The organism is Allobosea sp. 10L422, from assembly GCF_056395345.1.
Window position 1 is genome coordinate 732,383 of record NZ_JBFTJI010000001.1, and the last position, 56,394, is coordinate 788,776.

Genomic DNA, 56,394 nt, shown 5'->3' on the forward strand with positions numbered 1-56,394 from the left:
CGCGGCGCGATGCTGGAGGTGCTGAACCTCGATTTCGTCCGCACCGCCCGCTCGAAGGGCCTGGACGAGACCCGCGTCATCACCCGCCACGTCCTGCGCAACGCGCTGCTGCCGATGGTGACGCTGATCGGCCTGCAGGCCGGCACGATGCTCGGGGGTTCGGTCGTCGTCGAGAGTGTCTTCTCGCTGCCGGGCCTCGGCCGCCTCGCCTATGAATCGGTGATCCAGCGCGACCTCAACACGCTGCTCGGCATCGTCTTCGTCTCGGCGCTGCTGGTCATCGTCGTGAACTTCATCGTCGATCTCCTCTACGCGCGGCTCGACCCGCGCATCGCACCGGAGGGTTGAGCGATGGACGCCCTCAAGCGCTATTTCCGCAGCCCGCCAGCCGTAATCGGCCTGTTCCTTCTGCTGCTCGTCCTCGCCATGGCGGCGAGCGCCGGCTGGCTCTTCCCGCGCGATCCGCTGGCGCTCGCCGGCCGGCCGCTGCAATGGCCGCTGGCCAACCCGCGCTTCCTGCTCGGCACCGACAATTCCGGCCGCGACATCGCTGCCCAGATCTTCTATGGCGCACGCATATCGCTGCTGATCGGTGTGATCGCCACGGTCATCGCCGTTGCGATCGGCATCGTCATCGGCGCGCTCGCCGGCTTCTACGGCGGCAAGGTCGACACTGTGCTGATGCGCATCACCGAAGCCTTCCAGACCCTGCCGAACTTCCTGCTGCTGCTGGTCCTCGTCGTCGTCTTCGGCTCGACGCTGCCGACGGTGATGGTCGCGATCGGCATCGTCTCCTGGCCGGCACCGGCCCGTCTCACCCGCGCCGAGTTCCTCTCGCTGCGCAACCGCGAGTTCGTACAGGCCGGGCGCACCATCGGCCTCTCCGATCTCAAGCTGATCTTCGGCGAGATCCTGCCCAACGCCCTGCCGCCGGTGATCGTCTACGCCAGCGTCGTCATGGCGGTCGCGATCCTGCTCGAAAGCTCGCTCGCCTTCCTCAAGCTCTCCGATCCCAATGTCGCCTCCTGGGGCAACCTCATCGGGCTCGGCCGCGACGTGCTGCGCGTGCAGTGGTACGTCTCGGCCATTCCCGGCTTCGCGATCGTACTTACCGTGCTCGGCGTGTCGCTCGTCGGCCAGGGGCTGAACGACGCCCTCAACCCGAGGCTCAAGGGACGATGAGCGCGATCCTCACTCTCGACGGGCTCACCGTCGCCCTGCCGGAGGGAGCCGACCGCCCCTACGCGATGCAGGACGTCTCGCTGGAGCTGAAGGCGGGCGAGATCGTCTGCGTCGTCGGCGAATCCGGTTCCGGCAAGTCGATGACGGCCAATGCGATCATGCGCTTGCTTCCCACCGGCGTCGCGATCGAGCGCGGCCGCGTCCTCTTCGAGGGCCGCGACATCGCCGCGCTAGGCGAAGCCGAGATGCGAAAGGTTCGCGGCGCCGGCATCGCCATGATCTTCCAGGAGCCGATGACGGCGCTGAATCCGCTGCGCAGCATCGGCGACCAGATCGGCGAGATGCTCAGCATCCACACCGACCTCGGCAAACGCGCGATCGCGGCCCGTGTCCAAGACCTGTTGACGGAAGTCCAGATCCCAGAGCCGGAGCGCGCGGCCAAGGCCTATCCACACGAGCTCTCGGGCGGGCAGCGCCAGCGCGCCATGATCGCGATGGCGCTGGCGCTCGACCCGAAGGTGCTGATCGCGGACGAGCCGACGACGGCACTCGACGTCACCACCCAGGCGCAGATCCTGAAGCTCATCCGCGAATTGCAGGCGCGCAAGGGCACCGCCGTGCTCTTCATCACCCATGATTTCGGCGTCGTCGCCGAGATCGCGGATCGCGTGGTGGTCATGCAGCACGGTCTGGTCGTCGAACAGGGCGATCCCGAAACCGTCCTGAGCCGCCCCAGCCACCCCTATACCCGCCAGCTCATTGCGGCCGTGCCGGCGCTCGAACCGCCGCCGCCGCGCCCGCTTTCGGACGAGGCGATCCTGACGATAGAGAACGTCTCGAAGACCTATCGCACCGGCGGCTTCCTCGGCCGCGGCCAGCGCGTCACCAACGCCGTGAAGGCCGTATCGCTGACCCTGCCGAAGGGCGCGACACTCGGCATCGTCGGCGAATCCGGCTCCGGCAAATCGACGCTGGCGCGCTGCATCATCCGGCTGATCGATCCCGACACAGGCGCGATCCGTCTGAACGGCGAGGATTTGACCAAGCTCTCCCGCGCCGAGATGCGGGCGCGCAGCCGGCATATCCAGATGGTGTTCCAGGATCCCTTCGCCTCGCTCAACCCGCGCCGCAAGGTGGGCGACCTCGTCGCTCAAGGCCTCGTCGTCAACGGCATGCCGCGCAAGCAGGCGCTGGAGCGTGCCCGCGAGCTCTTCGGCCTCGTCGGGCTCGATCCGGCGGCGGTCGACCGCTATCCGCACGAGTTCTCAGGCGGCCAGCGCCAGCGCATCGGTTTGGCGCGGGCGCTGGCGCTCGAACCCGACGTCCTCGTCGCCGACGAGCCGGTCTCGGCGCTCGACGTCTCCGTGCAGGCGCAGGTGCTGAAGCTTCTCGCCGGCCTGCGCGAGCGGCTCGGGCTGTCCATCGTCTTCATCACCCATGATTTGCGCGTGGCGGCGCAGGTCTGCGATCTCGTCGCGGTGATGAAGAACGGCGAAGTCGTGGAAGCCGGAACGGTGGCCGAGGTCTTCGGCCAGCGCAAGCACCCCTATACGCAGGCCCTGCTCGCCTCGATCCCCGGCCAGAGCTTCGGCACGGCGGGGGCCGTCCGCGAAACAGCGGAGGTTCCATCATGAAGCGCATCGCCACACCGGTCCCGATCGCCGACGGCCTTGCCCGGCATGAAGCGCAGGTGAGGTGCGACCTCGCCCTGCTCGGCTTCCCGGCAAAGCCCTGGCTCCATCCGCGGACAACGGAAGCAGGTGAACCGGTCCTCGACGTCGCCATCATCGGCGCCGGCATGAACGGCATCGCCGCCGCCTCGGCTCTGCTCGCCAAGGGCATCGTCAATATCCGCCTGTTCGATGCCAACGAGCCGGGCCGCGAAGGCCCGTGGAACCGCTATGCGCGCATGGACACGCTGCGCTCGCCCAAGACGCTGACCGGGCCAGCCCTCGGCGTCCCCTCGCTGACCTTCGCCGCCTGGTACATGGCGAGCTTCGGCGAAGCGGCTTGGGACGCGCTCTACAAGATCCCCAACGCTGCCTGGGTCGACTATCTCAGCTGGCTCCAGCGGGTGCTGGCCTTGCCGGTGCAGCATCGCAGCGCGCTGACGAAGCTGCGGCCGCAGGACGGCCTGCTCGCGCTCGACATCGAGACCGCCGAAGGCTCAAAGAGCGTTTTTGCCCGCCATGTCGTCCTCGCCACCGGGCGTGGCGGTGCGGGCGGCGATGTCTGGCCGGATGTCGTGCCGCATGAGCTGAGGCCGACCGTCGCCGCCCACGGCAACGACCCAATCGATTTCGCAGGGCTCCGCGGCAAGTCGGTCGGCGTGATCGGCGGCAGCGCCTCGGCCTGGGACAATGCCGCGACGGCGCTGGAGCAAGGCGCGGCGCGCGTCGAGATGTATCTGCGCCGGCCGCATCTGCCGCAGATCAACAAGGGCCGCGGCTCGGCCAATCCCGGCTACTTCCATGGCTGGGGCGCCCTGCCCGATGCCGATCGCTGGGCGCTCGCAGCCTATCTCGATGACATGCTGGCGCCGCCGCCACACGAAACGGTGCTACGTGCCCTGAAATCCGACGGGCTCGATATTCGCTTCCGCCACAGCGTGGCGAGCGTCCGGCGCGAGGGCGCGCAGGTCGTGCTCGACATCGACACGCCGGAAGGCCGGCTCGAACGCCGGCACGACTTCCTCATCGTCGCGACGGGCTTCCAGGTCGATGCGGCCAAAATCCCGGAACTGGCAGAGTTGACCCCGCTTATCGCGCGCTGGAGCGATCGCTACGTGCCGCCCGCCGCGCTTGCGCGCCCGGCACTGGCGCGGGCGCCCTATCTCGGCCCGGGGTTTGAATTGCAGCCGCGTGTCGCGGGCGCGCCGGCCGAGCTCTCGCGTATCCACCTCGTCAACCACGGCGCCCTCGTCAGCCATGGCGCGATCGCGAGCGACATCCCCGGTGTCGCCATCGCCGGCGAGCGCGCGGCGCAGGCTATCGTTGCGGCATTCTTCCGGCAGGACATTGCCGAGATCCGCCGCGATCTCGAGGCCTTCGACGAGCCCGAGCTGAAGGATACGCCCTTCTTCAGGCCAGAGGATTTACCCTCCTGACGAGCGCCAGGCAGCCCGTCAGCGAGGAACGTCGGTTTCGCCGCCTTTCGTCGGTCCCTGCGTGATCAGCCGGGCGCTGCGGTGCCCACTGACATAGATCCACAGCCAGTTCAGCGCGACGGCGAGGCGATTGCGCAGGCCGATCAGGAAGAAGATGTGCGCGATACCCCAGGTCCACCAGGCGATGCGCCCCTTCAGCTTGATCCAGCCGAAATCGACGATGGCCGCGCGCTTGCCGATGGTCGCGAGGTTGCCGGCATTGCTGTAGGCGAAGGGCGGCGGCGCGGCGGCGCCCTTCAGCCGGGCCTTGATCACCCCGGCGACGTATCGCCCTTCCTGCTTCGCCGCGGGCGCCACGCCTGGCACGGGCTTGCCGTCGGCCGAGACGACATGGGCCGTATCCCCGACCACGAAGATCTCGGCGTGGCCGGGTACGGAGAGATCGGGCTCGACCATCACCCGCCCTGCCCGGTCGGCTGGCGCTCCCAGCCATTCAGCCGCCGGCGAGGCCGCAACGCCCGCCGCCCACAAAATCGTCTTCGCCGGCAGGAAGGCATCGCCAAGCGCGATACCGTCCTCGGTGCAGCGCGACACGGCGTGCCCGGTCCGGACCTCGACGCCGAGGCCGATCAGCGCCCGCTCGGCATAAGCCGAAAGGTCCTCGGTGAAGCCCGCCAGGATGCGCGGGCCCGCCTCGACCAGAACCACCCGCGCGTTGCGCGTATCGAAATTGCGAAAATCGGCGCGCAGCGTGTCATGCGCCAGCTCGGCGATCGTCCCGGCGAGCTCGACGCCAGTCGGCCCGGCGCCAATGATGACAAAGGTCAGCAGCTCGGCACGCCGGGTCTCGTCGGTCTCCCACTCTGCCTGTTCGAAGGCTGACAATATCCGCCGCCTGATCTTCGTCGCGTCTTCCAGCGTCTTCAGGCCGGGCGCATAGGGCTCCCATTCGTCATGGCCGAAATAGGCGTGGCGCGCTCCGGTCGCGAGGATCAGGCTATCGAAAGCGAGCGCTGGCTCGCCATCGATCAGCACAGTCTTGGCGTCCGCATCGACGCCGACGACGCTGCCCAGCAACGTCGTGACGTTCGGATAGCGCCGCAGCAGGGAGCGCGCCGGCCACGCGATCTCCGAGGTCGGCAAAGACGCCGTCGCGACCTGATAGAGCAGCGGTTGAAAGAGGTGGTGGTTGCGCCGGTCGACGACCGTGATGTTGACCGGCGCGGCGGCAAGGTTGCGCGCCGCTTCCAGCCCGCCGAAGCCGGCCCCGACGATGACGACGTGGTGGGGAGCGTCGGCCGTCATCGGCTATCCGATGTCAGCGAGGCGGTGGCGACGGTATCCGGAGATGCGTCTCATGAGGTCTCCCGCCCCCATCAATAAGCCGGAGCGGGCTCGACGGAAAGCGGAGAGATGGATGCGGGACGCGGTCGCTGTCCCGCACCGAGCGCAGTGCGCGTTCTGCCGGCCGGGCGTAGCCGCCCGTCCAGCAGCGCTACTGCAAATCGCGGAACGCTTGCTGCAGCCGCTCGACGGCCTCGACCACGGTGGCGCGCGGCGTCGCAAGATTGAAGCGCAGGAAGCTGTCGCCACCGGCCCCGAAGCTCGGTCCGTGGTTCACCGCGATCTTCGCCTGCTTCTCGACACGGGCGGTGAACTCCGCCCGCTCCATGCCGGTTCCCGCGAGATCCACCCAGGCGAGATAGGTCGACTCAAGCGGCATCGAGCGCAGACCGGGAATGGCATTCACCCCGTCGTCGAACAGCTTCCGATTGCCGTCGATATAGGCCACGAGCCGATCGACCCAGGCCGCCCCTTCGGGGCTGTAGGCGGCCGTCGCCATCGCCATGCCGAAGGAGTTGGGCGAGATGCCATGCGCGTTCATCCGCGCGCGGAACCGCTCGCGCAGAGCCTCGTCGGGGATGATGACATTGCCGATATGGGCGCCCGCGATGTTGAAGGTCTTGGTGGTCGCCGTCATCATCACGAGCCGATCGAGGATGTCGGGAGCGGCCAGCGGCATGACGGTGTGCCGGAATCCCGGCATGACCAGATCGTGGTGGATCTCGTCGGCAACGAGAATCAGGTCGTGGCGCTTGCAGAAGGCGGCGATCTCGCGGAGTTCGTCGCCGGTCCAGACGCGCCCACCGGGATTATGCGGCGAGCACAGGATCAGCATCCGCTCACGGCCGGTCATCTGCGCATCCCAGCCAGCGATATCGAGGACGTAGCGCCCGTCCTCTGTCGCCAGCCGGCACTCCACGACATGCCGCCCGGCGGAGCGGATGATGCGGGCAAAGGCGTGGTAGACCGGCGTCATCAGCACGACGCCGTCGCCCGGCGCGGTGAAGGCATCGACGCAGAGCGCCGTGCCGTTGACCAGGCCGTGGGTGGTGAAGATCGCCTCCGGCGCGACATCCCAGCCGTGCCGGGTCTTCATCCACCAGCGAATGGCGTCGCTGTTCGTGCGGTCATCGCCGAAATAGCCGTAGACGCCATGGCTCGCCATGCGCTCGACCGCTTGCTGGACGCAGGCCGGTGGCCGGAAATCCATGTCCGCCACCCACATGGCGATGCCGTCGGAAGCCGACACGCCATAATTCTTCTCCATCATGTCCCATTTGGCGGAATGGGTTCCGCGGCGGTCGATCAGCTCGTCGAAGTCCGGCGTTCTAAACATTGATGATCCCCAGAAGCGGCCGCGAGGTGTTGAATACGGTCCGCTGCCACCCGTTCTGCCGCGTCGGATCGCGAACGTAAACCGGCGTAGCCGCCACGACGGCTTTCGAAAATCAGCATGACGTCGCAGGCGGAGGGCGTATGGCGGTCGACCTCGCGGCCTGTCCTTGCCGCATGGCTGCTGTGGCAGGAATGGCGAGGCGCACCGGTTGAGAGCTGCAGGATCAACTTCTAGGCTGCCCGCGCCGTGCTCGGGAGCTGGCCCGACCTGCGGGGCCGCCCTTGATTCACAATCGCAACGTTCTTCTGCAAAGGCCTATAACGAAATGGCTTCCTCTGACGCCCTTGCTCCGGTCTTCGATCATATCGAAGCCAACCGCAGCGCCTTCCTCGACCGGCTGATCGCCTATCTGCGCCACCCCAGCATCAGCGCCGAGAATATCGGCATCGCCGAGGTCGGGGCGCTGCTGGTCGAGATGCTGACGGAGATCGGGCTCGAGACCAGCCTCGTGCAGACCGAGGGTCATCCCATGGTCCTCGCCCGCTGGGAGAAGGCACCGGGCAAGCCGACTGTGCTGCTCTACGGCCATTACGACGTGCAGCCACCGGACCCGCTCGACAAATGGGTTTCCCCGCCCTTCGAGCCCACGATTCGAGACGGCCGGCTCTATGCACGCGGCGTTGGCGACAATAAGGGCCAGCACTTCGCCCAGATCCTCGCGATCGAATCCCATCTCAAGGTCCATGGCGAACTGCCCTGCAATGTCATCCTGCTGCTGGAGGGCGAGGAGGAGATCGGTAGCCCGCGCATCGCCGGCTTCGTGCGCGCCAACCAGAACAAGCTGAAGGCCGATCTCGCCGTCACCGCCGACGGCCCGCGCCATGCCAGCGGCGCGCCCACCATCAAGTTCGGCTCGCGCGGCGTCGTCTCCTTCGATTTACGCTGCCGCCATGCCAGCCGCGACGTCCATTCCGGCAATTTCGGCGGTGTCGTGCCGAACCCGATCTGGACGCTGGTCCACCTGCTCGCCACCATGAAGAACGCCAATGGCGAGATTACCATCGAGGGCCTGCACGACGACGTCCAGCCGCCGACCTCCGAGGATCTGGAGGCGATCGAGCGCCTGCCGCTCGATCTGGACGCATTCAAGCAAGGGCTCGACCTCAAGCGCCTCGACGCGCCGCTCGACCGGCCGTTCTATGATCGCCTGTGCTTCCAGCCGACGCTGACGATCAACGGCTTCCACGGCGGCTACGGCGGGCCGGGCACCAAGACCGTGCTGCCGAACGAGGCATTGGTGAAATGCGATATCCGCCTCGTCGAGGCGCAGGACCCGGAGGACATCCTGCGCAAGGTTGCGGCCCATGTCGCCAAGCATGCGCCGGAGGTCGAGTTCATCGTCGAGGAAACCGGCATGCAGCCCTCGAAGACGCAGATCGCCTCGCGCTATACGGTGCCGCTACGCCGCGCCTTCGTCGCCGCCCATGGCGAGGAGCCGCTGCTGATCCCGGCCGGTTTCGGCAGCCTGCCGAACTACGTCTTCACCAAGATCCTCGGCATCCCCGCCTATGTCACGCCCTATGCCAACCATGATGAAGCCAACCACGCCCCGAACGAAAACATGACACTGGATTGTTTCCAGAGCGGGATCAGGACGGGCGCGGCGCTGCTGCATGAACTCGGGCAATTGCAGGGCGAGGGCTGAGCCGGCTGGAACTATGAGGCCGGCGCTTCCTCGCGGGCCTTGCCTCTCAGCACGAAGATGAGGCCTCCGGCGCTCAAAAGGGCAAGGCAGAACCAGGTCAGCGCATAGATCAGATGCGTGTTGCGGAAGCTGACCTGGGTCATGCCGCCCTGCGGCAACGGCCCTGGTTCGCTCGCCGCGTCGGCATCGACGAAATAGGGCGCGACCTCGCCAAGCCCTCGCGCCGAGGCGATCGCGGCAACGTCCCGAGAATGCCAGCGGCCCGCGGCGGGATCGTTGGCGCGCAAGAAGCCGCCGCCCGGCTCGGTGAGCCGCAACAGCCCGACCACCCTCGCCTGTTCGCCGGCCACCTTGCGCCGCTCTTCGACCCCGCGCCGATCCTCCGGCACGAAACCGCGGTTGACGAGGACCGTGAAACCCGAATCGGCGCGGAAGGGGGCGATCACCCAGAAGCCCGGGCCGCGTTCGGTCACCGCCATCGTCAGTGTTTCAGGCGTCTCAAGATAACGGCCCTGCATGGCGACGCGGCGATACTCGGCAGTATCAGCCGCGATGGCCGGCCATTCCAGCGGACCCGGTGCAGTCACGGGCGCGGCGTGAATCCGCGCCTCGACCCGGGCGATCAGGTCGAGCTTCCAGCTACGCCGCTGCACCTGCCAGATGCCGAGGCCGGCGGAAACCAGCGTGACGAGGGTCAGGGCCGCAGCAAAGATGAGGCGTCCGGCGCCTGCGCGCCGCTTGCCCGTAGCGCCCGCGGGCACGAGCCGCCTCACATCTTGTGCAGCTCGGTCGGCATCATGTTGGTGTTGAGGTGGTACATCACCCACAACGAGCCGGAGAGCGCAATCGCCACGATGACGATCGTGAAGATCAGCGCCATCATCGTCCAGCCGCTCTCGGAGCGGCTGTTCATGTGCAGGAAATAGACCATGTGGACGACGATCTGCACGGCGGCAAAGCCCATGATCACGATTGCGGTCAGCATCGAATTGCTGAGCACGTCGTTCATGACCAGCCAGAATGGGATCGCGGTCAGGACGACCGAAAGCAGGAAGCCGGTGACATAGCCGCGCAGACTGCCATGCGGCTGACCGTCGCCGCCATGCTCGTCGTGATGTTCGGCGTGGTTCTGGCTAGCGCTCATTTCAGCACGCCCATCAGATAAACGAATGTGAAGACGCCGATCCAGACGACGTCGAGGAAGTGCCAGAACATGCTCAGGCACATCAGCCGGCGCCGGTTGGCCTCGATCAGCCCGCGCCGCCTGACCTGGACCATCAGCACTGTCAGCCAGATCAGGCCGAAGGTGACGTGCAGCCCGTGCGTGCCGACCAGCGTGAAGAAGGAGGACAGGAAGGCGCTGCGCATCGGCGTCGCGCCCTCGTGGATGAGATGCGCGAATTCGTAGAGCTCGATCGCGAGGAAGGCGAGGCCGAAGAGGCCGGTGACGACGAGCCAGCCCTGCATCGCCGCCTGCCGGCCCTTGTCCATCGCCAGCATGGCGAAGCCGTAGGTGATCGAGGAGAACAGCAGCATCGCCGTGTTGATCGCGACCAGCCTGAGGTCGAACAGATCGGCGCCTGATGGCCCGGCCGCATAGTTGCGCCCGAGCACGCCGAAGGTCGCGAAGAGGACCGCAAAAACCAGGCAGTCGCTCATGATGTAGAGCCAGAAGCCGAGCATGGTCGAGCCGCCGGAGTGCTCGTGCTCTTCCTCCGTCACGTAGAACGCCGGAACGCCGTTCGCAGCCTGCGCTTCCGCTATCGCCTTAGCCATCATCGCCCCTCAGGCCCGGCCGAGCAGTTGGGTGCGCGAATCCTCTTCGCGCAGAACGGCTTCGGCCGGAATGTGGAAGTCGCGGTTATAGTTGAAGGTATGCCCGATCGCCGTCGCCAGGACGCCGACGAAGCTGAGCGCCGCCAGCCACCAGATGTACCAGATCAAAGCGAAGCCGCAGATTGTCGCGAGCCCGGCGATGATCAGACCAGCACTGGTGTTCCGCGGCATGTGGATCGGCCGGAAGCCGCCGAGCGGACGCTTGTAGCCGCGCTTCTTCATGTCGGCCCAGGCGTCGAGGTCGTGGACGATCGGCGTGAAGGCGAAGTTGTAGGCCGGCGGCGGCGACGAGGTCGACCATTCCAGCGTGCGCCCGTCCCAGGGGTCGCCGGTCGTATCGCGCAACTCCTCGCGGCGCATAATGCTGACACCGATCTGGATCAGGAAGCAGAGGATCCCCAGGGCGATCAGCACCGCTCCCACAGCCGCAACCACGAACCAGATTTGCAGCGAGGGATCCTCAAACCGGCTGAGGCGCCGCGTCACGCCCATCAGGCCGAGCACATAGAGCGGCATGAAGGCGACGTAGAAGCCGATCACCCAGAACCAGAAGGAGAGCAGGCCCCAGAACCGGTCGAGCTTGAAGCCGAAGGCCTTGGGGAACCAGTAGGCGATGCCGGCGAAGACGCCGAAGACCACGCCGCCGATGATGACATTGTGGAAATGGGCGATCAGGAACAGGCTGTTATGCAGCACGAAATCGGCCGGCGGCACCGCGAGCATCACGCCGGTCATGCCGCCGATGACGAAGGTCAGCATGAACGCCAGGAGCCACATCATCGGCAGCTCGAAGCGGATGCGGCCGCGATACATCGTGAACAACCAGTTGAAGATCTTCGCGCCCGTCGGGATCGAGATGATCATCGTCGTGATCCCGAAGAACGAGTTCACGCTGGCGCCGGAGCCCATCGTGAAGAAATGGTGCAGCCAGACAAGATAGGACAGGATGGTGATGACCACCGTCGCATAGACCATCGAGGCATAGCCGAAGAGGCGCTTGCCGCAGAAGGTCGAGGCCACCTCCGAATAGACCCCGAAGATCGGCAGGATCAGGATATAGACCTCCGGGTGGCCCCAGATCCAGATCAGGTTCACGTACATCATCGGGTTGCCGCCGAGATCGTTCGTGAAGAAGTTGGTGCCGACATAGCGGTCGAGCGTCAGCAGCGCGAGCGTCGCCGCCAGGATCGGGAAGGTCGCGACGATCAGCACGTTGGTGCACAGCGCCGTCCAGCTGAAGACCGGCATCTTCATCAAGTCCATGCCGGGAGCGCGCATCTTCACGATGGTCGCGATCAGGTTGACGCCCGACAAGGTCGTGCCGACGCCCGCAATCTGCAGCGCCCACAGGTAGTAGTCCATGCCGACCCCGGGCGAGTAGGCCGCCCCCGAGAGCGGCGGATAGGCAAGCCAGCCGACCTTGGCGAATTCACCGACGAAGAGCGACATCATCACCAGCACGGCGCCGCCCACCGTCATCCAGAAGCTGAAATTATTCAGGAAGGGGAAGGCGACGTCGCGCGCGCCGATCTGCAGCGGCATGACATAGTTCATCAGGCCCGTGACGAAGGGCATCGCCACGAAGAAGATCATGATCACGCCGTGGGCCGTGAAGATCTGGTCGTAATGGTGCGGCGGCAGATAGCCCTCATTGCCGGCGAAGGCGATCGCCTGCTGGCCGCGCATCATCAGCGCGTCGGCGAAGCCGCGCAGCAGCATGATCACGCCCAGGATCATGTACATGATCCCGATCTTCTTGTGGTCCACGCTGGTGAACCACTCGTGCCAGAGATAGCCCCAGAGCTTGAAGCGGGTGATCAGCGCGATGAGCGCGAGGCCGCCGAGCGCGACCGCGGCGAACGTCCCGATCAGGATCGGCTCGTGATAGGGGATCGCCTCGAGGGTGAAGCGTCCGAACAGCAGCTTCCACCAGTCGGGATAGGAGGTCATTGTTCACTCGGCTCGCTAGCGAAAGCGCTTCAGTTGGCGACGCGGGCGGTGACGCCCGCGGTGCCGTAGACATCGGTCGGCGTGCAGATCGCCGTCACGAAGGGGCGCGGCGGCATCGGCTGCCCACCCCGGCGTACGCTCTTGTCGTATTCCAGCTGCGCAACGATATGGATACCTTCCTTGCCGCCGCCGCCCTTGGCGTCCATCGCCATCATGTCGCGCATGCACATCTTCGCGCGGTCGACGCACATATTCAGGATGGCACCGAAGAGATCGGAGGGCACGTCGCGGAACAGGCGCGCCGGCTCGCGCTCGCTCGGCTTCTCCAGCACGAGATACTCCTCGCGCCCGAGCGGGTTGCCGTTGCGGATCGCGCCCTGCACCCACTCGCCGAAACTCTTCTCGTCGACGCCGTGGAAGCGGAAGCGCATGTCTGAGAAGCCGGCGCCGCTGTAATTGGCCGAGAAGCCCTCGAAGTCGCCGGGATGGTTGATCACGGCGTTGAGCTTCGTCTGCATGCCCGGCATTGCGTAGATCTGGCCGGCGAGCGCGGGAATGAAGAGCGAGTTCATCACCGAGGAGGAGGTGATGCGGAACTCGATCGGCCGATCGACCGGCGCCACCACCTCGTTCAGCGAGGCGATGCCCTGCGCCGGGTAGAGGAACAGCCATTTCCAGTCGAGCGCCACGACCTGGATCACCAGCGGCTGCTTTGTCGGCCCGTTGCCACCCGCTCTCGCCTCGACGGTCGGCTTGGAAGCGCTGATGCGGTCGAGCGGCCGATAGGGATCGAGCAGATGCGTGCCCATCCAGGTCATCGCGCCGATCACGATGATGATCAGCAGCGGCACCGACCAGATCACCACCTCAAGCGGCAGCGAATGGTTCCAATCCGGATGATAGCTGGCATTGGCCGAGGCACGGTAGCGCCAGGCGAAGAAAATCGTCAGCGCCATCACTGGAATGATGATGAGCAACATCAGCGCCGTGGAGGCGAGCATGAGGTTTCTCTGCTGCATCGCAACATCGCCCGACGGCGACAGCAGGACCCACTGGCATCCGCCAAGCAGCGCAAAAACCGGCAAAGCCGCTAAAAAACGAAAGATGCGCAAGAGACTCGAGACCTCCCTCTTCCGGGAACCGACGTTCTCTATTCCCATTCTTTCGCACCGCACATCGGACAATCTGTCCCATTGCGGCGGTTTGACGGGTGGCTTCTATCCACCGTATCCATTTGTATGAGGTGCGGGCAAGTCCGGTTGTTCCGGTGAGCCCCCCAGCGAGGAATTCGCGGTCATGAGCGCTGACGCGGCGAGCCATTCATCGGGGCATCTGACGGACGAGCACGGGCGGGACCATGTGACGCCCGCCGATATCGCGCTCGGCGTCATTATCGGCCGGACGTCGGAATATTTCGACTTCTTCGTCTTCGGCCTCGGCTGCGTGCTGGTCTTCCCCGAACTGGTCTTCCCCTTCGTCGACCGGCTCACCGGCACGCTCTACGCCTTCGGCATATTCGCGCTGGCATTCGTGACGCGCCCCTTCGGCTCGGTGCTGTTTTTCGCGATCGACCGGCGCTACGGCCGGGCGACCAAGCTCACTGCGGCGCTGTTTCTTCTCGGCGGCGCGACGGCCGCCATAGCCTTCCTGCCGGGCTACGAGACGATCGGCATCTGGTCCGTCGTCATCCTCGCCGGCTTCCGGCTGCTGCAGGGCATCGCGCTCGGCGGCGCCTGGGATGGCCTGTCCTCGCTGCTCGCCCTCAACGCGCCGCCCAATCGGCGCGGCTGGTATGCCATGCTGCCGCAGCTCGGTGCCCCCTTCGGCTTCATCCTCGCTGCCGGGCTGTTCGCCTATTTCGAGGGTGCGCTCTCGAAGGCGGATTTTCTCGGCTGGGGCTGGCGCTACCCCTTCTTCGTCGCCCTGACGATCAACGTCGTGGCGCTCTTCGCCCGGCTGCGCATGGTCGCGACCCATGAATTCGCCGAGCTGATGGAAACGCGCGAGCTGATGCCGGTGCCGGTGTCCGAACTCATCCGGGTTCATGGCCGCACGCTCGTCCTCGGCGCCTTCGTGCCGCTGGCAAGCTTCGCGCTCTTCCACCTCGTCACCATCTTCCCGGTGAGCTGGATCAACCTCTTTACCGACCGCTCGGTCTCGGAATTCCTGCTGGTCCAGGGCGCTGGCGGCGTCGTCGGAGCGGGCGCGATCGTCACCTCCGGCCTGATCGCCGACCAGATCGGCCGCCGCAACACTCTGCTTTTGTCCGGTGCGATGATCGCCCTGTTCAGCCTGTCGAGCATCGTCGCGCCGCTGCTCTTCGGCGACAGCCAGGCGGGCCAGACGATCTACGTCATCATCGGCTTCGGCCTCCTCGGTCTCTCCTACGGCCAGACCGCAGGCGCGGTCGCCTCGAGCTTCGGCACGCAGTACCGCTACACCGGCGCGGCACTGACCTCCGACTTCGCCTGGCTGATCGGCGCCGGTTTCGCGCCGCTGGTGGCGCTCACCGTATCGAGCACCTTCGGCCTCGCCTGGGTCGGCGTCTATCTGCTCTCCGGCGCGCTCTGCACGCTGGCGGCGCTGGCAATCGACCGCAGGCTGGAGCGCAGCTACGGCTGAGCGGGGCCGCTCACCACCGTCATTCTCGGGCGACCGAAGGGAGACCTGAGAATCGCGCGAAGATGGGGCGCTCGAAGCACGCTTGGCACGAGATGCTCGGGTCAAGCCCGAGCATGACGATTGCGGAGTCCACGGGTGCGGCCTCAGGCCCGCGGCCTGCCCCGGAATAGCGGCACAGCTCGAATCAGCGCCCCGTCCAGTTCGGCGGGCGCTTGCCGAGGAAGGCTTCCATGCCCTCGCGGAAATCGGCGCTGGTGTAGCAGAGCGTCACGAGGTCGCTGCCGTCGAGCCCTTCGGCGGTCGCGGCCGTCAGGCGGCGCATCGCTTCCTTGGTCGCGCGCATGGTCAGCGGCGCATGGCCAGCAATGGTCTGCGCAAGCTCGCCCGCGCGAGCCATCAACGCAGCATGGTCCGGCAGTAACTCGCTGTAGAGACCGATGCGCTGCCCCTCCTCCGCCTCGACCAGCCGCGAGGTGAAGACGATGTCCTTGACCCTTGCCGGGCCGAGGATGGCGTAAAGCCGCGCATAATTCTCCATCGACAGGCAATTGCCGAGCGTGCGCGCGATCGGGAAACCGAAGCGCGCCGTCATGCTCGCGATCCTGAGATCGCAGGCGAGCGCGATCGCCGCGCCGCCCCCCGTCACCGCACCGGAAATCGCAGCGAGTGTAGGCACCGCACAGCGCTCGATCGTGCCGATCACTTTCTCGATCCGCTCCTCATAGGCCAGCGCGTCCTCGGCGCTCTTGAAGGCACGGAACTGGGCGATATCGGTGCCGGCCGCGAAGGCCTTGTCGCCGGCCCCGGTCATGACGATCACGCGCGGATCGCCATGATCAGCCGGATCACGGCAGATCTCGGCGATGCGCTCATACATGGCGAAGGTCAGCGCGTTGCGCGCCTGGGGCCGGTTGAGCGTGATCGTGCCCACCCCATTCTCGACTGCATACAGGATTTCGTCGTTCACGCAGGCCTCCATCAGATCACGCCTTCGGCCCGCAGTCTTGCGAGCCCTGCCTCGTCATAGCCGAGCCCAGCGAGGATCTCGTCATTATGCTGCCCGGCCGCCGGTGTCGGCGTCGCGACATCGGCCGGCGTGCGCGAGAGCGTCACCGGCTGGCCGACAAGGCGGATATCGCCGAGTTCGGGATGGCTCACTGGCCTGGCGATGCCGAGATGGCGCACCTGCGGGTCCTCGAACATCTGGTCGACCGCGTAGATCGGGCCGGCCGGCACGCTGTGACGCTCCATGATCTCCAGCCACGCGGAGCTGTCAGCCTCGGCAAGCCGCTCCTCGATCACCTCCCGCAGTTCCGGACGACGCTCGAAGCGCTTCTCCGTGCTGTCGTAGCGCGCATCCGCCCCCCATTCCGGCCGCCCGATCGCGCGACAGAACGAACGCCACTGCTCCTCGCCGCCGACACCGAGATTGATCGCGCCGTCGCGCGTGCGGTAGACGCCCATCGGCGTCTGATAGGGGTGGTCGTTGCCAGCCTGCGGCGGAACGGAGCCCTCGACGAGATAGCGCGCCGCCTGGAAGTCCATCATCGCGATCTGGGCTTCGAGCAGCGAGGTCTGCACCCACTGCCCCTTGCCCGAGGTGGCGCGCTCCTGCAGCGCCACCAGCGCGCCGACCGCGCCGTAGAGCCCGGCGGAGGAATCGGCGAGCGCTATTCCAGCTCTGACCGGTCCCTGGCCCGGCAGGCCGGTCACCGACATCATCCCGCCCATGCCCTGTGCGATCTGATCGAAGCCCGCGCGGGTCCGGTATGGGCCGGACTGGCCGAAGCCGGAGATCGAGACCAGAATCAGCCGCCGATTGCGGGCGTGCAACGTCTCGAAATCGAGCCCGAGCCGTTCCTTCACATCGGGCCGGAAGTTCTCGACGAGCAGATCGGCATCGTCGACGAGCTTCATCAGAATCGCCTTGCCCTCCGGCGTCTTCAGATTGAGCGCCAGCGAGCGCTTGTTGCGATGCAGGTTCTGCATGTCGTACCCTAGGCGCGGGCCGCTCATGTTCTCGTTGGGATCGAGCCCCGGCGGGCTTTCCACCTTGATCACGTCGGCGCCGAAATCGGCGAAGACGCGCACGCAGGTCGGCCCGGCCCGCACGCGGGTCAAATCGAGTACCTTGAGCCCGGCGAGGGCCGTGGACGGTCTTGGCTGCGCCATTTTTTCGCTCGCTCCTCCCTGGAGCGAACTATCCGGTCGTCTTCCCGGGCCCGTCAATCGCCTTGCGCATACTGCATGCAGGCGCTGGGCACATAATGGGACACGCCTGGTTTTCGGCGCTTCGGCTTCTGCTTGCAGTCTTATGGCGCCGTGCACGCTGAACCCGAATTTTTCCCTTGAAGCTGAAGTGGCTACAGCTTGTAGAGAAGAGGTCCCGTAGCGAAGCCACACGGAGACTGAAGATATGGCCGCCCCATCCCCAGCCGAAACCAAGACCCTCTCCTGGAAGGTCGGCGGCATGGATTGCGCGAGCTGCGCGACGAAGATTCGCGGCGCGGTCGAGCGCCTCCCCGGCGTCAGCGACGTCAAGCTTTCGGTGATGTCTGAGACCCTGACGCTCTCGTTGGATGCGGGCCAGACCACGCCTGAGGCGATCGAGAAGCGCGTCAACGGGCTCGGCTACACGGCCGCGGCGCTGGCGAGGGCCCCGGCTGAGAAGCCGGCCGCGAAGGGCAGTTGCTGCGGCCACGACCATCATGAGCATGATCATGGCGGGCAGAATCACGGCAGGCACGAGCATGGCCCTGCCGGCCATGAGCATGGCGAAGCCTGCCGCTCGGACCACGCGCACAGCCACGACCATGCTCACGGCCACGATGGACACGACCATGACCCGAAACCCGCCAAGGCAGCGCCGGCGAGCGACCATGGCCACGGCCTTCCCGGCCATGTCCATGAAGTGACGCCCGACGGCGCACGCTGGTATCAGACCGGCAAGGGACGCCTCGTCCTCGGCACCGGCCTGCTTCTCGGCGCCGCATACGCCATCCGCCTGCTTGCCGCCGATATCGGCCACTGGGCCCTCATCCTGGCCTGCGTCATCGGCGTATTCCCGGTCGCCAAGCGCGCCTTCGCGGCCGCCCGCGCCGGCATTCCCTTCACCATCGAGATGCTGATGACGATCGCCGCCGTCGGCGCGCTCTTCATCGGCGCGGCCGAGGAAGCGGCGCTGGTCGTCTTCCTCTTCGCCGTGGGCGAGGTTCTCGAAGGCGTCGCAGCCGACCGCGCCCGCGCCTCGATCCGGGCACTGGGCGATCTCGTTCCCAAGACCGCCCTCGTCGAGGAGAACGGCGCGACCCGGCAGGTCGATGCCGCCAGCCTGAAAATCGGCCAGATCGTGCTCGTCCGCCCGGGCGACCGCATCCCGGCCGACGGCGAGATCACCAACGGCATCTCCGGCATAGACGAGAGCCCGGTCACGGGCGAATCCGTGCCGAAGACCAAGGGTGTCGGCGAACCCGTCTTCGCCGCCTCGGTCAATCGCGAGGCGGCGCTGCGCGTGCGCGTCGACAAGGCGGCCGAGGACAACACCATCGCCCGCATCATCCGCCTGGTCGAGGAAGCGCAGGAGGCCCGCGCCCCGACCGAGCGCTTCATCGACCGTTTTTCGCGCTGGTACATGCCGGCGATCGTCGGGCTCGCCCTGCTGGTCGCGCTGGTGCCACCGCTCCTGCTCGGCGCCGAATGGTCGATCTGGATCTACCGCGCTCTGGCGCTGCTGCTGATCGGCTGCCCCTGCGCGTTGGTCATCTCGGTGCCGGCCGCGATCGCCGCCGCTCTTTCGGCCGGCGCCCGCCAAGGCCTGCTGATGAAGGGCGGCGTCGTCATCGAGACCGCCGCCAAGACCGGCCTCGTCGCCTTCGACAAAACCGGAACGCTGACACAGGGCAAGCCGCGCGTCACCGACATCGTCGCCCTCGCCGCCAGCGAATCGGAGGTCCTGGCGCTGGCCGCCGCCGTCGAGCACGGCTCTGCCCACCCGCTCGCCGAAGCCGTGCTCGAACGCACCCGCGCCGACGGCATCGCCTATGCGCCGGCAGCCGAGGCAGCGGCGCTCGCCGGCCAGGGCGTTACCGGCAGCGTCGGCGGCCGCGCGATCTTCGTCGGCGCGCCGCGGCACGCGGAGACGCGCGCTGCCTTCGACAAAAGGGCACGCCTCGCCGCCGAAGAACTGGAGGCAGCCGGCAAGACCGTCGCCGCGGTTGTCGTCGACGGCGCGCTCGCCGGCCTCATCGCGCTGCGTGACGAGCCGCGCGAGGACGCCGCTGCCGCAATCGCCGAACTCAAGGCGATGGGCATCCGCTCGGCCATGCTGACCGGCGACAATGCCCGCACCGGCGCCGCCATCGCCGCTGGCCTCGGCATGGAGCACAAGGCCGAATTGATGCCCGACGACAAGGTCGCGGCGATCAAGGCCTTCGCTGCCGAAGCCCCGGTGATGATGGTCGGTGATGGCATCAACGACGCGCCGGCGCTTGCAGCGGCCAGCATCGGCGTCGCCATGGGCTCAGGGACGGATGTCGCGCTAGAGACGGCCGATGGCGCGGTGCTGAAGAGCCGCGTCCGCGACGTCGCGGCGCTGATCCGGCTGGCGCGGGCGGCGATGGCCAATATCCGCGCCAACATCACGATCGCGCTCGGGCTGAAGGCCGTGTTCCTGGTCACCAGCGTGCTCGGCTACACCGGGCTCTGGGTCGCGATCCTCGCCGACACCGGCGCGACCGTCATCGTCACAGCAAACGCGCTGCGGCTGCTGCGCTTCGACGCCGGCAAGGCGAGCTGAAGGCCGACGCGGATCGGACCTTGACGAACGAGGCCGGGCGCAAGCCCGGCTTCAGCGCATCAGCCCGGCTCGGCGCACTCAGACGCTGATATCGGCGAAGGCTCCGGTCCGGCGCTCGTTCTTCGCCTCCATCTGCCTGAGCATCTCGTCACGGACCTTGGCCATCACGTCGGCCTTGGCCTTCGAGTCGAGCTTGTTGAACTGCTCCTCGGTCATGCCCAGCTTGTCGAGGATCGCCTTCTGGACCCGCTCTTCGGGCGTCATCCGGGCGATCTTCAGAAACTCGGCCTCGGTCGAGGACGAGGGCGACGACGAGGAAGCGGCCGTGGACGCGGCGGAATCCTGTTGCGATTCGCCTTCCGCCGTCGGCTTGGTCGCATAGGTGGTCGGTAGATTGATCGGCCAGTTCGAGGTCGAGAACGAGACGGACATCGCGCGCTCCTTTCTGCTGGACTACGGACCTGCAATCTCCAGGCCGCTGCCAAGAATCGGGTATTTATCATCTATTTCAATATGTTAGATGATAGTCCGCAATAGGAGGCGCTTGCCGCGCCGGGCGGATCGGGCAATTTCTGCCCGGCAGACAGCGCCCCATCCTCACGGATTCGACGAACCGCTGTCGATCCATCTCGGCCGCTTGCTCGAGCCCAACCGCGCCCTATTTCGCAATGCAAAATTGCCGCAAGCGAACGGCGCTCGACTGAGCAAGTGCAATATGACTACCAAATAGGCAGCTCGCGCAGAGCCCGTCCCAAAATGGCGCCTCCGATCAATTCATAGGCAGAGAATCAATCACATTTCGGACACATCCCTTACCTCTGCGCAGATCGATCTCACAAAAATGACCGGAAACTTAATTGGCCATGCACAAAAAGCATAACAGAGCTGAGCGACAGCCACTGTTAGAGGCAGGCCGCCTGACTTATATGCACTGCACAACGAAATTATCGCTGTGGGCACCGCCCCGCTCCGGAATACGCAAGGAAAACCACCATGTTCGTCACGATGATCGCTGCCAAAATTCGAGCCTACTTCCGCTATCGCGAGACCGTTCGCGAGCTCTCCCGCCTCACCGACCGCGAGCTCGATGACCTCGGCCTGTCGCGCTCGGAGATCACCTTCATCGCCCGCTCGCACGCGTCGGCCTGAAGATCCTGATTTCGAACCGCCGCGCATAGGGCGCCGCGCGTTCAGTGTAGTTTCTCCCGGGTTCGGGTTCCCCCTCCCCCCGAACTTGGTCGAAGAGCGAATGCCCGCCTCACGGCGGGCATTTTGCATTTCAGGTCCCGCACGCCTTGTTTGGATCAGCGCCATCCGAACGATAGGAATGCGCGGAAAGTCAAAAGGCTTGACCTCAAAGCCGGCTGCGGACACATCGCAGCCATGGAACCAGTACACATCATCGGCGGCGGTCTCGCCGGCTCCGAAGCCGCCTGGCAGATCGCTCAGGCCGGCGTCCCGGTCGTCATCCACGAGATGCGCCCCGTGCGCGGCACCGACGCCCACAAGACCGAAGGGCTTGCCGAGCTCGTCTGCTCGAACTCCTTCCGCTCCGACGATTCCTCGAGCAATGCCGTCGGCCAGCTGCATTGGGAGATGCGCCGCCTCGGCTCGCTGATCATGGCCAAGGGCGATGCCCATCAGGTGCCGGCCGGCGGCGCGCTCGCGGTCGACCGCGACGGTTTCTCGCAGGCCGTCACCGCCGCGCTGGAGAGCCACCCGCTCGTCACCATCGACCGAGGCGAGATCGCCGGCCTTCCGCCGGCCGAATGGGACAATGTCATCATCGCGACTGGCCCGCTGACCTCCCCTGCCTTGGCGCAAGGCCTGCAGTCGCTCACATCAGAGGATTCGCTCGCCTTCTTCGACGCCATCGCGCCGATCGTCCATTTCGATTCGGTCGACATGGACCAGGCCTGGTTCCAGTCGCGCTACGACAAGGCCGGCCCCGGCGGCACCGGCGCCGACTACATCAACTGTCCGCTCCACCGCGACCAGTACGAGGCCTTCATCGACGCGCTGCTCGCCGCCGAGAAGACCGAGTTCAAGGAATGGGAAGGCACGCCCTATTTCGACGGCTGCCTGCCGATCGAGGTGATGGCCGAGCGCGGCCGCGAAACCCTGCGCTGGGGGCCGATGAAGCCGGTGGGCCTCACCAACAAGCATAACCCGACCGTGAAGGCCTATGCTGTGGTCCAGCTCCGGCAGGACAATGCGCTCGGCACCCTCTTCAACATGACGGGATTCCAGACCAAGCTGAAATATGGCGAGCAGGCCGCGATCTTCCGCATGATCCCCGGCCTGCAGAACGCCGAGTTCGCACGGCTCGGCGGCATCCACCGCAACACCTATCTCAACTCGCCGAAGCTGCTGGACGAGCATCTGCGGCTGAAGGCCGATACGCGCCTGCGCTTCGCCGGCCAGATCACCGGCTGCGAGGGCTATGTCGAGAGCGCCGCCACCGGGCTTCTGGCAGGACGCATGGCCGCGGCCGAGCGTCTGGGCCGGGACCTGCCGCTGCCCCCTGCGACGACGGCGCTGGGCGCGCTGGTCAACCACATCACCGGCGGCCACATCGTCACCATCGACGAGGGGCCGCGCTCCTTCCAGCCGATGAACATCAATTTCGGTCTGTTCCCGCTGATCGAGGGCGTGGCAACCACCGGCCCCGACGGCAAGCGCCTGAAGGGGCCGGCCAAGAGCGTGGCCCGCAAGCAGGCGCTGACGGCGCGGGCGAAGGTCGAGATGGACGCCTGGGCGAGCGGCGTCGAGGCGAAGGCGGCGCAATAAGCTGGCCCGTCATTCTCGGGCGGCGCGAAGCGCTGACCCGAGAATCTCTGACAGGATGAAGTGCCGGAACCTGTGCGTCAGGCGATACCCGGATCAGTCCCGAGCATAAACTCTCACCCTTTCCGCGCCGCCCGCCACAGGATCCACTGCCGCCGCCAGGACGGCAGGGTGATGATGCTCCGGTAGGGATCGTACCCTCTCGTCTCCATCCGCCTGAGATAGGGCTCGACCAGCGCCACCGGCAGGAAGGCCGGCCTCAGCGTCGGCGGAATCGACTCGCTCAGGCCCGCGAGCTTCTTCAGGTGGTTGCGAGCGATCTCCCGCAGTTCCTTGAGCGTATAGAGCACGCCCGGTCCGCCACGCCCGCGCACGATGTCGTCGCGCGTCACGCCGTTCCGGGAGAGAATGTCGGCCGGCAGGTAGACCTGCCCCTCCGCCGCGTGCCACGGGAAAGCGCGCATCAGCCCGGTCAGCGCATAGGCGACACCGGCATGGCCGCAGGCCGTCGCCCCGCCCGGATCGCGCCCGCCTGCCAGGATCAGGCAGGCCAGCCGGATCACCGCGCTCGCGGTTTCGCCGGCATAGCCCTCCAGATCGCGCAGAGAGGGCATCGGATCGTCGTAGAGATCGAAGATGCGGGCATCGATCAGCGCCGTCAGCGGCGCAAGCGGCAGGCGGTAGCGCCGGACCGTGTCGAGCAGGGCCGCGGCCACGGGATGTGCCTGCGTCTCGCTGCCCGACTGGCCTTCCAGCACGTCGCGCCACCATTGCAGCCTGACCTCGCCCGGCAGGGGCTCGCTGACCAGCGCCCTTACCCGCGCGATCTCATGGCTGAAGGCATAGAGCGCGTAGAGCGCCGCCCGGCGATCGTCGGGGGCGTAGAGGCCGGCGATATAGCGATCCTGATCCTGCTCGCGCACGAGCGTCGCGCAATGGGCATAGGCGTCCGGCAGGCGCGCCGGAGCGATGTCTCTGCGATCGTCGGTTTCAGTATGCGGCATTGTTCCGCCTCGGCCGACCTCGGCCGCTTCTAATGTAAGGCAAGCGCCCCGCCCCCGCTACGCATCGCCGGTATGATCGACATCCCGGATCGCAGGCGCCTTACTCGATCGCGATCAGCGCCGCTGCTACACGCCGATCCTCGCCGACGAGCACGTTATAGGTGCGGGCAGCCGCACCGGTCGCCATGCCCTCGACGGTGATCCCGGCCTGCCTTAGCGGATCACGCAGAGCGGGCGGAATGAAGGCAATATCGGCCCCTGTCCCGATCAACAGGAAGTCGATGCTCTCGGCCTCGTCCAGCACGGGCTGCAGGCTCTCGATCGTCACTTCGGAAAAGCGCGTCACTGGCCAGATCCGGATGCCGGCCGGCGTCGCGATGATCGAGCCCTTATGACTCATCTCGGCGAAGCGGAAGCCACCCGCCCCGATCGCATCGAGCGGGAAGCGGCCGGGAACGAAGCCCTCGAAGCGCGGCATGAAGCCGCTCAGGCCTTGGCCTTGGCGGCTGAAGCCTTGGCGCGCGCCGTCTCCTGCGCTTCCTCACGCGCGCCCGCCGAGCGGACATCCATGTAGAGCAGCACCGGCGTCGAGATGAACATCGCCGAATAGGTGCAGATCACCACGCCGAACAGCATGACGAGCGCGAAGCCCTCGATCGCGGTGCCGCCGAACAGCACCAGCGCGAGCAACGACAGGAAAGTCGTCGTCGCCGTCATCGCCGTGCGCGACAGCGTCGAGTTCACCGAGAGGTCGAGGAGCTCGGCAACCGGCATGGTCTTGTAGCGGCGCAGCAATTCGCGGGTGCGGTCGAACACGACCACGGTCTCGTTCAGCGAATAGCCGACGATGGTCAGGATCGCCGCGATCGAGGTCAGGTTGAATTCGAGCTGCGTGATCAGGAAGAAGCCGATGGTCAGCACGATGTCGTGCAGCGTGCCGAGGATCGCGCCGATCGCCAGCGGCATCTCGAAGCGGAACCAGAGATAGATCAGCACGCCGACGATCGCGAGTACGACGCCGAGCGTACCGGCCTGCACCAATTCGCCCGAGACGCGCGGCCCGACCGTCTCGACACGGCGGAACTCGTACTGCGACGCGAAAGCGTCCCGCGCCTTCACGACGACCGCCTGCTGAGCCGTCTCGCCGCCCGGCTGCATGCCGAAGCGCATCGAGACCTCGCCGCCCGAGCCGAATTCCTGCACCTCGGCATCGCCGAAGCCGAGCCCGTTCGCGGTATGGCGGATCTGGGCGATGTCGACCGCACCGGCCTTCGACTGCATCTCGATCAGCGTGCCGCCCTTGAAGTCGATGCCGAAGTTCAGGCCGACCGTCAGGAACAGCGCCAGCACCAGGACCGAATAGGCAGCCGACAGCGGATAGCTGACGCGGCGGAACCAGACGAATTTGAAGCGGGTGTTGTCGGGAACGATACGAAGCAGGCGCATGCGCATGGCCAATCTCCTAAGGGGTTGGCAGCGTCAGAACGGGAGGTGCTTGGGCTTGGCCCAGCGATACCAGAGCGCGATCAGCATCCGGGTCAGCGTCACCGCCGTGATGACGGTGGTGAGGATGCCCAGGATGAACACGACCGCAAAGCCGCGCACCGGGCCGGAGCCGAGCGAGAACAGCGCCACCGCCGCGATCAGCATGGTGACGTTGGAGTCGATGATCGTCGCGAAGGCGCGCTGGAAGCCTGCCTCGAGCGCCGAGACCAGGCTCCGCCCCTGATGCTCCTCCTCGCGCATGCGCTCGTAGATCAGCACGTTGGAGTCGACCGCCGTGCCGATGGTGAGCACGATGCCGGCGATGCCGGGCAGCGTCATCGTCGCGCCGAGGAAGGACATCAGGCCGAAGATCAGGCCGACATGGACGACGAGCGCGATACTCGCGATCAGGCCGAAGATGCCATAGGTCGCCAGCATGTAGATCACCACCATCACGGTCGCGATCAGGGTTGCCATCTTGCCGGCCCGGATGGAGTCGGCGCCGAGGCCGGGGCCGACGGTGCGCTCCTCGACGATCGTCATCTTGGCGGGCAGCGCGCCGGCGCGCAGCAGGATCGAGAGGTTGTTGACCTGCTCGACCGTGAAGTTGCCGGAGATCTGGCCCGAGCCGCCCGTGATGGGCGACTGGATCACCGGCGAGGAGATCACCTTGTTGTCGAGCACGATCGCCAGCGGGCGGCCGAGATTCTCGGTGGTGATCTGGCCGAAGCGCTGCGCGCCCCGGATGTTGAAGCGGAAGTTCACGATCGGCTGGCCGCTGCGCGAATCGAAGGCCGGCTGCGCGTCGATCAGGTCGGCGCCGTCGACGGAGGGCTGGCGCAGGACCGGGACGGTCTGGCCGCCGGCATCCTGCGAGGGCAGCATGTCGACATCGCTGCTGTTGGCGTCGCCGACGAGGCGGAATTCGAGCTTGGCGGTGTCGCCGAGGATCTGCTTCAGGCGCTGCGGATCCTGAAGGCCCGGCACCTGCACCAGAATGCGGTCGAGGCCCTGGCGCTGGATGTTCGGCTCGGTGGTGCCGAGCGCGTCGACGCGGCGGCGCAGAACCTCCATCGCCTGCTCGACGGCGCGGCGGATGCGCTCGTTCGAGCCGGCTTCCGTCACGGTCAGCTGGATCAGCCCGTCAGGCTGCTCGGCAATGGCGATGGACTGGTTGCCCGAGGGGCCGAACGCGCCGAGCGTGCCGATCGGCTGAGCGAGCTCCCGCAGCTTCGGCAGCACACGCGCACGCTCGGCCGCGTCCGGGACGCGCACTTGCACACCGCGCGTCGTGGTCTGGATGCCGCCCTGAATGCTGATGCGCTCTTCGCGCAGGACGCGGCGAACATCGTCGCGCAGCTGTGTCACCTGGCTGCGCACCAGCTCCGCCCGGTCGATCTCGAGCAGGACGTGCGAGCCGCCCTGCAGGTCGAGGCCGAGCACGACCGCATGGATCGGCAGGAAGATGCGCGGAATCCAGGACGGCGCGTTGTCGGCGATGGCCTTGCGCGTCTCCGGCGAGAACAGGTTCGGCACGGCGAGCCCGCAGCCGACGATCAGCACGAGCAGGACGAGAATGACCTTGCGGGCCTGGAGACGAAGCATCTGCGTGAACAGCCTTGTTGTCGTGCCTTAGATCACGCCGCATCCGGACGACGCCGTCCGAATGCGAAAACGCGATCGATTGTCAAAGTCAGCTCTTGACCGGCTCGCTCTTCGAGCGGACGTCCTGGACCATGCCGCGCACGATGCGCACGCGCACGCCGTCGGCGATCTCGGCTTCCAGCTCGGCGTCATCGATGACCTTCGACACCTTCGCGATCAGCCCGCCCGAGGTCACGATCGTGTCGCCGCGGCGCACGTTCTTGATCATCTCCTGATGCGTCTTCGCCCGCCGCTGCTGCGGCCGGATGATCAGGAACCACATGATAACGAAGATCAGCAGGAACGGCACGAGCTGGATCAGCATGTCGGTGCCGCCACCGGCTCCTGTCGCCTGGGCGAAAGCGGGGGTGATCACTGAAGAACTCCTCTCTAACGACGGCGCAGCAGGCCGCCGGCCGCAGGACACGGCAAAAGCATCGCCCGGCCTAAAAATCGCGCGGACTATAGCCAGCAATGCCGTGAAATCAATCGGACACGCCCGGTTGCCCATGCGCGCTCCTCACCTATGGGCTTGCTGCCATTCGCGCAATGCCCCTTGCGCTCGATCCACGACGCGGTTTAGCTAACCACAGCAACCGTACCGGACGGTACGGTACGGTTCGGCAGGATGAAACGAAGGCGCAGAGCCATGACCACGACCGAGACCGCCCCCGACCAGACCCTCGCGACGCTACTGCGGATTGCGGATGCGCTTGAGCGGATCGCGCCACCGCGGCGCAAGTCGGCCGACCTCAAAGCCGCCGACGCCTTCGTCTGGCAGACCACGGGCTCGGAGCTTGTGCCGGTGCCGAAGGTCAACCGCGTCGCACTTTCGCTCCTGCGCGGCGTCGACCGTGTCCGCGACACGCTGGCCGAGAATACCGAGCGGTTCGCCAAGGGCCTGCCCGCCAACAACGTGCTGCTCTGGGGTGCACGCGGCATGGGCAAGTCCTCGCTGGTCAAGGCGGTGCATGCCGACACCAACCAGCATCTGCCGAAGGGCGCGCTGCCGCTGAAGCTGATCGAGATCCATCGCGAGGACATCGAGAGCCTCCCTGCCCTGATGAGCCAGCTGCGCAGCGATCCTCACCGCGCCATCGTCTTCTGCGACGATCTGTCCTTCGACAGCGACGACACCTCTTATAAGTCGCTGAAGGCGGTGCTGGACGGCGGCGTCGAGGGGCGCCCCGACAATGTCGTGTTCTACGCCACCTCGAATCGCCGCCACCTGCTGCCGCGCGACATGATGGACAATGAGCGCTCGACCTCGATCAATCCGGGCGAGGCGATCGAGGAGAAGGTCTCGCTCTCGGATCGGTTCGGCCTCTGGCTCGGCTTCCACAAATGCAGCCAGGACGAGTATCTGGAGATGATCAACGGCTATGCCGGCCATTTCGGGCTGGCGATCGACCCGGAGGAGTTGCGCCGCGACGCACTGGAATGGGCGACGACGCGCGGCTCCCGCTCCGGACGCACCGCCTGGCAGTACATCCAGGACCTCGCCGGCCGGCTGGGCAAGCGCCTGGAGGGGTGAAGCGCCGTCGCGTCATGGTCGGACTTGTCCCGACCATCTACGCCTTCATCGATGCAGTGCGGTGTTCAAGACGTGGATGCTCGCAACAAGGGCGAGCATGACGGGCGATCGCAAAACAAACGAAAACGGGGCAGCCCTTCCTGGGGCCGCCCCGTCCTTTTTTCGATCGGGAGGGTCTCGCGAACCGATCGAAGGCTGGCAACTTTTCGCGTCGAACGCGGCTCAGTTGTTGAGGTAGGGAGTCGGATCGACCGGGGTCGAGCCCTTGCGCAGCTCGAAGTGGAGCTGAGGCGAGGAGACGTTGCCGCTCTGGCCCGAACTGGCGACGACCTGGCCGCGCTTGACGGCGTCGCCGCGCTTCACCTTGAGCTCGCCATTATGGGCATAGGCCGAGACATATCCGTTCGGGTGACGGATCAGGACGAGGTTGCCGTAGCCCTTCAGCTCGCTGCCGGCATAGGCGACGGTGCCGCCCTCGGCCGCCTTGACGGGCGTGCCCTCGGGAACCGCGATGTTGATGCCCTCATTGCCGCCCTTGCTGTAGCCGGTGATCACACGGCCGCGAGCCGGCCAGCGGAAATCGGCCTTGTCGCCCGAAGACGCCTGTTCCTCCTGCTTCGGCAGGCTGGCAGTGGTCTTCGGCTCGGCGGCGGGCTCCGCCTTCGGGATCGCGGTCGGCTTCGGCTCGGCGGCGGGTGCGCTCGCCACCACGACCGGCTTCGCCTGCTGCTGAGCGGGAGCGGCGGTCTTCACCGGCTGCGGAACGGGCGCGGGCTTCGCCTCGGCGACGGGCTTTGCGGCCGGCACGGCAGCGCCTGTCTTGCGGGCATCTGCCTTGGCCTTGGCTTCGGCAGCGAAACGGGCACGGGATTCGCGCATCGCCTGGGCGTCTGCGGCGGCCTTGGTCTTGGCTTCCGCGGCAGCGGCGGCCTTGGCATCGGCCGCGGCCTTGGCATGCGCCTTCGCATCGACGACCGGAGCGGGCTGACGGGCCGGAGCCGGACCGGCGACGAAACGCTGCGATGGGGCCGGAGCCGGCGTCGCCTGAGGGGCCGGAGCGGCGGCCGCAACCGGAGCGGAGGTGCCGCTCGCATTGTAGACCGGTACCGTGATCCGTGTGCCCGGCGGCACATTGGCGCTGCTCAGCCCGTTCGCGGACATCAGAGCGGCGCGCGGCACGCCATAGCGCGACGAGATCATGTCGAGATTCTCGCCCTGCGCGATCACGACCGGCGTGCCGCCTTGCGCCGACCAGCCGGCAGCGCTGCCGGAGACGGCCTGCGGCGGCGCCGAGTTCAGCGCAACGGCCGATTGCGGCGGCGGCAGAGGCTGCGCCCGCACGACCGGCGCCGACGGAACCGGCTGCAGCGGCGCGCTGGCAGAGCGCCCGATCGAGCCAGTGGTAGCCGGATCGCGAGCAGGCGCCGGGGCCTGTGCAGTCCTGAAGGGATTGTCGAAAGGGGTCTCGGTGAAGCGCAACGCGTCCGAGGAGCAGGCGCTGACACCGACGGCAAGCAGGCACACCGTCGAGAGACGACGGAGAGCGCGATGATTGATCGATCCGGCTTGGCTACGCATGAACAGAGTACTCGCGAACGACGCAACTCGATGACGGTCATTAAAGTCCCGTTGAGGTTACGAAAGCGTTTCGCTGGCGAAGCCGTCTTCACTTTTTTGGATTCTCGCCGGGAGGGCAGCGGCTCCATGCCGTCTCGCCGCAACCGCCGCCGGTTGGGGCGGTCAGGCGTCAGAGCGCGCGCGAAATACCCGGCACCAGCGGCGGCAGGCGCAGCACCGGCCCGGTCGCGTGGTCGAACTGATCGTCGCCGACGCGCGTGACCACCACCCGCCTTGCCACCCCCTCGATTCGCAGGGCGCCGACCAGTCGTCCGCCATTCGACAGCCGCATCAGCAGCGCCTCGGGCACCGTCTGTGTGACACCGTTGACGAGGATGCGGTCGAAGCGGCCGAGCGTGCGATCGGGCTGGAAGCCATCGGCATGGCGCAGATCGATCTGCTGGCCGAAACCGCTGCCGCTGACCCGCTCATGCGCGGCAAGCGCCAGCGAACGATAGCGCTCCAGCGAAACCACCTCGCCGCCCAACGCCGCCAGCAGCGCCGAGACATAGCCGGAACCGGTGCCCACTTCGAGCACGCGCGCGCCCATCTGCATGTCGAGCGCGCCGAGCAAATTGGCGACGGTATGCGGCGCGGTCATCGTCTGGCCGCAAGGCAGCGGCACCGAGACGTCCTCACGCGCGAGATCGGCAAAGCGGGCCGGCGCGAAACGATCGCGCGGCACCCGCTCCATAGCGCGCAGCAGCGTGAGGTCGCGCACCCCCCGCGCCCTCAGCGACAGCAGGAAGGCGACGGTACGTTCGCCCTCGCTGGCCGGCGCCTCCTCGCTCATGCCCCCTCCTCGCCGCCTCTCAGGCGAAGACTTGCGCGAAGCGGGTCAGCGTCGGCTCATGGGTCAGGTCGAGTTCCAGCGGCGTGACCGAGATGCGGTTCTCGGCCATGGCGCGCAGATCGGTGCCGTTCGCCGGCTCCTTGCGGCTGCGCTGGAAGGCTATCCAGAAATAGGGATTGCCGCGCCCGTCCTTGCGAGGCTCGAGCTTGACCAGCTCCTGGTCGCGCCGGCCCTGCACCGTGACGGCAACGCCCTGCACCTCGCTCGGCCCCGCATTGGGGAAGTTGAGGTTGAAGAGCACGCCCTCGGGAATGCCCTCCGCCAACAGCCGGCGGATGATGCCGGGCGCATGATGCTCGGCGCAGTCCCAGCGGATATTGCTGCGGTCGCCGGGCGTATAGGCCTGGCTGACTGCGATCGAGGGAATGCCGAGCAGCGTGCCCTCCATCGCGGCCGCGATGGTGCCGGAATAGGTCACGTCCTCCGCGACGTTGGAGCCGCGGTTGACGCCAGAGAGCACGAGGTCGGGCCGCGCCTCGGCCATCACCGAGCGCACCGCCATGATGACGCAGTCGGTCGGCGTGCCCGCGACGGCGAAGCGCTTCTCGCTGATCTGGCGGAGTCTCAATGGATTCGACAACGACAGCGAATGCGCCACGCCGGACTGGTCGCTCTCCGGCGCCACGACCCAGACATCGTCGGAGAGCTGGCGCGCGATGCGCTCCAGCACTTCCAGCCCCTCGGCATGGATGCCGTCATCATTGGTGACGAGAATACGCATCTCAGGCCGCCTTCTCGATCTTGGTCACGCCGCGCATATAGGGCACCAGAACCTCCGGCACGGTGATCGAGCCGTCGGAATTCTGGTAGTTCTCCATCACCGCGATCAGCGCCCGGCCGACCGCCGTGCCCGACCCGTTGAGGGTGTGGACGAAGAACGGCCCCTTTCCGTCCCTGGTCTTGTAGCGCGCATTCATGCGCCGCGCCTGGAAATCGCCGCAGACCGAGCAGGACGAGATCTCGCGATAGGTCTTCTGGCCGGGCAGCCAGGCCTCGATGTCCCAGGTCTTCTGCGAGGCGAAGCCCATGTCGCCGGTGCACAGGGTCATCACGCGATAATGCAGGTCGAGCTTCTTCAGCACGTTCTCGGCGCAGGCGAGCATGCGCTCATGCTCCTCGCGCGACTTCTCCGGCGCCGTGATCGAGACGAGCTCGACCTTCTCGAACTGGTGCTGGCGCAGCATGCCGCGCGTATCGCGGCCGGCCGAGCCGGCCTCGGCTCGGAAGCAGGGCGTCAGGGCGCTGAATCGAAGCGGCAGCTCCTCCTCGGAAAGGATTGATTCCCTTGCCAGATTGGTCAGCGGAACCTCGGCGGTAGGGATCAGCCAATGCCCCCCGCCGAACGCGTCGCCCCACTGCTCGGCGCGGGCTTGACCGTGGCGCGCGATGGCGAGATCGCGGCGCAGCCCCTCGACGAAGGCGGTGATCTGGTCGCGCTCGTCCGGCGCAACCTTGCCGTCGTGAAGCGCCTGCATCACCGAGTTGAACGTCGCCTGCTCGAGCTTGCCCTCTTCGGACGCCCAGGTCTCCGCCAGCGATTCCCAGACCTCGGCCGCCGCACCGTGGTTCCTCAGATGCTCGGGCATTTCGAAGGCGACGGCACGGAACTGGTCGCCGGCGAATTTCGGCAGCTGCGCCGTGCCGAACATCGCATCGTCGCGCACCAGCAGCGGCGGATTGACCTCCGTATACCCATGCTCCTCGGTGTGAGTGTCGAGCATGAACTGCCCGATCGCCCGCGACAGCCGCGCGACTTGGGCTTGCAGCACGACGAAGCGCGAGCCCGAGAGCTTGGCCGCCTTCTCGAAATCCATCTGGCCGAGCGCTTCGCCCAGCTCGAAATGCTGCTTGGGGTCGTTGATACCCCTCAGCAGCCCGCGCTCCTCCGGCTTCACGCCATGCATATGCAGCACGACATTGTCATGCTCGTCCGCACCATCCGGCACATCGTCGAACGGCACGTTCGGGATCGCGGCGAGCTTCTCGTCGAGCGCCTCCTTCGCGGCCTTCTCCTCGGCCTCGAGCGCCGGCTGCTCTTCCTTGAGCGCCGCGACCTCGGCCTTCAGCTTCTCGGCGAGCGCGACATCCTTCGCGCCCATCGCCTTGCCGATTTCCTTGGAAAGCGCGTTGCGGCGCTCCTGCACGCCCTGCGCCTTGGCGATGGCGGAACGGCGGACATCATCGAGCGCGAGCAGCGACGACGACAGCGGCTCCAGGCCCCGTCGCGCCAAGCCTCCATCGAACGCCGCGGCGTTCTCGCGAATCCATCTGATGTCGTACATCGTCGTCCGGCCATGCATCGCTGCGGAATGCAGCGCAGGATGCTCTAGACCGGGACGACGCGGGAGGGAACAGAGAACCTTGTAGTGACAGGCCACCGAAACGCGCCGTCATCCCGGACAAGCCGCGCAAGCGGCGCCGCTCCGGGATCCATCACTAGGCTCCAGCTCTACGATGGATCCCGGCGCTCCGCTTAGCTGCGGCCGGGATGACGATGCGGGTGAGAAGACGGACATGGACTTCCGTCAATCAAGATGGATCGTATTGTAGAGATCGCGCCAATTCGGATTCCCGGCCTCAATGAGTGCGATCTTCCGCTCACGCCGCCAGTGCTTGACGCGCTTTTCCTGCGCGATCGCCTCGTCGGCACGTTCATGCCGCTCCGCATAGACAAGATGAATGACGCCGTATCGGCGAACGAACTCGGAGCCACGCCCCTCGCGATGTTCAGCGACCCGGCGGCTGAGGCTTTTTGTGACTCCGACGTACAGCGTGCCGTTCCAGCCGCTCGCCATGATGTAGAGCCACATCCCTTCTCTCCGTCATTCCGGACAAGCCGCGAAGCGGCACCGATCCGGAATCTATCGTAGCGCAAGTCGCTTTACGATGGATTCCGGGTCTTTGCTTCGCTGCGCCCGGAGTGACGATGGAGAGGGAGATCGCCTACTCCGCCGCGTCCTCAGCAGCCTTCGCCGCAGCGCTCTTCTTCTCCACCCGGCGCACCGAGAAGATCGAGAGTTCGTAGAGCAGCAGCATCGGGATCGCGAGCATGAGCTGCGAGATCACGTCCGGCGGGGTCAGCACTGCCGCCACGACGAACACGAAGACGATGGCGTAGCGGCGCTTGTCCTTCAGGAACTGCGAATCGATGATGCCGGCCTGCCCGAGCAGGGTCAGGATCACCGGTAGTTGGAAGGCGATGCCGAAAGCGAAGATCAGCGTCATGATCAGCGACAGGTATTCGCTGACCTTCGGCAGCAGCGCGATGCCGGCCTGGGTCTCGGTCGCAGCCTGCTGCATGCCGAGCGAGAACTTCATCAGCACCGGCATGGCGAAGAAGAAGACCAGCAGCGCGCCCAGCGTGAAAAATACCGGCGTTGCGATCAGATACGGCGCGAAGGCGGCCTTCTCGTTCTTGTAGAGGCCGGGCGCGACGAATTTGTAGACCTGCGTCGCGATCACCGGAAAGGCGAAGAAGCCGGCGCCGAAGGCGGCGACCTTGATATGGGTGAAGAGCAGCTCGAGCGGGCCGGTATAGATCAGCTGCGCATTGGCCGCGCTGCCTGCGGCCCAGACATAGGGCTTCACCAGGATGTTGTAGATCTGCGTCGAGAAGCCGAAGCAGATGAAGAACATGATGAGGAAGGCGATCAGCGACTTGATCAGCCGCGCCCTCAGCTCGATCAGATGCTCGATGAGCGGCGCGCGCGAGGCCTCGATGTCGTCCTCGCCCTCGCGAGGAGTGGCGACGCTCATGCGGAAGTCTCCTCACCCTTGGCGTCGGATGCCTTGGGCTTGCGCTTGCGGGTGGGCTTCGGCGCGTCTTGCGGCGCCTCGCTCGAAGCGGCCTCCGGGAAGGCCGTGTCGGGCTCTTCCGGCGCATCCGCCACGACCTTGGCCCGGCGCGCGCGGGCCGGTTTCGCCTTCTCGGCGATCTCGCCCGCCTCGGTGGCGGGCGCAGCTTCGGCAGCCGGGGCGCTCTCGGCCACCAGCTCTTCCTGAGCCTTCGTCTTGCGCGTCCGCTTCGGCTTGGCCGCGGGAACAGACTCCTCGGCAGGCGTCGGCGTCTCGGCGGCGATGTCGATCGGCGGCAGCTCCGGCGCCGGCAGCGCAGCAAGCTTGGCCTCGGCCTCCTTCAGCGCCGCGTCATCGGGCTGGGTGGCTTCACCCGCGCCCGACGCCGAAAAATCCTTCGGCTCCTCGATCGGCTTGTAGTCGGTGTTGAGCGCGCTCGACACCGACCCGCCGACATCCTCGACCTGTTTCTTGAGGTCCGCGAGCTCGGCCTCGCGCATCGCCTCGTTGAACTGCCCCTGGAATTCGGTTGCCATACGCCGGATACGGCCGACCGTCTGGCCGACCGTGCGTAGGGCTTTGGGCAGATCCTTGGGGCCGATCACCACCAGCGCCACCGCGCCGATCAGCACCATCTCGCTCCAGGCGATGTCGAACATCGAGGGCTCGTCCTCTCGGCGCGCCTCCGCTCAGCCGTCAAGGCCGAGGGATCAGAACGCGCGCATCACCAAAACCGCGTCCAGCGGACGCAAGCCGCATCAGCCCTTGTGCTCGGCCTTGGCCTGAGCCTGCGCAGCTGTGTTGCTGGCCTGGGTATGATCGATCACCTTGGGATCGACATTCGTCGCGCTCGGCGTCGGCTCATCGTCCTCCGCCATGCCCTTCTTGAACGATTTGATACCCTTGGCGACATCGCCCATCAGCTCGGACACCTTGCCGCGCCCGAACAGCAGCATCACGATGACGCCGACGACGATCCAATGCCAAATGCTCACGCCACCCATGGCGAAACTCCTCCGAAAATGCCTCGACCGGGAGAAATCCCCAACCCAATCCTGCCCGGTCGATCGCTCGGCGGCGGAACCTATTGATCTGCCGCCGGAAACACAAGGACTTCGTCGGTCGGAATCTCGACGCCGACCTCGTGGCCCACCGTGATCTCGTCCGACAACGCAGCCCGCACCGAGAGCGCACGGTCGAACCCCTCCACGGCGATCAGCAGATGATCGACCTCGCCCAGGAAGCGCCGCGCGACGAGCCGCCCGGGCAGATAGTAGCCCTTCGGCACAATCCGCACCCGATGCGGCCGGATGCAGGCGATCGCCTCACTTCCCTCCGGCACCCCCGGCGCCGCGAAGCGCCCGAGCGGCGTATCGATCGCGCCTCCCGAGACGCGACCTTCGGCCTCGGTAAAATCGCAGAAAAATCGGGCGGCAAAGAGGCTGGCGGGCCTGCGATAGAGCTCCTCCCCCGTGCCGATCTGGACGATGCGCCCGGCCCGCATCAGCACGATGCGGTCGGCGATGCGCATCGCATCCTCCGGATCATGCGTCACGATGATCGAAGTGGCGCCGGTTTCCTCCAGCAGCGCGGCGGTTTCGTCGCGGACCACGTCGCGCAGGCGCCGGTCGAGATTGGAGAAGGGCTCGTCCATCAAGAGCACGCCGGGGCGCGGCGCGATGGCACGCGCCAGTGCCACGCGCTGCTGCTCGCCGCCGGAGAGCATATGCGGGTAGGCCCCGTAGAAATCGGCAAGGCCGACGCGCGCGAGCGCCCTGAGCGCGGTCGCCTCCGTCGACGCGGCGCTCTGCCCGCGCAGGCCGAAGCAGACATTCTCGCCGACGGTCAGATGCGGGAACAGCGCATAATCCTGAAAGACGAAGCCGACACCGCGATGCTCCGGCTCGACGAACCGGTCCGGTGCCGAAACATCGCGCCCTTCCAGCAGCACCCGCCCCGCGCTCGGCCGCTCGACGCCAGCAGCGAGCCTCAGCAGCGTCGTCTTGCCGCAGCCCGACTGGCCGAGCAGCGCGACGATTTCGCCCGGATCGACCATAAGTGAGACGCCGGATAGCGCCGTCACCTCGCCGAAGCGCTGCGTCACGCCCTCGAAGCCGAGCGCCATCGCAATCGCCGCGCCGGCTGTCCCGCGCCGGCCCCAGCCGAGCCACCCCGCCTTGATCTCGCTGCGTGCCAATGATTGCTCCCTGCGCGGCCCAGTTTCTCAGCCCTCATCCTGAGGAGCAGCCGTCAGGCTGCATCTCGAAGGATGCTCCGGAGCGCGCTGGACCATCCTTCGAGACGTTGCTACGCGGCTCCTCAGGATGAGGGCTGAGGTACACGGCGCCGTCCGCCTCACCCCTGTTGCGGCCCGCCCTCGCCGTCGTCAAGCGGGCTGAACAGATCGCCGAGCGGGTCCTCGTCGTCGCGCAAGCCCGGATCGTCGTCGGGAACCGGCACCTGCAAGTCCCGCGTCAGGCGGCCCTCGATGAAGCCGGTTCCCTTCAACTCCTCCAGGCCCGGCAGGTCGTCGATCCGGTCGAGGCCGAAATGATCGAGGAAGCCGGGCGTCGTGCCGTAGGTCACCGGGCGCCCCGGCGAGCGACGCCGTCCGCGCAGCCGCACCCAGCCGGCCTCCAGCAGAATATCGAGCGTGCCCTTGGCGGTGGCGACGCCGCGGATATCCTCGATCTCGGCCCGCGTCACCGGCTGGTGGTAGGCGATGATCGACAGAACCTCGAGCGCGGCGCGCGACAATTTGCGCGGCGGCTCGGCCTCGGCGGCGAGCAGATAGCCAAGGTCCGGCGCCGTCCGGAAGGCCCAACCGCCGGCAACCTGGCGCAGGTTGACGCCGCGCATGGCATAGCTCTCCGCAAGCCGGGCCAGCACCTGCTCGACCACGATGCCGGGCGGGATCGCCCGGCCCAAGGCCTCCGCCGACAGGGGCACCGCCGACGCGAAAAGCAGCGCCTCGACGATGCGCTGTGCCTGGGCGAAAGCTTCGACGCCGCCGCCATCCGCAGCGTCCAGAGGTTCGGCCGTCGCGGCAGTCATGAGGCATCCTTGCCGGCGAAGGGCAGAATCTGCGGCCGTGCCGAACGACGGCGCAGCTCGATCGGCGCGAAAGCCTCGTTCTGCCGCAGGTCGAGAACCCCTTCCCTGACCATTTCGAGCATGGCCGACAGGGCCGAGGCCCTGACCGTCGCCCGCATCTCCCGCGCCGGCAGGCCATGGGAGGTCATGTATTGCGTCAGATAGCTGTCCAGTTCGGTCCAGTCCCCGGCCTCGCCGATCAGTCGCTGCAACGCCTCGCGGGCTTCCACCAGCGACCAGACGACGCGATGGCCGACCGAGATATGCCCCTGCACCCGCTTCTGGCGTTGATGGGCATAGGCCGCGAGCAGGTCGTAGAGCTCGGCTTCCCAGACCGGACGGGCGCCTGCGACGATCTCCTCGGGGGCGCCGCGCGCGAAGATGTCCTGGCCCAGCCGCTCGCGCGAGGCGAGCTTGCGTGCGGCGGCGCGGATCGCTTCCAGCCGGCGCAGGCGGAGCGCCAGCGCCGTAGCGAGATCGGCCGCGCTCGGCTCCTCCCCCTTGGGCGGCTCGGGCAGCAGCAGCCGCGACTTCAGATAGGCCAGCCACGCCGCCATCACGAGGTAGTCGGCCGCGAGCTCCAGCCTGAGCGCCCGCGCCTCCTCGACGAAGGTGAGATATTGCTCCGCCAGCGCCAGGATCGAGATGCGATGAAGATCGACCTTCTGGCGGCGCGCGAGATCGAGCAACAGGTCGAGCGGCCCCTCATAGCCGTCGACATCGACAACGAGCGAGGGCTCGCCTTCACGGCGCGCGGCATCCTCCTCGAATGGCAACTCGGCCGTCATGCAGCTCTGCCCTCTGCCGCGATCGAGCCTCTCGATCTCTCTGCCCTCATCCCGAGGAGCAGCCCTCAGGCTGCGTCTCGAAGGAGGATCCAGTGCGTTCTGGACCATCCTTCGAGACGCCGCTTCGCGGCTCCTCGGGATGAGGGCTGAGATCTAGGGTCGGCACCGAAGCAAATTCGGCTGTTCAGGCGCTCAGCGCAAGCGCGGCGGCCAATTCCGCGCTCGCAGCCTCAAGATCGATCGGCTCGGGCTCGTGCCGGATGCGGCCGAGTGCCGCCGCCGCGCGGCGTGCGCGGATTCCGGTCATTTCCGGAACCGCGCCGGCGATCGCGACCATCTCCTCCATGATGCCGTGGCAGTGCAGGATCACGTCGACGCCGGCGCGAATGGCGGCGCGCGCCTTGGCCTCGAAGGAACCGGACAGCGCCTTCATCGAAATATCATCGGTCATGATCAGCCCGTCGAAGCCAATCTCGCCACGCATGACCTCGCGCACGATCTTGCGGGAGACGGTCGCCGGATGCTTCGGATCGAGCGCCGTGAACACCACATGCGCCGTCATCGCCAACGGCATGTCGGCGAGGTGCCGGAACGGGCGGAAATCATGCGCCCTGAGTTCGTCGAGCGAAGCATCGACGACAGGCAGGTCGTGATGGCTGTCGGCCCGTGCGCGGCCGTGGCCGGGCATGTGCTTGACGACCGGCAGCACGCCGCCGGCGATCAACCCTTCGGCCGCCGCCCGGCCGAGCCGCGCCACCTGATCGGGATCATAGGCATAAGCGCGGTCGCCGATCACGTCATGGCTGCCCGCCACGGGAACGTCGAGCACCGGCAGGCAGTCCACGTCGATGCCGACGCTCTTCAGGTCATGCGCCATCAGCCGCGCCGAAAGCCGGACGATCTCGCGCTGGCGGACGCGGTCGTTGATGGCGTGGAAAGCGCGCGCCGACGGATATTTCGGCCAGTTCGGCGGGCCCATGCGCTGGACGCGCCCGCCCTCCTGATCGATCAGGATCGGCGCATGCCAGCCGACGGTCTCGCGCATCTCCGCCGTTAGAGCCGCAACCTGCTCGGGCGTCTGCGTGTTGCGCTTGAAGAGGATGAAGCCCCAGGGCCGGGCGTCGCGGAAGAAGGCGCGCTCGTCCGCAGTGAGGCTCGTGCCGAGGCAGCCGGCGATGAAGGCGCGCGATGTCATCGTACCGGGTTAGAAAGCGGCGCGGGCGCGGTCAAGAATGATCCGCGCCCGTCCATCGCGTTACTTCACCTGCTGGTAATTCTGCGCGTTGAACGCGTCGAACGGCAGCTCGGCGATGCGGAACCAGAGCTGCTCCTTCTTCCAGTAGGGAAGGAAGGAATCATAGAAAGTCTTGAAGTTGGGATTGCTGGCGGCAAGCTCGCCATACATGGCGAAGGCCTCCTTGAACGCAGCCGCCATCACCTCCTGCGGGAAGGGCCGCAGCTCGGCGCCAGTGCCGGCAAGGCGAATCAGCGCATCGGGATTGTTGTGGTCGTATTTGGCCACGCACAGCGCATTGGCCTCGGCGCAGGCCGCTTCGACGATCGCCTTGTAGGAGGCCGGCAGCTCGTTCCACTTGTCCTGGTTGGCGAGGAAGCTGACATTGGCGTTCCCCTCCCAGAAGCCCGGATAGTAATAGTACTTGGCGACCTTCACGAAGCCGAGCTTCTCGTCGTCATAGGGGCCGGAGAACTCGACCGCATCGAGCGTGCCGCGCTCTAGCGCCGGATAGATGTCGGCGCCGCCGATGGTCTGCGGCACGACACCGAGGCGGGCCATGATCCGGCCGCCGAGGCCGGCGATACGGAACTTCAGCCCCTTCAGATCCTCCAGCGACTTGATCTCCTTGCGGAACCAGCCGCCCATCTGCGCACCGGTGTTGCCGGACGGGATGGTGTAGATGTTGTAGTTCTTCATGAAGGCGCGGCAGAGCTCCAGCCCGCCGCCCTGATAGAGCCAGGCATTCTGCTGGCGCGTGTTGAAGCCGAAGGGCAGCGAGGTCTCGAAAGCGAAGGCCGGGTCCTTGCCGATATAAAAACTCGCCAGCGTGTGGCTGCACTCGACGGTGCCGTTCTGGACGGCGTCGAGAGCCTGCAGGGCCGGCACGATCTCGCCGGGCGCGAAGACCTGAATCTGGAAGTTGTTGTCGGTCGCCTCTGCGACGCGCTTCGCGACATGGGTCGAGATGCCGTAGAGCGTATCCAGGCTCTTCGGATAGCTCGAGGTCAGCCGCCAGTTGATCTTGGGCTGCGACTGCGCGATTGCGGGGGCAGCGATGGCCGCGCTCCCGGCCGCGCCCGCGCCCGCGACCTTGACGAAATGACGGCGATCCATGGGGTAACCTCCAGCTAGCAACGGCTGCCGTGATATCCTTGGCAGCCTTCTGTTGTTGGCAGGCTACTCGCACGGTCGGGGCGGTGAAACAAGCACGCCCCTCACCCCGCCATGCGCCGGTTTCAAAGCAGAACGGCGGCACCCTTCCGGATGCCGCCGCCCAATTCTCAACCTGCTCCGCGCGAGCTCAGTTCTTCGCGATGAAGCACTGCCCGCCCGCGGCCTGGAGCGCCGAGCACATCGTCGACGCATCCTCGCGGGAATAAGGTCCGACGCGCAGGCGATAGACGGTCTTGCCGCCGGCCAGCTCCGTCTTTCGGACGATCGGCGACTGGCCGCCGAGCTGCTGCGGATATTTGCGCTGCAGCGCGGCAAAGGTGGCCCGAGCCTCGGCTTCGCTGCCCGGCGCGCCGAGCTGCACCACGAAATCGCCGGTCCCGGCCCGTACCGCGGCCGTCGCCGGAGCAGCCTCGGGTGCGGCCGACGCCGGAGCGCTGGCAAGACGGGTCGGAGCCGCCGGCGTGGTCGCGGCAGGCGGTGTCGTCGCACGCTCTTGAACCTTGGGCGCGGCAGGAGCGGGCGCCGCAGCTGCGGAGCGCTGCGGCGAGGGCTGCGCACTCGCCGTGGCAGTGCCGAGCGAGCGGCTCGGGGCCGAGCCCGTCGCGATCGGCTGGTCGATTCCGGTGGGAACCGGCGTTCCATCGGGACGGATCGCGACCGTGCGGACCTTGCGCGGCTCGCCCAGCCCCGGCACCGGAGGCATCGGGATCAGGCCGGGCTCGGCCGGCGTGATGCTGCGCTCCGGCGCGCTCGGCGCGGCGGCCAGAGCCGATCCGGCACCGGGCCCCGGCATGACGACGCGGGGCGGCATCGAGCGGGCGGCCTGCTGAACGTCGACCGGCTGCTCCTCATTGTTGACCAGCTTGCTCTGGCCTTGCGGAGCCTCGGCGCTGCGCTCGTAGATCTGCTTGTTCTGGTTCGGAATCTCGGCGCCGCCCGGATTGGCGGGCTCGACCTTGACCGGGCCACGGTCGGCCGCGATCATCGGTGGCTGGCCGTCCTTGGTCGCCGAACCGCCGCGCATTGCGAAGGTCGCGCCGACGCCGACGAGGCCGACGGCGATGACCGCCGCGGCCGCCCAGAGCCCCTTGCGCGAGCGACGCGGTTCCAGATCCGGCAGATCGTCTTCGGCATATTCCTGGGCCTGAGCGCCGTGCTGGGCCTGGGCGTAGGAGTGCTGGGCCTGCGCATAGGAATATTGCGCCGGCTCTTCGGCATAGGCGGCCTGCATCGCATGGACGCCGCCTTGCTCATCGAGGTCGCGGGCCTGCACGCCGCCGCGCATCGGTGCCGGCTGGGTGTAAGGCAGCGGCTCGGGCAGATCATAATCGTCATACTGAGGTTCGGCATGAACCTGCGGCGGCGCGGCCGGAGCGGCGGAGGTCTGCGCCTGCCGCCTCGGCTCGGTCTGCCGCAGCAGCGCCTCGAATTCATCAAGGGCACCGCGCAGCTCGGCCGGCGGCGCAGCCTGAAGGGGCACGGCCGGCGCGGGAGCCGGCGGCACAACCTCGAAGCTCGGCTCCTGTCGCGGCACCGATCGCGGCGCCGCCGCACGGCGCTCGGCAAAGATATCCTTCAGCGGGTCGTCCTGCCCGACGATGCGGGTCAGCTCCGCCAGCGGATCGGGCGCATGGCCGGAGCGCGGCGCCTGCCCTGCCCCGCGAAGCTGGCGCTCGAGATCTTCAAGATCGAGCGCGAAACGATTCCTAGCGGGCTCACTCATGGTACGATCCATTGCAGCACGAGCCGCCTCCCCCTATGGAAAAGGCGATATCCCGCGCGGTCAACTTGACCTCGTGCGCGCCGCCGGAAATCTCCGTCAGCGCATCTCTTCCGGCGCCGCAACTCCGGCGACAGCCAGACCGGAAGCAAGGACGCTGCGCACTGCGTGCACGAACGCCAATCTCGCCAAGGTCGACTTTCGATCAGTTTGATTAACGAATCGTAATTGCGGCGAGTCTTTGCCCTTGTTCCACAATGAGTGGAAAGCGCTCGCCAGTTCGTGGACGAAAAATGCCACGCGATGCGGCTCGTGCGCCGCGGCCGCTCCCTCGATGATTCGCGGATAGGCCGCGATCGTCTTGAGAATGCCGACCTCGGCCTCGTCGGTCAGGATCGAGAGATCGGCTCCGGCCAGCGCCGCCGGCGAGAGATCGAGATCGGGGAAAACCTCGCGCGCCTGACGGAAGATCGAAGCACAGCGCGCATGCGCGTACTGGACGTAGAAGACCGGATTGTCCTTCGACTGCTCGACCACTTTGGCGAGGTCGAAATCCAGCGTCGCGTCGTTCTTGCGGAAAATCATCATGAAGCGCACGGCGTCGCGGCCGACCTCGTCGATGACCTCCCGCAGGGTGACGAAATCCCCGGAGCGCTTGGACATGCGCACCTGCTCGCCGTTGCGCAGCAGGCGCACGAGCTGGCAGAGCTTGACGTCGAGCGAGCCCTGCCCGTTCGTCACCGCCTTCACCGCCGCCTGCATGCGCTTGACATAGCCGCCATGGTCGGCGCCCCAGACGTCGATCATCTCCGGGAAACCGCGGACGAACTTCGAGCGGTGATAGGCGATGTCGTTGGCGAAATAGGTGTAGCTGCCGTCCGACTTCAGCAGCGGCCGGTCGACATCGTCGCCGAACCGGGTGGCGCGGAAAAGGGTCTGCTCGCGATCCTCCCAATCCTCGTCCTTTTGCCCCTTCGGCGGCGGCAGCCGGCCCTCGTAAACCAGATCGCGCGAGCGCAGATCCTCGATGGTCTGGTGCACGGCGTTGACATCGCCGTCCCTGCCCTGCAGCGAGCGCTCCGAGAAAAAGAGGTCGTGGACGACGCCGAGCGCAGCAAGATCGTCGCGGATCATCGCCATCATGCCGTCGATCGCGGCCTGCCGGACGAGCGGGAGCCAGTCCCACTCGGCCTTGTCGCGCAGCGCCGGCCCGTATCGGTCGGCCAGCGACTGCCCGACCGAGATCAGATAATCACCGGGATAGAGCCCTTCCGGGATCGCGCCGATATCCTCCCCCAGCGCCTCGCGGTAGCGCAGGAACGCCGAGCGGGCGAGCACGTCGACCTGCGCGCCGGCATCGTTGATGTAGTATTCGCGCGTGACGTCATGTCCGGCGAAGGCGAGCAGGCTCGCCAACGCGTCGCCGAACACGGCGCCGCGGCCATGGCCGACATGCATCGGCCCGGTCGGGTTGGCCGAGACATACTCGACATTGACCCTGGGTTCCGGCTTCTGCGCGCCGCGCCCGTAATCCAGCCCGGCCTCGATGGCCGCCTTCAGCACCGCCGTGAACACGGCCGGCTGCAGCGTCAGGTTGATGAAGCCGGGGCCGGCGATCTCCGCCTTGGTGATCTCCGGGTCCTTCGCCAGTTCCTCGACCAGCAGCGCTGCCAGTGCCCGTGGGTTCGTGCCGGCATCCTTGGCCAGCACCATCGCGGCATTGGTGGCGAGATCGCCATGGGCCGGATCCTTGGTCGGCTCGACCACGACGCGCGCGAGATTGAGGCCGGCCGGAAGCGAGCCTCGCTCGGCGAGTGCCGAGAGCGCGGCGTGAAGACGGGCGGAATAGATCTCGAACAGGTTCATTGCGGCCACGAATGCGGAGGAAAGCCGCCCGGCCCTATCGCAGCGGGGGGGTAACGTCAAACAGACGACGGTGCTCGTCGAGCGCATACCAGTCCGTCATGCCGGCAATGTAGTCGGCGATGCGGCGCATCCGGCGGTGATCGTCGAGCCCGTCGCAGCCCGCCGCCCATTCCTCCGGCATTGCAGCAGGATCGGCGCTGAAGCGCTCGAACAGCTCGCGCACCACCTGCGCCGCCTGCTCGCGGATCGGCGCGATCCGCGGGTGCCGGTACATGTTGGGATAGAGGAAGCCCTTGATGGCGCGGTCGGCGGCCTCGATCGCTGGCGAGAAGGCGACGACCGGCGCGTCCGCGCGCCGGATCGCATCGGCGTCGGCCGGCGCCAGCGCCACGAGCCGCGCCTGCGCCTCCCGGATCACGTCCTCGACGAATCGGGTGATCACCCGGCGGACGAGCTCATTGGTCAGGCGCGGCCGTTCCAATCCCGGATGCAATCGCTCGATCTCGCCAAGCAGTTCCGCCAGGAACGGCACGGCTCTGAGTTCGGCATGGCCGAACAGCCCGGCCCGCAGGCCGTCGTCGATGTCGTGGGCATTGTAGGCGATGTCGTCGGCCAGTGCCGCGGCCTGCGCCTCGGCCGAGGCATAGCTATCGAGCCAGAGATCTTGACGCTGCTGATACTCGACGATCGCGATGGGGATGCCGGCCTTGGCATAACGCGCCGTCGGCCTGCCCTCTCGGTCGAGCAACGGGCCGTTGTGCTTGACGAGGCCTTCCAGTGTCTCCCAGCTCAGATTGAGTCCGTCGAAATCGGCATAGCGCTGCTCCAGCCGCGTCACGATCCGGAGCGTCTGGGCGTTGTGGTCGAAACCACCGAAGCCGGTCATGCACTCTTCCAGCGCGTCCTCGCCGGTGTGGCCGAAGGGCGTATGGCCAAGGTCGTGCGCCAGCGCCAGCGCCTCGGCCAGGTCCTCGTCGAGGCCGAGCGCGCGCGCCAGGGCGCGGGCGATCTGTGCGACCTCGATCGTGTGGGTCAGCCGGGTCCGGTAGTGGTCGCCTTCGTGCGACACGAAGACCTGTGTCTTGTGCTTCAGCCGGCGGAAGGCGGTCGAATGGATGATGCGGTCGCGATCACGTTGGAATTCGCCGCGCGTCGCGGAGGCCGGCTCGCCGACGAGCCGCCCGCGGCTCATGCTGGAGCGGCAGGCATAAGGCGCGCGCCAGCGCTCTCCCGGCTCGATGCCGGCAGCGAAGGAAAAGCCGAAGGGTGGGCTCTGTGGATCCGGCATGGCAGCCCCGTCGCGGCGCCGTGCTTGTAGAGGCGCTGCGGGGCCATTACCTTTCAGGACAACCAGGGTGCAAGGAGCATCTGCCCATGTCGACCGATCTTGCGGTCAACCCGCGCGGCATCGCGGTCACCGCAAATGCCGCGAAACGAATTCTCTCGGTGATGGCTCAGGAGCCGCCGGGCTCGATGCTGCGCGTCAGCGTCGCCGGTGGCGGCTGCTCCGGCTTCCAATATATCTTCGACGTCGACCGGGAGCGGGCGCCGGACGATCTCGTCATCGAGCGCGACGGCGCGACCGTCCTGATCGACGAGACCTCGCTCGATCTGCTGGAGGGTTGCACCATCGACTTCGTCGACGACCTGATTGGTCAGTCCTTCCGCATCACCAACCCGAATGCGACGAGTTCCTGTGGTTGCGGAACCTCCTTCGCCGTCTAGGTGCCTAGCCCGCGGTTCCGGACAGCCGCGTCGGCATCGCCCTCGTCTCGATATGCCGTCCGAGGCGGGCGGCCGAGGCGGCGACGATCACTTCGCCAAAAACCCGCACCAGATCGCGATCGAGCTTTCCCGCCATCCCGACCAGCACGGCATAGGCCTCCTCCGGGGGCATCGGCGGCTTGTAGGGGCGCCGCTCGATCAGGGCCGCATAGATGTCGCAGATCGTGATCATCCGAACCGGATCCGGAATCTGGCCGCCAATCAGTCCCTGCGGATAGCCGGATCCGTCGAGGTATTCGTGGTGTGAAAGCACCACAGCCAGAATCATCGGCGCGTATCCACCCTGCGCGACCAGCATGTCATGGCCGATCTGCGGATGTTGCCAGATGGTCTTGCGCTCCTCCGCCGTCAGTCCGCCGGGCTTGCGCAGAATTGCGAGCGGAATCCGCGCCTTGCCGATGTCGTGAAGCACGGCCGCGCCGGTGATGAGCCGTCGATCGGCCTCGCCGAAGCCGAGGCGGTGCGCAAAAGCGGCCGCCAGCCCCGAGACGAGCAGGCAATGCTGATAGGTGGCGTCGTCATGTTGCCAGACGAGATCGAGCCACGCATCGAGGTCACCGCCTTCCGCCGCACGATTGAGCGCCTCGACGCTGCCGTTGATCGCCGCTGCCGGCAGATGTCCCCCGGTCGCAGCCGCATCGAGCAGATCGCCGAGGGCTGCCGAGGCTGCGATGAAACGGCCCTGGAGCCCGGCGCCGGTGCTCGTCGGAGCGGCCGAGCCGAGCAGATGGCCGACCCTGTCCAGCAGAACGGAGCGAGGCGCGTCGACGGACAGCACCTCGCGCGCACCGAGTGCGTGAGCCTGCGTCTGAGAACGCGGCGACATGTCTCCCAGCAAGAAAAGGCAGGGCGCTCCGGCGAGTCGATAGGGTGCGAGGATGGTACGCGCCGTCTCGATGGCGGCGCGGCTCGACAGGTCGAGATCGACGACGAGCAGCCGACCGCTTGCCGTAACGGAGCCCAGCTCGCTCGGGCCGCACGCCGAACAGGCGCCCCAGAGCGAGAGCGTACGCTGCAGTGAATGGCGCCGGCCGTCGTGATCGCTGACGAGAACGAGGATGGAGAGGCCTCCCGAGAAAGCCTCATCATAAGCGCGTCGATTGAGGAAGCGTAAAAGCGAACTGCGTGCTTAAGCCGATCGGCCGGAATGTCGCCGACAGCGGCTCGGCGACGCGCCCGATTTCGTCGTCATGCTTAGCGGTTCGTCAATGCGAGACGGCAGCACCGCCCTGCTCGAGCCTGATCTCTGCGGCCATCAACCCCTTCGGCCCGGGGCCGTAGCGCACCAGAACTGTCTGTCCCGGGATCAGCTCGACGAGGCCGTAGCGCCGCAGCGTCTCAATATGCACGAAGATGTCGGGTGCGCCCTCGCCCTTTGAGACGAAGCCGAAGCCGCGCAGCCGGTTGAACCATTTCACCACCATGAGCTCGAGCCCGCTGGTCGGCGTAACCGCGACGTTCGTGCGCGCCATCGGCATCTCGGAGGGGTGGCGCCCGGAGGAGGTGTCGATCGAGAGCACCCTCACGGCCTGGCGCCCGCGATTCTTCTCGACGGCTTCGAGCACGATGCGAGCGCCTTCCGCTATCGTATTGAAACCATCGCGCTTCAGAATGGTGACATGCACGAGGATATCGGCGCCGCCCGTTTCGGGAACGACGAAGCCGTAGCCTTTCGAGACGTCGAACCATTTGACGTAGCCGGCAATCTCGACCGGAACCTCGGAAGCGTGACCGCTTGGCCCATCGAGCCGCATGACGCGGTTGAGTGACTGGATGGGACCCATCGGTGGCCGCCCGCTCTCACCGAATTCGTCGGACATGTGCCGCTCGCCCCCACGCACAACGCTTGATTCGTGTAGCCACGATAGCATCGCTAAGGATGCGGTATACAGCCCCCACGCCGTCGTCCACATCTCCGCGGGCTCCGATGGTGCGGAAACTGCCGCTCGCGCCCGTCAGGATGCGGGACCGGCCTCGGATGGCTCCTATCGAGCCTATCGACTCAGGGGGCGAGCCGCCCCAGGGCCGCTCCGCTTTCCGCGCGGATGACGAGATCGGCGATCGGATCGAGCTCCGTCGGCTCCCGATTGAGGATGACGAGCTTCGCGCCCTGCCGCTTCGCGATCACGGGCAGCGTCGCCGCAGGGTAGACGACCAGCGACGAGCCGACGACGAGGAAGAGGTCGCAATCCAGCGCAAGCGCCTGCGCCCGCATCATCGCCTCCTGCGGCATCGCCTGGCCGAAAGAGATCGTCGCCGATTTCACCGGCCCCGTGCACATGATGCAGCTCGGCGGCTCGCCGCTCGCCTCGAAGGCCGGGCGGATCGCCGCGAGCTCATGGCGCCAGCCGCATGTGAGGCAGGTCGCGTAGGTGCCGTTGCCGTGCAGCTCGATCACCTGATCGGCCGGCACGCCGGAGGCCTGGTGCAGCCCGTCGATGTTCTGGGTGATGATGGCGGGGGAACGCCCGTCCGCGACCAGCTTCGCCAGGGCCTGATGGCCGATATTGGGCCGGGCCTCGCGATAGTGGTCGTCCATCGTGAATTTGCGCCGCCAGGCCTCGATCCGCGCCTCGCGGCTCTGCACGAACGCCTCGAACGGGATCGGCTTGTTGACCATCCAGGGCGAACCGGGCGAACGGAAATCCGGCACGCCCGATTCCGTCGAGATGCCGGCGCCTGTGAAGCTGAGAATGCTGTCGGCCCGGTCGAGCATCGCATGAAGCTCGGCGATCGCGTCCTCGGTCTCGTCCTGCATGGCTGCGCTCACCCGGTTGAACTGGAAGCCCGCCAGATATGGGCCGCGCTTGCGACGCTTCCAAGGCGATTGACGCAACGAGGCGCAGGCAGCAAACCAGTCGGATCATGCCGACGCCCCTGCTCGCCCCGCTCAATCCCGATCTCATCGACACCGGCACCCCGCCCATCCCCGAGGCCCAGGGCTGGGCGCGCGCCTATGACGGGCGCTTCGGACCGCTGGTCGACCTGTCGCAGGCCGTCCCCGGCTCGCCGCCGCCGCAGGTGCTGCTCGACAAGCTCGCCGAGGCGGCTGCGGACGCCTCCGCCACGCGCTATGGCAGCATCACCGGTGACGCATCGCTGCGCGCAGCCTATGCGGCGGAGATTTCGCGGATCTACGGCGCGCCCTTCGCCCCCGGCGAAGTGGCCGTCACCTCGGGCTGCAATCAGGCCTACGCCGTGACCATGATGGCGCTCGCCCGAGCCGGCGACAACGTGCTGCTGCCGACGCCCTGGTACTTCAATCACGAGATGACGCTGACGATGCTAGGCATCGAGCCGCGCCCGTTGCCCTGCGCACCCCAGGCCGGGTTCGTCCCCGACACGGCGACGGCAGAGGCGCTGATCGACGATCGCACCCGCGCGATCGTGCTGGTCACGCCCAACAACCCGACGGGCGCGGTCTACCCACCGGAAACCATTGCGGCATTCGCCGCACTCTGTGCCCGGCGCGGCATCTGGCTGGTGCTCGACGAGACCTATCGCGACTTCCTGCCCGCCACTATCGCAACGCCGCATGAGGTCTTCACCGCAAGCGGCTGGCAGGATTCAGTGATCGGTCTCTACAGCTTCTCGAAGGCTTATGCCGTTCCCGGCTGGCGGCTCGGAGCCATTACGGCAGGAGAGGCCGTCCTAACCCAGATCGGCAAGGTGCTCGACTGCGTGCAGATCAGCCCGGTTCGAGCCGGGCAGACCGCCATCACCTGGGGCATCGACGGCATCCGCGACTGGCGCGAGCGCAACCGCGCCGAGATCAACGACCGCGCGGCATCGTTCCGCGGGGCGATGGCGCCGCTGAACGACTGGCGTGTGCTGTCGGCAGGCGCCTATTTCGCCTATGTCGCCCACCCCTTCGAAGGCACGCCGGCAGCCGAGGTCGTGCGCCGCCTGGTAGAGGAGCGCGGCGTCCTCGCCCTGCCCGGCCCCTATTTCGGGCCTGGGCAGGAAAACCATCTGCGCATCGCGATCGCCAATGTCGCAGCCGAGCGGATCGGCCTGCTCGGCGACCGGCTCAAGGGCTTCTCGATCTGAGAGATTTGCCGGGAGCGCAGTTGCCCCGTCATGCTCGCCCTTGTGGCGAGCATCCACGTCTTGGGCACCGCATATTGTGAACGAAGACGTGGATGGTCGGGCCAAGCCCGACCATGACGCGAGAATGGGCCAGAGCTTCCGTACAGGAGACCGCTTCTACCGGAACAGCGCCCGGTAGCGGTCGCGATAGGCGAAGACCAGCAGCAAGCCCAGCACCGTCATGATGAGCGCGATGGGAAGACCCTGCGGGTTCAGCACGAGGTGGAAGAACACGATCACCGTCATGATCGGCGCGAGCAGCGCGAGGCCCAAGGCCGGCGCCAGGTTGAACAGCAGGTTCAATCCCCCGACCAGGTTCACCACCTTGACCATCGGCCAGATGAAGCCCGAGTTCTGAAGGGCCGCCTCGAAGGCGAGCCCGCGTTCGCTCGTCGGCGGATGAATGAGATTGGTCCCGGTCGCCAGCCACCAAAAGCCGTCGATGGCGCTAACGAGGAAAAGCAGCCCGAGCAGAACACGCGGGATCGTTACGAGAAACACGGTCTTCATGATGTCCCCAACCGATGGCAGATAAGCCGGCCCACCTCGACGGTCGCGCCGGCCCGCTGCTTGGTCGCAGCCTGAACCGATCCGGTTCAGGGCGTCGCGAAAAATCGCCGCAGCCCTGCTGCGAGACCTGCCGAAAATCATCGGCGGACAATCCGCCACGCGCTTGTGAGATGCGCCGGGCGGAATTTCATGGCCTTGAAGCCGCACGTTTTCTCCAATGTGCGAGCATGCCGAGCGATGAACAGCGCCCACACCCGCCGCACCCTGCTTCAGCTCGCAGGAGCCTCCTCGCTCGCGGCAGCCGCATCCTTCGCCGCCCGCGCCGAGGGGGGACCGGTCGCAGCACCCGCAGCGGGGCCGGGCTTCGCAAGCAGGACGCCGATCAGGGTGGGTGCCGCGGCGCTCAAGGTGCGCGATGTCGAGCGTGTGACCAACTATTACCGCGACGTCATCGGCCTGTCCGTGCTGGCGCGCGGCGCCGCCTCCGTCACGCTCGGCACCGGCGAAGGCGCCCTGCTCACGCTGGAGCCGCGGCCGGATGCGGCGCTGGAGCCTCCGACCGCCGCCGGGCTCTTCCACATCGCTTTCCTGATGCCGAGCCGGCGCGATCTGGCGCGCTGGCTGATCCATGTCGCGCGCAACCGCACGCCGTTGACGGGCTTCGCCGACCACAGCGTCAGCGAGGCCGTCTATCTCAACGATCCCGAAGGCAACGGCATCGAGGTCTATGCCGACCGCCCCGCCGAAGGCTGGCGCTGGGAAAACGGCCGGGTCGTGATGGGCACCCACCGGCTCGACGTCGACGGCATCCTGGCGCTCACCGATACGCGCGCAACCGACTACGCCAAGGCGCCGGACGGGTTGCGCATCGGGCACATCCATCTGCGCGTCGGCGATGTCGATGCGGGCGACCGCTTCTATCGCGATCTGCTCGGTCTGGCGCCGACGAGCCGGCGCGATACCGCGAGCTTTCTGTCCTCGGGCGGCTACCATCATCACCTGGCGCTGAACACCTGGAACAGCGCGGGCGCCGGGCCGCGCGACGAAGGCAGCACCGGCCTCGCCTGGTTCTCGCTGATGGCGGAAAAGCGCGAGCTGATGGCCGCTCAGGCCGACCGCCTCGCTGCGGCCGGCGTCACGACAACGCCGCTCTCCGGCGGGTTCGAGAGCCTCGACCCCTGGGGCACGCGCGTCAGGCTGCTGCAGGGCTGAGGAAAGCCCTGCCCGGCCGCCCTCACATCGTCGCGCCGATCTGCCAGGGCACGAATTCGGCGTCGCCATAGCCGAGCTGCTCGGATTTGGTCTTCTCGCCCGAGGCGACCTTGAGCAGCTTCTCGAAGATCTCGCGGCCCTTCTGCTCCAGCGAGACGCCGTCGAGCACATCGCCGCAATTGATGTCCATGTCGTCGATCATCTTCTCGTAGATCGGCGTATTGGTCGCGAGTTTCATCGAGGGCGTCGGCTTGCAGCCATAGGCGGAGCCGCGGCCGGTGGTGAAGGCGAGGATATTGGCACCACCGGCCACCTGCCCCGTCGCCGCGACCGGATCGTAGCCGGGCGTGTCCATGTAGACGAAGCCCTTCTCCGTCACCGGCTCGGCATAGTGATAGACCGCCGAGAGCGTCTTCGTGCCGCCCTTCGCGGCAGCGCCGAGCGACTTCTCCAGGATGGTGGTGAGCCCGCCCGCCTTGTTTCCCGGCGAGGGGTTGTTGTTCATGCTCATCCGGGCGCGCTCGGTGTAATCCTCCCACCACTTGATGATACCGACGAGCTTTTCGCCGACCTCGCGCGTCGCGGCGCGGCGCGTCAGCAGATGCTCGGCGCCGTAGATCTCGGGCGTCTCGGAGAGGATCGCCGTGCCGCCATGCTCGACGAGGATGTCGACGGCGGCCCCCAGCGCCGGGTTGGCGGTGATGCCCGAATAGCCATCCGAGCCGCCGCATTGCAGCGCAAGCATCAGCTCGGAAGCCGGCACTGTCTCGCGCGCCGCCTTGTTGGCGATCGGAAGCATGGTCTTCAGCGCGTCGATGCCGGCGGCGACGGCCTTCTTCGTCCCGCCCGTCTCCTGGATCGTCAGCGTGCGGAAGACGTCGCTCTCGGTGACGCCATAGGCCTCCTTCATGCGGCTGATCTGGAAGCCCTCGCAGCCGAGGCCCACGACCAGCACCGCCGCCATGTTGGGGTTGCAGGCATAGCCCCAGGTGGTGCGCTTCAGCACCTCGAAACTCTCGCCATTGTAGTCGATGCCGCAGCCGGTGCCGTGGGTGAGCGCGATCACCCCGTCGACATTGGGATAATCGTCGAGCAAACCGGAACGCTTCACCTCCTCGGCCATGAAGCGCGCGGCGGAGGCCGAGCAGTTCACCGAAGTGAGGATGCCGACATAGTTGCGCGTGCCGGCCTTGCCATTGGCCCGGCGGAAGCCCTCGAACGTCGCTTGCTGCTCGACCGGCAGCACGAATTCGGGCTTGGCCTCGGCGCTGAAGGCGTAGTCGCGATCGAAGGCATGGAAGCCCGTATTGTGCTCGTGCACCCATTCGCCCGGCACAATGTCGTTCGTCGCGAAGCCGATGATCTGCCCGAACTTGCGGATCGGCTGGTCCTTGGCGATCGGGGTGATCGCCATCTTGTGCCCGCGCGGGATCCGCTTCAGCGCCTCGACGCCCGCCGCCGTCACGCCGGCATCGACCGGGTCGACCGCAACGACGACGTTGTCGGCGGCGTTGAGCTTGAGCGTGCGGGGCGGCACTGATTTGTCGAGCATGGCGAGAACCGAAACCTCCGGCACCGCGACGGCGGCGCATTCCCCCCTAGAGATGCGCCCAACGGGCCGCGTTTTCAATCGGTTCAAAAAGAAGGTCGGCATGCACTCCTGCGCAATCGGCCGCCACCGCGAGACCGACGATGTGCCGGGATGGCCTTGCCGATTGAAATCTGTTCCGTGACAAGGGGATCCGCCTCGCCCCCGATGTCGCGGCGAAGGGATCAAAGCGCCGGCTCAGGGGCAACGCCCGCTCCCAGGCCGGCGGATGGGCGGAAGCGAAGACCGCGACGGAGGGTCCGACGATGTCGATTGCCGTAAAGCTGCGCAGCGTTTCCGGCATTTACGGCGTCGCGCGCCTTGGAGCCGCATCGCCTCTTCCGAACTGGTTCGACGGCCCTGGCTTTTCCGCTGCGATACGGGCCGGCGACGAACTCACTCTTGTCTGCCCGCAGGAGCGGATTCCCGAAACAGTCGAAGCCGAGTTGAATTGGCGCTGCTTCCGCAGCATCGGCCCCATCCCCTTCAACGCGACCGGAATCGTGCGCTCGCTAATTGCGCCCCTCTCCGCGAATGGCGTCGGCGTCTTCGTGATTTGCACCTTCGACGGCGAGCATATCCTCGTTCCCGGCGGCGATTGGGATAAATCCAAAAACTTGCTCGAGCGCGCTGGCCATATTTTCGAAGCTTGATGCCGGGCCTGGCGGCGAACGCCCGATATTCACACCGTAACGCCGAGCCCGTCGGCCCCAACAGAAAAGCCCGGTCTCGCGACCGGGCTCCATACGCAACCGAAACTCGCTCAAGGTCAGGCCACCTTTCGGCGGCCTGCCGGCATCACGCCTTCGGAGCGGTCGGGACAGCCTTCGCGACGATGCCTTCGAACGGCTTGTAAGCGTCCTTGGCGAGAGCGGTGTAGAGCTCGCCCATCTTGGTGAGCTGGGCGACCGCGCCCTCGAACGAAGTCTTGAAGTAGTCGGCCTGGATCTCCAGGGCCTTGTCGAAAGTCTTCACGCCGGCGAGCTTCTCGAGCGTGGCGGTGCCGGCCTCGAAGGACTTCTTGGCGTAGTCGGTCGCCTCGACGGCGATCGTCTGCACGCTCTTGGAGGTGACGCCGAAAGCCTTCAGGGCGGCGTCGACGTTCTCTTTGGAAGCCTTCTGGATGGTCTCGAACTGCTGGATCATGGGTCGTCTCTCCCTGGCACCTTGGGTGCCGCCTCAGAGTGAATGGGCCAAAGCGGCCCTACGCGTCGCCCCAAGGTCGTATGAAGAGATCACCACCGGGACTGGCGCCATATTGTGCATTGCAACATGAATGTCAACAGGACGCTGCATTGCGCCAAACGCAGATCGTTCCGGTCGCAACCGTTCAAGTTTTAACGGCTCCGTAACCGCATCCTCCTAACCTCCCCCTACTGTGTCCTGCGTGCCACGAAAATGAGCGCGGGACGGGAACGACAGTGAGTTCGAGGCGAGTTCATGGTTCTGGGTTGCGTTGTGTTTCAGCGGCCGCGTCTGCGGGCCGTTGTCGGGCTGATCGGCATCGCCGCAGTCGCGGCCACGATGGCCTCCTCCCCGGCCGAGGCGCGCAAGCGCCGGCATCATGCGGCAGGCGGCGGCTACACGCCGCCCTACGCGGCGATGGTGGTCGATGCCAGGACCGGCCGCACGTTGCACGCGGTCAACGAGGATGCCGCGCGCATCCCGGCCTCGCTCACCAAGGTCATGACGCTCTACATGCTGTTCGAGCAGATGGAGCGCGGCCGCTTCTCGATGGATTCCGAGCTGAAGGTCTCGTCCTACGCCGCCTCGCAGCCGCCGACCAAGCTCGGCCTGCGCCCCGGCTCGACCATTGCGGTCGAGGACGTGATCAAGAGCATGATCACGCTCTCGGCCAACGACTCCTCTGTCGTCGTCGCCGAGAACATCGCCGGCTCCGAAGAGGCTTTCGCCGAGCAGATGACGCGCAAGGCGCGGTCGCTCGGCATGAGCTCGACGCGCTTCTACAACCCGCACGGCCTGCCGCATTCGCCGCCGAACCTGACCACCGCGCGCGATCTCACCATTCTCGCCCGCGCCATCCAGGAGCGCTTCCCGAAATACTACCCGCTCTTCTCGACGCGGGCGTTCCAGTATGGCAGCCGCACCATCCGCGGCCATAACCGCCTGCTCGGCAAGGTCGAGGGCGTCGACGGCATCAAGACCGGCTACACCCGCGCCTCCGGCTTCAACCTGATGACTTCGGCCAAGTCTGAAGGCCGGCACGTCGTCTCGGTCGTGCTCGGCGGCCGTTCCGGTGCTTCGCGCGACAAGATCATGACCGACCTCGTGCTGGCCAATCTGCCGCGCGCCGCGACCAGTGGCCGTTCCTCGGTGATGGTCGCCGAGGCACCTGAGCCGGAGGAGCGCCCGCGCGCTGCCGCCAGCCAGCAGGCCGCTGCCGAGCCGGCGCCTATCCCGGTTCCGCGCCCGCGCCAGCAGCCCCAGGCTGAAGAGCAACAGCCGCTCCCAGCCGCCGCCCGCGCCTATGCCCCGATGCCGACCACCACGCCGATCGCGCCGCCGCGCCCGGTCGCCGTCGCCGGTGGCCAGCCGCTGCAGATCTCCGGCATGCGCCCGGTCTCCGCGACCACGACGCCATCAGCGATGCGCTGGTCGATCGGCGCCCAGCCGGCCGACGCCAAGGTTCTGCGCCCGCCGGCGAATGTCGACGTCACCTCCTCCATCGCCAGGGCGCCCGAGCCCGTCGCCGAGCCGGTGAAGGTCGCCGAGGCAAA

At 66.8% G+C, this 56,394-nt stretch carries 52 protein-coding genes (2 of these 52 only partly in view); 15 read left to right on the top strand and 37 right to left on the bottom strand.

The features are described from left to right. The 4 genes in view from AC1DEZ_RS03435 to AC1DEZ_RS03450 are tightly spaced (at most 3 nt apart) and all read left to right on the top strand, a layout consistent with a single transcriptional unit that may run on beyond the window. A protein-coding gene (locus AC1DEZ_RS03435; RefSeq protein ID WP_441512703.1) for an ABC transporter permease crosses the window boundary here: on the top strand, positions 1-348 show its final stretch. 630 nt of this gene lie to the left of the window's left edge; the window shows 348 of its 978 coding nt (coding positions 631-978); its start codon lies off the left edge, out of view; its stop codon occupies positions 346-348. Positions 349-351: 3 nt separating this feature from the next. Then, positions 352-1,182: an ABC transporter permease gene (locus AC1DEZ_RS03440; RefSeq protein ID WP_476778634.1), complete on the top strand. Its 831-nt coding sequence runs from the start codon at positions 352-354 to the stop codon at positions 1,180-1,182. Then, the gene (locus AC1DEZ_RS03445) at positions 1,179-2,816 is read left to right on the top strand and encodes an ABC transporter ATP-binding protein (protein WP_476778635.1); all 1,638 of its coding nucleotides are present in this window, start codon (positions 1,179-1,181) and stop codon (positions 2,814-2,816) included. Before AC1DEZ_RS03440 ends, AC1DEZ_RS03445 begins: the two co-directional genes overlap by 4 nt. Beyond that, positions 2,813-4,288, top strand: coding sequence for an NAD(P)-binding domain-containing protein (locus tag AC1DEZ_RS03450; RefSeq protein WP_476778636.1), 1,476 nt, complete (start codon positions 2,813-2,815; stop codon positions 4,286-4,288). The genes AC1DEZ_RS03445 and AC1DEZ_RS03450 overlap by 4 nt, the downstream gene beginning before the upstream one ends. Positions 4,289-4,306: 18 nt before the next feature. Here the strand turns inward: AC1DEZ_RS03450 and AC1DEZ_RS03455 are convergent, their stop codons facing one another. Continuing rightward, on the bottom strand, positions 4,307-5,593 hold the full coding sequence (locus AC1DEZ_RS03455) for an NAD(P)/FAD-dependent oxidoreductase (protein ID WP_476778637.1): 1,287 nt from the start codon (positions 5,591-5,593) through the stop codon (positions 4,307-4,309). Positions 5,594-5,783: 190 nt separating this feature from the next. After that, entirely contained in the window at positions 5,784-6,968 is a 1,185-nt protein-coding gene (locus AC1DEZ_RS03460) for a MalY/PatB family protein (RefSeq protein WP_476778638.1), read from the bottom strand. Between the two features lie 325 nt (positions 6,969-7,293). Between AC1DEZ_RS03460 and AC1DEZ_RS03465 the strand changes: the two genes are divergently transcribed. Next, positions 7,294-8,673: a M20/M25/M40 family metallo-hydrolase gene (locus AC1DEZ_RS03465; protein WP_476778639.1), complete on the top strand. Its 1,380-nt coding sequence runs from the start codon at positions 7,294-7,296 to the stop codon at positions 8,671-8,673. Between the two features lie 11 nt (positions 8,674-8,684). Here the strand turns inward: AC1DEZ_RS03465 and AC1DEZ_RS03470 are convergent, their stop codons facing one another. Genes AC1DEZ_RS03470 through cyoA form a run of 5 tightly spaced genes read right to left on the bottom strand, consistent with a single transcriptional unit; the run spans position 8,685 to position 13,619 of the window. After that, positions 8,685-9,434, bottom strand: a complete 750-nt coding sequence (locus tag AC1DEZ_RS03470) for an SURF1 family protein (RefSeq protein WP_476778640.1) — start codon at positions 9,432-9,434, stop codon at positions 8,685-8,687. 8 nt (positions 9,435-9,442) lie between these two features. Further along, complete coding sequence (gene cyoD, locus AC1DEZ_RS03475; protein ID WP_441512710.1) at positions 9,443-9,817, bottom strand: cytochrome o ubiquinol oxidase subunit IV; 375 nt, start codon at positions 9,815-9,817, stop codon at positions 9,443-9,445. Beyond that, positions 9,814-10,449 carry a cytochrome o ubiquinol oxidase subunit III gene (cyoC, locus tag AC1DEZ_RS03480; protein WP_476778641.1) on the bottom strand — a complete coding sequence of 212 codons (636 nt, stop codon included), beginning with the start codon at positions 10,447-10,449 and terminating at the stop codon, positions 9,814-9,816. The genes cyoD and cyoC overlap by 4 nt, the downstream gene beginning before the upstream one ends. A 9-nt stretch (positions 10,450-10,458) precedes the next feature. Next, the gene (gene cyoB / locus AC1DEZ_RS03485) at positions 10,459-12,459 is read right to left on the bottom strand and encodes a cytochrome o ubiquinol oxidase subunit I (protein ID WP_476778642.1); all 2,001 of its coding nucleotides are present in this window, start codon (positions 12,457-12,459) and stop codon (positions 10,459-10,461) included. 29 nt (positions 12,460-12,488) lie between these two features. Then, positions 12,489-13,619: a ubiquinol oxidase subunit II gene (cyoA, locus tag AC1DEZ_RS03490; RefSeq protein ID WP_441512713.1), complete on the bottom strand. Its 1,131-nt coding sequence runs from the start codon at positions 13,617-13,619 to the stop codon at positions 12,489-12,491. 136 nt (positions 13,620-13,755) lie between these two features. Between cyoA and AC1DEZ_RS03495 the strand changes: the two genes are divergently transcribed. Next, on the top strand, positions 13,756-15,081 hold the full coding sequence (locus tag AC1DEZ_RS03495) for an MFS transporter (protein ID WP_476778643.1): 1,326 nt from the start codon (positions 13,756-13,758) through the stop codon (positions 15,079-15,081). A 184-nt stretch (positions 15,082-15,265) separates the two neighbouring features. On the opposite strand, the gene AC1DEZ_RS03500 is transcribed toward AC1DEZ_RS03495, so the two are convergent. After that, positions 15,266-16,048: an enoyl-CoA hydratase/isomerase family protein gene (locus tag AC1DEZ_RS03500; protein ID WP_476778644.1), complete on the bottom strand. Its 783-nt coding sequence runs from the start codon at positions 16,046-16,048 to the stop codon at positions 15,266-15,268. A gap of 11 nt (positions 16,049-16,059) precedes the next feature. Beyond that, the gene (locus AC1DEZ_RS03505; protein ID WP_476778645.1) at positions 16,060-17,253 is read right to left on the bottom strand and encodes a CaiB/BaiF CoA transferase family protein; all 1,194 of its coding nucleotides are present in this window, start codon (positions 17,251-17,253) and stop codon (positions 16,060-16,062) included. 244 nt (positions 17,254-17,497) lie between these two features. On the opposite strand from AC1DEZ_RS03505, the gene AC1DEZ_RS03510 reads away from it, so the two are divergent. Next, a complete protein-coding gene (locus AC1DEZ_RS03510; RefSeq protein ID WP_476778646.1) occupies positions 17,498-19,876 on the top strand; it encodes a heavy metal translocating P-type ATPase in 2,379 nt (792 codons plus the stop codon). A 78-nt stretch (positions 19,877-19,954) separates the two neighbouring features. On the opposite strand, the gene AC1DEZ_RS03515 is transcribed toward AC1DEZ_RS03510, so the two are convergent. After that, positions 19,955-20,308, bottom strand: a complete 354-nt coding sequence (locus tag AC1DEZ_RS03515) for a hypothetical protein (protein ID WP_441512718.1) — start codon at positions 20,306-20,308, stop codon at positions 19,955-19,957. Between the two features lie 561 nt (positions 20,309-20,869). Between AC1DEZ_RS03515 and AC1DEZ_RS03520 the strand changes: the two genes are divergently transcribed. Both AC1DEZ_RS03520 and trmFO read left to right on the top strand, forming a co-directional pair. Beyond that, on the top strand, positions 20,870-21,025 hold the full coding sequence (locus AC1DEZ_RS03520) for a DUF1127 domain-containing protein (RefSeq protein ID WP_441512719.1): 156 nt from the start codon (positions 20,870-20,872) through the stop codon (positions 21,023-21,025). Positions 21,026-21,259: 234 nt separating this feature from the next. Beyond that, positions 21,260-22,666, top strand: a complete 1,407-nt coding sequence (gene trmFO / locus AC1DEZ_RS03525) for a methylenetetrahydrofolate--tRNA-(uracil(54)-C(5))-methyltransferase (FADH(2)-oxidizing) TrmFO (protein ID WP_476778647.1) — start codon at positions 21,260-21,262, stop codon at positions 22,664-22,666. 113 nt (positions 22,667-22,779) lie between these two features. On the opposite strand, the gene AC1DEZ_RS03530 is transcribed toward trmFO, so the two are convergent. The 5 genes from AC1DEZ_RS03530 to yajC form a co-directional block, all read right to left on the bottom strand. Next, a complete protein-coding gene (locus AC1DEZ_RS03530; RefSeq protein WP_476778648.1) occupies positions 22,780-23,667 on the bottom strand; it encodes a phytoene/squalene synthase family protein in 888 nt (295 codons plus the stop codon). Between the two features lie 100 nt (positions 23,668-23,767). Further along, on the bottom strand, positions 23,768-24,145 hold the full coding sequence (locus tag AC1DEZ_RS03535) for an Mth938-like domain-containing protein (RefSeq protein ID WP_476778649.1): 378 nt from the start codon (positions 24,143-24,145) through the stop codon (positions 23,768-23,770). A gap of 8 nt (positions 24,146-24,153) precedes the next feature. Continuing rightward, positions 24,154-25,113: a protein translocase subunit SecF gene (secF, locus tag AC1DEZ_RS03540; RefSeq protein ID WP_476778774.1), complete on the bottom strand. Its 960-nt coding sequence runs from the start codon at positions 25,111-25,113 to the stop codon at positions 24,154-24,156. 33 nt (positions 25,114-25,146) lie between these two features. Then, complete coding sequence (gene secD / locus AC1DEZ_RS03545; protein ID WP_441512723.1) at positions 25,147-26,757, bottom strand: protein translocase subunit SecD; 1,611 nt, start codon at positions 26,755-26,757, stop codon at positions 25,147-25,149. A gap of 88 nt (positions 26,758-26,845) precedes the next feature. Then, positions 26,846-27,172, bottom strand: a complete 327-nt coding sequence (gene yajC / locus AC1DEZ_RS03550; protein WP_441512724.1) for a preprotein translocase subunit YajC — start codon at positions 27,170-27,172, stop codon at positions 26,846-26,848. 273 nt (positions 27,173-27,445) lie between these two features. Between yajC and AC1DEZ_RS03555 the strand changes: the two genes are divergently transcribed. Beyond that, on the top strand, positions 27,446-28,330 hold the full coding sequence (locus AC1DEZ_RS03555; protein WP_476778650.1) for an ATP-binding protein: 885 nt from the start codon (positions 27,446-27,448) through the stop codon (positions 28,328-28,330). A gap of 222 nt (positions 28,331-28,552) precedes the next feature. On the opposite strand, the gene AC1DEZ_RS03560 is transcribed toward AC1DEZ_RS03555, so the two are convergent. The 16 genes from AC1DEZ_RS03560 to AC1DEZ_RS03635 all read right to left on the bottom strand — a co-directional run bounded on the left by AC1DEZ_RS03560 (position 28,553) and on the right by AC1DEZ_RS03635 (position 45,760). Beyond that, complete coding sequence (locus tag AC1DEZ_RS03560) at positions 28,553-29,908, bottom strand: peptidoglycan DD-metalloendopeptidase family protein (protein WP_476778651.1); 1,356 nt, start codon at positions 29,906-29,908, stop codon at positions 28,553-28,555. 169 nt (positions 29,909-30,077) lie between these two features. Continuing rightward, positions 30,078-30,740: a protein-L-isoaspartate O-methyltransferase family protein gene (locus tag AC1DEZ_RS03565; protein ID WP_476778652.1), complete on the bottom strand. Its 663-nt coding sequence runs from the start codon at positions 30,738-30,740 to the stop codon at positions 30,078-30,080. 19 nt (positions 30,741-30,759) lie between these two features. Then, complete coding sequence (gene surE, locus AC1DEZ_RS03570) at positions 30,760-31,521, bottom strand: 5'/3'-nucleotidase SurE (protein WP_476778653.1); 762 nt, start codon at positions 31,519-31,521, stop codon at positions 30,760-30,762. A gap of 1 nt (position 31,522) precedes the next feature. Next, positions 31,523-33,082: a serine--tRNA ligase gene (serS, locus tag AC1DEZ_RS03575; protein ID WP_476778654.1), complete on the bottom strand. Its 1,560-nt coding sequence runs from the start codon at positions 33,080-33,082 to the stop codon at positions 31,523-31,525. A gap of 243 nt (positions 33,083-33,325) precedes the next feature. Then, positions 33,326-33,610 (bottom strand): GIY-YIG nuclease family protein, encoded by a 285-nt coding sequence (locus AC1DEZ_RS03580; RefSeq protein ID WP_476778655.1) that lies wholly within the window; start codon positions 33,608-33,610, stop codon positions 33,326-33,328. 133 nt (positions 33,611-33,743) lie between these two features. Next, positions 33,744-34,556 carry a twin-arginine translocase subunit TatC gene (gene tatC / locus AC1DEZ_RS03585; protein WP_476778656.1) on the bottom strand — a complete coding sequence of 271 codons (813 nt, stop codon included), beginning with the start codon at positions 34,554-34,556 and terminating at the stop codon, positions 33,744-33,746. After that, entirely contained in the window at positions 34,553-35,254 is a 702-nt protein-coding gene (gene tatB, locus AC1DEZ_RS03590) for a Sec-independent protein translocase protein TatB (protein WP_476778657.1), read from the bottom strand. Before tatB ends, tatC begins: the two co-directional genes overlap by 4 nt. 99 nt (positions 35,255-35,353) lie before the next feature. Further along, positions 35,354-35,599, bottom strand: a complete 246-nt coding sequence (locus tag AC1DEZ_RS03595; protein ID WP_441470671.1) for a twin-arginine translocase TatA/TatE family subunit — start codon at positions 35,597-35,599, stop codon at positions 35,354-35,356. Between the two features lie 80 nt (positions 35,600-35,679). Next, positions 35,680-36,792, bottom strand: coding sequence for an ABC transporter ATP-binding protein (locus AC1DEZ_RS03600; RefSeq protein WP_476778658.1), 1,113 nt, complete (start codon positions 36,790-36,792; stop codon positions 35,680-35,682). Between the two features lie 158 nt (positions 36,793-36,950). Continuing rightward, on the bottom strand, positions 36,951-37,649 hold the full coding sequence (gene scpB, locus AC1DEZ_RS03605; protein ID WP_476778659.1) for an SMC-Scp complex subunit ScpB: 699 nt from the start codon (positions 37,647-37,649) through the stop codon (positions 36,951-36,953). Further along, positions 37,646-38,476 carry a segregation and condensation protein A gene (locus AC1DEZ_RS03610; protein WP_441512732.1) on the bottom strand — a complete coding sequence of 277 codons (831 nt, stop codon included), beginning with the start codon at positions 38,474-38,476 and terminating at the stop codon, positions 37,646-37,648. Before AC1DEZ_RS03610 ends, scpB begins: the two co-directional genes overlap by 4 nt. A gap of 184 nt (positions 38,477-38,660) precedes the next feature. Beyond that, positions 38,661-39,671, bottom strand: coding sequence for a beta-N-acetylhexosaminidase (gene nagZ / locus AC1DEZ_RS03615; protein ID WP_476778660.1), 1,011 nt, complete (start codon positions 39,669-39,671; stop codon positions 38,661-38,663). Between the two features lie 60 nt (positions 39,672-39,731). Next, positions 39,732-40,826 carry a TRAP transporter substrate-binding protein gene (locus AC1DEZ_RS03620; RefSeq protein WP_441470675.1) on the bottom strand — a complete coding sequence of 365 codons (1,095 nt, stop codon included), beginning with the start codon at positions 40,824-40,826 and terminating at the stop codon, positions 39,732-39,734. Between the two features lie 187 nt (positions 40,827-41,013). Beyond that, positions 41,014-42,609 carry an SPOR domain-containing protein gene (locus tag AC1DEZ_RS03625; RefSeq protein ID WP_476778661.1) on the bottom strand — a complete coding sequence of 532 codons (1,596 nt, stop codon included), beginning with the start codon at positions 42,607-42,609 and terminating at the stop codon, positions 41,014-41,016. A gap of 96 nt (positions 42,610-42,705) precedes the next feature. Continuing rightward, complete coding sequence (gene argS, locus AC1DEZ_RS03630) at positions 42,706-44,472, bottom strand: arginine--tRNA ligase (RefSeq protein ID WP_476778662.1); 1,767 nt, start codon at positions 44,470-44,472, stop codon at positions 42,706-42,708. Positions 44,473-44,506: 34 nt separating this feature from the next. After that, positions 44,507-45,760, bottom strand: a complete 1,254-nt coding sequence (locus AC1DEZ_RS03635) for a deoxyguanosinetriphosphate triphosphohydrolase (protein ID WP_476778663.1) — start codon at positions 45,758-45,760, stop codon at positions 44,507-44,509. Between the two features lie 86 nt (positions 45,761-45,846). Here AC1DEZ_RS03635 and AC1DEZ_RS03640 point away from each other — a divergent pair, with 86 nt between their 5' ends. Continuing rightward, entirely contained in the window at positions 45,847-46,197 is a 351-nt protein-coding gene (locus AC1DEZ_RS03640; protein WP_441512737.1) for a HesB/IscA family protein, read from the top strand. A gap of 4 nt (positions 46,198-46,201) precedes the next feature. Here the strand turns inward: AC1DEZ_RS03640 and AC1DEZ_RS03645 are convergent, their stop codons facing one another. The 3 genes from AC1DEZ_RS03645 to AC1DEZ_RS03655 all read right to left on the bottom strand — a co-directional run bounded on the left by AC1DEZ_RS03645 (position 46,202) and on the right by AC1DEZ_RS03655 (position 49,015). Beyond that, positions 46,202-47,083 (bottom strand): HD-GYP domain-containing protein, encoded by an 882-nt coding sequence (locus AC1DEZ_RS03645; protein WP_476778664.1) that lies wholly within the window; start codon positions 47,081-47,083, stop codon positions 46,202-46,204. A 379-nt stretch (positions 47,084-47,462) separates the two neighbouring features. Then, the gene (locus AC1DEZ_RS03650) at positions 47,463-48,077 is read right to left on the bottom strand and encodes a cold-shock protein (protein ID WP_476778665.1); all 615 of its coding nucleotides are present in this window, start codon (positions 48,075-48,077) and stop codon (positions 47,463-47,465) included. A gap of 182 nt (positions 48,078-48,259) precedes the next feature. Further along, positions 48,260-49,015, bottom strand: coding sequence for an SIR2 family NAD-dependent protein deacylase (locus tag AC1DEZ_RS03655; protein WP_441512740.1), 756 nt, complete (start codon positions 49,013-49,015; stop codon positions 48,260-48,262). A gap of 107 nt (positions 49,016-49,122) precedes the next feature. On the opposite strand from AC1DEZ_RS03655, the gene AC1DEZ_RS03660 reads away from it, so the two are divergent. Then, positions 49,123-50,307, top strand: a complete 1,185-nt coding sequence (locus AC1DEZ_RS03660) for an aminotransferase (protein WP_476778666.1) — start codon at positions 49,123-49,125, stop codon at positions 50,305-50,307. Positions 50,308-50,463: 156 nt separating this feature from the next. On the opposite strand, the gene AC1DEZ_RS03665 is transcribed toward AC1DEZ_RS03660, so the two are convergent. Next, positions 50,464-50,856: a hypothetical protein gene (locus AC1DEZ_RS03665; protein WP_476778667.1), complete on the bottom strand. Its 393-nt coding sequence runs from the start codon at positions 50,854-50,856 to the stop codon at positions 50,464-50,466. A 237-nt stretch (positions 50,857-51,093) separates the two neighbouring features. Here AC1DEZ_RS03665 and AC1DEZ_RS03670 point away from each other — a divergent pair, with 237 nt between their 5' ends. Then, positions 51,094-52,068, top strand: coding sequence for a VOC family protein (locus AC1DEZ_RS03670; protein ID WP_476778668.1), 975 nt, complete (start codon positions 51,094-51,096; stop codon positions 52,066-52,068). Between the two features lie 22 nt (positions 52,069-52,090). Here the strand turns inward: AC1DEZ_RS03670 and AC1DEZ_RS03675 are convergent, their stop codons facing one another. Continuing rightward, positions 52,091-53,620 carry a UxaA family hydrolase gene (locus AC1DEZ_RS03675; RefSeq protein WP_476778669.1) on the bottom strand — a complete coding sequence of 510 codons (1,530 nt, stop codon included), beginning with the start codon at positions 53,618-53,620 and terminating at the stop codon, positions 52,091-52,093. Between the two features lie 302 nt (positions 53,621-53,922). Between AC1DEZ_RS03675 and AC1DEZ_RS03680 the strand changes: the two genes are divergently transcribed. After that, complete coding sequence (locus tag AC1DEZ_RS03680; RefSeq protein WP_476778670.1) at positions 53,923-54,309, top strand: ACT domain-containing protein; 387 nt, start codon at positions 53,923-53,925, stop codon at positions 54,307-54,309. A 145-nt stretch (positions 54,310-54,454) separates the two neighbouring features. Here the strand turns inward: AC1DEZ_RS03680 and AC1DEZ_RS03685 are convergent, their stop codons facing one another. Next, a complete protein-coding gene (locus AC1DEZ_RS03685) occupies positions 54,455-54,802 on the bottom strand; it encodes a phasin family protein (protein WP_441512746.1) in 348 nt (115 codons plus the stop codon). Between the two features lie 294 nt (positions 54,803-55,096). Here AC1DEZ_RS03685 and AC1DEZ_RS03690 point away from each other — a divergent pair, with 294 nt between their 5' ends. Then, on the top strand, positions 55,097-56,394 hold the 5' portion of the coding sequence (locus AC1DEZ_RS03690) for an SPOR domain-containing protein (protein WP_476778671.1). It continues 358 nt past the right edge of the window; 1,298 of the gene's 1,656 nt are visible here — the first part of the coding sequence; its start codon is at positions 55,097-55,099; the stop codon falls past the right edge of the window.

Coding starts and splice junctions, on each gene's coding strand:
- AC1DEZ_RS03440 (WP_476778634.1), top strand. CDS start 352: ATGGACGCCCTCAAGCGCTATTTCCGCAGCCCGCCAGCCGTAATCGGC.
- AC1DEZ_RS03445 (WP_476778635.1), top strand. CDS start 1,179: ATGAGCGCGATCCTCACTCTCGACGGGCTCACCGTCGCCCTGCCGGAG.
- AC1DEZ_RS03450 (WP_476778636.1), top strand. CDS start 2,813: ATGAAGCGCATCGCCACACCGGTCCCGATCGCCGACGGCCTTGCCCGG.
- AC1DEZ_RS03455 (WP_476778637.1), bottom strand. CDS start 5,593: ATGACGGCCGACGCTCCCCACCACGTCGTCATCGTCGGGGCCGGCTTC.
- AC1DEZ_RS03460 (WP_476778638.1), bottom strand. CDS start 6,968: ATGTTTAGAACGCCGGACTTCGACGAGCTGATCGACCGCCGCGGAACC.
- AC1DEZ_RS03465 (WP_476778639.1), top strand. CDS start 7,294: ATGGCTTCCTCTGACGCCCTTGCTCCGGTCTTCGATCATATCGAAGCC.
- cyoD (WP_441512710.1), bottom strand. CDS start 9,817: ATGAGCGCTAGCCAGAACCACGCCGAACATCACGACGAGCATGGCGGC.
- cyoC (WP_476778641.1), bottom strand. CDS start 10,449: ATGGCTAAGGCGATAGCGGAAGCGCAGGCTGCGAACGGCGTTCCGGCG.
- cyoB (WP_476778642.1), bottom strand. CDS start 12,459: ATGACCTCCTATCCCGACTGGTGGAAGCTGCTGTTCGGACGCTTCACC.
- cyoA (WP_441512713.1), bottom strand. CDS start 13,619: ATGGGAATAGAGAACGTCGGTTCCCGGAAGAGGGAGGTCTCGAGTCTC.
- AC1DEZ_RS03495 (WP_476778643.1), top strand. CDS start 13,756: ATGAGCGCTGACGCGGCGAGCCATTCATCGGGGCATCTGACGGACGAG.
- AC1DEZ_RS03505 (WP_476778645.1), bottom strand. CDS start 17,253: ATGGCGCAGCCAAGACCGTCCACGGCCCTCGCCGGGCTCAAGGTACTC.
- AC1DEZ_RS03510 (WP_476778646.1), top strand. CDS start 17,498: ATGGCCGCCCCATCCCCAGCCGAAACCAAGACCCTCTCCTGGAAGGTC.
- AC1DEZ_RS03515 (WP_441512718.1), bottom strand. CDS start 20,308: ATGTCCGTCTCGTTCTCGACCTCGAACTGGCCGATCAATCTACCGACC.
- AC1DEZ_RS03520 (WP_441512719.1), top strand. CDS start 20,870: ATGTTCGTCACGATGATCGCTGCCAAAATTCGAGCCTACTTCCGCTAT.
- trmFO (WP_476778647.1), top strand. CDS start 21,260: ATGGAACCAGTACACATCATCGGCGGCGGTCTCGCCGGCTCCGAAGCC.
- AC1DEZ_RS03530 (WP_476778648.1), bottom strand. CDS start 23,667: ATGCCGCATACTGAAACCGACGATCGCAGAGACATCGCTCCGGCGCGC.
- AC1DEZ_RS03535 (WP_476778649.1), bottom strand. CDS start 24,145: ATGCCGCGCTTCGAGGGCTTCGTTCCCGGCCGCTTCCCGCTCGATGCG.
- secF (WP_476778774.1), bottom strand. CDS start 25,113: ATGCGCCTGCTTCGTATCGTTCCCGACAACACCCGCTTCAAATTCGTC.
- secD (WP_441512723.1), bottom strand. CDS start 26,757: ATGCTTCGTCTCCAGGCCCGCAAGGTCATTCTCGTCCTGCTCGTGCTG.
- AC1DEZ_RS03555 (WP_476778650.1), top strand. CDS start 27,446: ATGACCACGACCGAGACCGCCCCCGACCAGACCCTCGCGACGCTACTG.
- AC1DEZ_RS03560 (WP_476778651.1), bottom strand. CDS start 29,908: ATGCGTAGCCAAGCCGGATCGATCAATCATCGCGCTCTCCGTCGTCTC.
- AC1DEZ_RS03565 (WP_476778652.1), bottom strand. CDS start 30,740: ATGAGCGAGGAGGCGCCGGCCAGCGAGGGCGAACGTACCGTCGCCTTC.
- surE (WP_476778653.1), bottom strand. CDS start 31,521: ATGCGTATTCTCGTCACCAATGATGACGGCATCCATGCCGAGGGGCTG.
- serS (WP_476778654.1), bottom strand. CDS start 33,082: ATGTACGACATCAGATGGATTCGCGAGAACGCCGCGGCGTTCGATGGA.
- AC1DEZ_RS03580 (WP_476778655.1), bottom strand. CDS start 33,610: ATGTGGCTCTACATCATGGCGAGCGGCTGGAACGGCACGCTGTACGTC.
- tatC (WP_476778656.1), bottom strand. CDS start 34,556: ATGAGCGTCGCCACTCCTCGCGAGGGCGAGGACGACATCGAGGCCTCG.
- tatB (WP_476778657.1), bottom strand. CDS start 35,254: ATGTTCGACATCGCCTGGAGCGAGATGGTGCTGATCGGCGCGGTGGCG.
- AC1DEZ_RS03595 (WP_441470671.1), bottom strand. CDS start 35,599: ATGGGTGGCGTGAGCATTTGGCATTGGATCGTCGTCGGCGTCATCGTG.
- scpB (WP_476778659.1), bottom strand. CDS start 37,649: ATGACTGCCGCGACGGCCGAACCTCTGGACGCTGCGGATGGCGGCGGC.
- AC1DEZ_RS03610 (WP_441512732.1), bottom strand. CDS start 38,476: ATGACGGCCGAGTTGCCATTCGAGGAGGATGCCGCGCGCCGTGAAGGC.
- nagZ (WP_476778660.1), bottom strand. CDS start 39,671: ATGACATCGCGCGCCTTCATCGCCGGCTGCCTCGGCACGAGCCTCACT.
- AC1DEZ_RS03620 (WP_441470675.1), bottom strand. CDS start 40,826: ATGGATCGCCGTCATTTCGTCAAGGTCGCGGGCGCGGGCGCGGCCGGG.
- AC1DEZ_RS03625 (WP_476778661.1), bottom strand. CDS start 42,609: ATGAGTGAGCCCGCTAGGAATCGTTTCGCGCTCGATCTTGAAGATCTC.
- argS (WP_476778662.1), bottom strand. CDS start 44,472: ATGAACCTGTTCGAGATCTATTCCGCCCGTCTTCACGCCGCGCTCTCG.
- AC1DEZ_RS03635 (WP_476778663.1), bottom strand. CDS start 45,760: ATGCCGGATCCACAGAGCCCACCCTTCGGCTTTTCCTTCGCTGCCGGC.
- AC1DEZ_RS03640 (WP_441512737.1), top strand. CDS start 45,847: ATGTCGACCGATCTTGCGGTCAACCCGCGCGGCATCGCGGTCACCGCA.
- AC1DEZ_RS03645 (WP_476778664.1), bottom strand. CDS start 47,083: ATGTCGCCGCGTTCTCAGACGCAGGCTCACGCACTCGGTGCGCGCGAG.
- AC1DEZ_RS03650 (WP_476778665.1), bottom strand. CDS start 48,077: ATGTCCGACGAATTCGGTGAGAGCGGGCGGCCACCGATGGGTCCCATC.
- AC1DEZ_RS03655 (WP_441512740.1), bottom strand. CDS start 49,015: ATGCAGGACGAGACCGAGGACGCGATCGCCGAGCTTCATGCGATGCTC.
- AC1DEZ_RS03660 (WP_476778666.1), top strand. CDS start 49,123: ATGCCGACGCCCCTGCTCGCCCCGCTCAATCCCGATCTCATCGACACC.
- AC1DEZ_RS03665 (WP_476778667.1), bottom strand. CDS start 50,856: ATGAAGACCGTGTTTCTCGTAACGATCCCGCGTGTTCTGCTCGGGCTG.
- AC1DEZ_RS03670 (WP_476778668.1), top strand. CDS start 51,094: ATGAACAGCGCCCACACCCGCCGCACCCTGCTTCAGCTCGCAGGAGCC.
- AC1DEZ_RS03675 (WP_476778669.1), bottom strand. CDS start 53,620: ATGCTCGACAAATCAGTGCCGCCCCGCACGCTCAAGCTCAACGCCGCC.
- AC1DEZ_RS03680 (WP_476778670.1), top strand. CDS start 53,923: ATGTCGATTGCCGTAAAGCTGCGCAGCGTTTCCGGCATTTACGGCGTC.
- AC1DEZ_RS03685 (WP_441512746.1), bottom strand. CDS start 54,802: ATGATCCAGCAGTTCGAGACCATCCAGAAGGCTTCCAAAGAGAACGTC.